The 57,671-nt window shown below is 38.5% G+C and carries 47 protein-coding genes (2 of these 47 running past the window's edge); 28 read left to right on the forward strand and 19 right to left on the reverse strand.

What is annotated here, in order from left to right; all coding sequences use genetic code 11:
* Both nhaB and dsbB read left to right on the forward strand, forming a co-directional pair.
* A protein-coding gene (gene nhaB, locus B0169_RS06665) for a sodium/proton antiporter NhaB (protein WP_077285179.1) crosses the window boundary here: on the forward strand, positions 1 to 1,017 show its 3' portion. It extends 579 nt beyond the left edge of the window; the window shows 1,017 of its 1,596 coding nt (coding positions 580–1,596); its start codon lies off the left edge, out of view; its stop codon occupies positions 1,015 to 1,017.
* Positions 1,018 to 1,452: 435 nt separating this feature from the next.
* A complete protein-coding gene (gene dsbB / locus B0169_RS06670) occupies positions 1,453 to 1,971 on the forward strand; it encodes a disulfide bond formation protein DsbB (protein WP_077285180.1) in 519 nt (172 codons plus the stop codon).
* A 220-nt stretch (positions 1,972 to 2,191) separates the two neighbouring features.
* Here dsbB and nagZ read toward each other — a convergent pair whose 3' ends face one another.
* Both nagZ and B0169_RS06680 read right to left on the reverse strand, forming a co-directional pair.
* Positions 2,192 to 3,211, reverse strand: a complete 1,020-nt coding sequence (gene nagZ / locus B0169_RS06675) for a beta-N-acetylhexosaminidase (protein WP_077285181.1) — start codon at positions 3,209 to 3,211, stop codon at positions 2,192 to 2,194.
* A gap of 108 nt (positions 3,212 to 3,319) precedes the next feature.
* Positions 3,320 to 3,949 carry a TetR family transcriptional repressor PsrA gene (locus B0169_RS06680; RefSeq protein ID WP_077285182.1) on the reverse strand — a complete coding sequence of 210 codons (630 nt, stop codon included), beginning with the start codon at positions 3,947 to 3,949 and terminating at the stop codon, positions 3,320 to 3,322.
* Between the two features lie 828 nt (positions 3,950 to 4,777).
* Between B0169_RS06680 and B0169_RS06685 the strand changes: the two genes are divergently transcribed.
* The gene (locus B0169_RS06685; RefSeq protein ID WP_077285183.1) at positions 4,778 to 6,622 is read left to right on the forward strand and encodes a M2 family metallopeptidase; all 1,845 of its coding nucleotides are present in this window, start codon (positions 4,778 to 4,780) and stop codon (positions 6,620 to 6,622) included.
* 231 nt (positions 6,623 to 6,853) lie between these two features.
* Positions 6,854 to 7,357 carry a MarR family winged helix-turn-helix transcriptional regulator gene (locus B0169_RS06690; protein WP_077285184.1) on the forward strand — a complete coding sequence of 168 codons (504 nt, stop codon included), beginning with the start codon at positions 6,854 to 6,856 and terminating at the stop codon, positions 7,355 to 7,357.
* On the opposite strand, the gene B0169_RS06695 is transcribed toward B0169_RS06690, so the two are convergent.
* A complete protein-coding gene (locus B0169_RS06695) occupies positions 7,354 to 9,303 on the reverse strand; it encodes a BCCT family transporter (RefSeq protein ID WP_077285185.1) in 1,950 nt (649 codons plus the stop codon). The genes B0169_RS06690 and B0169_RS06695 overlap by 4 nt on opposite strands.
* A 224-nt stretch (positions 9,304 to 9,527) precedes the next feature.
* On the opposite strand from B0169_RS06695, the gene B0169_RS06700 reads away from it, so the two are divergent.
* The 3 genes from B0169_RS06700 (at position 9,528) to B0169_RS06710 (ending at position 15,311) form a co-directional block, all read left to right on the forward strand.
* A complete protein-coding gene (locus B0169_RS06700) occupies positions 9,528 to 12,203 on the forward strand; it encodes a TonB-dependent receptor (protein ID WP_077285186.1) in 2,676 nt (891 codons plus the stop codon).
* A gap of 131 nt (positions 12,204 to 12,334) precedes the next feature.
* Positions 12,335 to 14,326, forward strand: coding sequence for a tetratricopeptide repeat-containing sulfotransferase family protein (locus B0169_RS06705; protein ID WP_077285187.1), 1,992 nt, complete (start codon positions 12,335 to 12,337; stop codon positions 14,324 to 14,326).
* A gap of 334 nt (positions 14,327 to 14,660) precedes the next feature.
* Complete coding sequence (locus B0169_RS06710) at positions 14,661 to 15,311, forward strand: LiaF domain-containing protein (RefSeq protein ID WP_077285188.1); 651 nt, start codon at positions 14,661 to 14,663, stop codon at positions 15,309 to 15,311.
* A gap of 176 nt (positions 15,312 to 15,487) precedes the next feature.
* On the opposite strand, the gene B0169_RS06715 is transcribed toward B0169_RS06710, so the two are convergent.
* The 6 genes from B0169_RS06715 to B0169_RS06740 all read right to left on the reverse strand — a co-directional run bounded on the left by B0169_RS06715 (position 15,488) and on the right by B0169_RS06740 (position 20,578).
* Positions 15,488 to 16,708, reverse strand: coding sequence for an Nramp family divalent metal transporter (locus B0169_RS06715; RefSeq protein WP_077285189.1), 1,221 nt, complete (start codon positions 16,706 to 16,708; stop codon positions 15,488 to 15,490).
* Between the two features lie 639 nt (positions 16,709 to 17,347).
* A complete protein-coding gene (locus B0169_RS06720; RefSeq protein WP_077285190.1) occupies positions 17,348 to 17,881 on the reverse strand; it encodes a DUF7010 family protein in 534 nt (177 codons plus the stop codon).
* Positions 17,882 to 17,954: 73 nt separating this feature from the next.
* The gene (locus B0169_RS06725; RefSeq protein ID WP_077285191.1) at positions 17,955 to 18,464 is read right to left on the reverse strand and encodes a hypothetical protein; all 510 of its coding nucleotides are present in this window, start codon (positions 18,462 to 18,464) and stop codon (positions 17,955 to 17,957) included.
* Between the two features lie 110 nt (positions 18,465 to 18,574).
* The gene (locus B0169_RS06730) at positions 18,575 to 19,033 is read right to left on the reverse strand and encodes a nuclear transport factor 2-like protein (RefSeq protein ID WP_077285192.1); all 459 of its coding nucleotides are present in this window, start codon (positions 19,031 to 19,033) and stop codon (positions 18,575 to 18,577) included.
* A 355-nt stretch (positions 19,034 to 19,388) separates the two neighbouring features.
* The gene (locus B0169_RS06735; RefSeq protein WP_077285193.1) at positions 19,389 to 19,949 is read right to left on the reverse strand and encodes a YceI family protein; all 561 of its coding nucleotides are present in this window, start codon (positions 19,947 to 19,949) and stop codon (positions 19,389 to 19,391) included.
* A gap of 89 nt (positions 19,950 to 20,038) precedes the next feature.
* Positions 20,039 to 20,578, reverse strand: coding sequence for a cytochrome b (locus tag B0169_RS06740; RefSeq protein ID WP_077285254.1), 540 nt, complete (start codon positions 20,576 to 20,578; stop codon positions 20,039 to 20,041).
* A gap of 476 nt (positions 20,579 to 21,054) precedes the next feature.
* Here B0169_RS06740 and B0169_RS06745 point away from each other — a divergent pair, with 476 nt between their 5' ends.
* The 7 genes from B0169_RS06745 to B0169_RS06775 all read left to right on the forward strand — a co-directional run bounded on the left by B0169_RS06745 (position 21,055) and on the right by B0169_RS06775 (position 26,522).
* Complete coding sequence (locus B0169_RS06745; RefSeq protein WP_077285194.1) at positions 21,055 to 22,545, forward strand: SulP family inorganic anion transporter; 1,491 nt, start codon at positions 21,055 to 21,057, stop codon at positions 22,543 to 22,545.
* Positions 22,546 to 22,555: 10 nt separating this feature from the next.
* Positions 22,556 to 23,407 (forward strand): universal stress protein, encoded by an 852-nt coding sequence (locus B0169_RS06750; RefSeq protein ID WP_077285195.1) that lies wholly within the window; start codon positions 22,556 to 22,558, stop codon positions 23,405 to 23,407.
* A 202-nt stretch (positions 23,408 to 23,609) separates the two neighbouring features.
* Positions 23,610 to 24,197, forward strand: a complete 588-nt coding sequence (locus B0169_RS06755; protein WP_077285196.1) for a Crp/Fnr family transcriptional regulator — start codon at positions 23,610 to 23,612, stop codon at positions 24,195 to 24,197.
* 84 nt (positions 24,198 to 24,281) lie between these two features.
* Positions 24,282 to 24,908 carry a nitroreductase family protein gene (locus tag B0169_RS06760; RefSeq protein ID WP_077285197.1) on the forward strand — a complete coding sequence of 209 codons (627 nt, stop codon included), beginning with the start codon at positions 24,282 to 24,284 and terminating at the stop codon, positions 24,906 to 24,908.
* Positions 24,905 to 25,357, forward strand: a complete 453-nt coding sequence (locus B0169_RS06765) for a DMT family transporter (protein WP_077285198.1) — start codon at positions 24,905 to 24,907, stop codon at positions 25,355 to 25,357. The genes B0169_RS06760 and B0169_RS06765 overlap by 4 nt, the downstream gene beginning before the upstream one ends.
* Position 25,358: 1 nt before the next feature.
* Entirely contained in the window at positions 25,359 to 26,018 is a 660-nt protein-coding gene (locus B0169_RS06770; RefSeq protein ID WP_077285199.1) for a GNAT family N-acetyltransferase, read from the forward strand.
* 156 nt (positions 26,019 to 26,174) lie between these two features.
* Positions 26,175 to 26,522 (forward strand): hypothetical protein, encoded by a 348-nt coding sequence (locus B0169_RS06775; RefSeq protein ID WP_077285200.1) that lies wholly within the window; start codon positions 26,175 to 26,177, stop codon positions 26,520 to 26,522.
* Between the two features lie 70 nt (positions 26,523 to 26,592).
* On the opposite strand, the gene B0169_RS06780 is transcribed toward B0169_RS06775, so the two are convergent.
* Positions 26,593 to 27,483: an AraC family transcriptional regulator gene (locus tag B0169_RS06780; RefSeq protein ID WP_158077062.1), complete on the reverse strand. Its 891-nt coding sequence runs from the start codon at positions 27,481 to 27,483 to the stop codon at positions 26,593 to 26,595.
* Positions 27,484 to 27,528: 45 nt separating this feature from the next.
* Between B0169_RS06780 and B0169_RS06785 the strand changes: the two genes are divergently transcribed.
* The 6 genes from B0169_RS06785 (at position 27,529) to B0169_RS06810 (ending at position 31,170) form a co-directional block, all read left to right on the forward strand.
* A complete protein-coding gene (locus tag B0169_RS06785) occupies positions 27,529 to 27,996 on the forward strand; it encodes a YHS domain-containing (seleno)protein (RefSeq protein WP_077285202.1) in 468 nt (155 codons plus the stop codon).
* A gap of 79 nt (positions 27,997 to 28,075) precedes the next feature.
* Positions 28,076 to 28,393, forward strand: a complete 318-nt coding sequence (gene trxA / locus B0169_RS06790) for a thioredoxin (RefSeq protein ID WP_077285203.1) — start codon at positions 28,076 to 28,078, stop codon at positions 28,391 to 28,393.
* Between the two features lie 29 nt (positions 28,394 to 28,422).
* Positions 28,423 to 28,710: a BufA1 family periplasmic bufferin-type metallophore gene (locus B0169_RS06795; RefSeq protein ID WP_077285204.1), complete on the forward strand. Its 288-nt coding sequence runs from the start codon at positions 28,423 to 28,425 to the stop codon at positions 28,708 to 28,710.
* A gap of 78 nt (positions 28,711 to 28,788) precedes the next feature.
* The gene (locus B0169_RS06800) at positions 28,789 to 29,772 is read left to right on the forward strand and encodes an MbnB/TglH/ChrH family RiPP precursor modification enzyme (RefSeq protein WP_077285205.1); all 984 of its coding nucleotides are present in this window, start codon (positions 28,789 to 28,791) and stop codon (positions 29,770 to 29,772) included.
* Positions 29,772 to 30,626, forward strand: a complete 855-nt coding sequence (locus B0169_RS06805; RefSeq protein ID WP_077285206.1) for an HvfC/BufC family peptide modification chaperone — start codon at positions 29,772 to 29,774, stop codon at positions 30,624 to 30,626. The genes B0169_RS06800 and B0169_RS06805 overlap by 1 nt, the downstream gene beginning before the upstream one ends.
* Before the next feature lie 106 nt (positions 30,627 to 30,732).
* A complete protein-coding gene (locus B0169_RS06810) occupies positions 30,733 to 31,170 on the forward strand; it encodes a DoxX family protein (protein WP_077285207.1) in 438 nt (145 codons plus the stop codon).
* Between the two features lie 960 nt (positions 31,171 to 32,130).
* On the opposite strand, the gene B0169_RS06815 is transcribed toward B0169_RS06810, so the two are convergent.
* The 5 genes from B0169_RS06815 to B0169_RS06835 form a co-directional block, all read right to left on the reverse strand.
* Entirely contained in the window at positions 32,131 to 32,949 is an 819-nt protein-coding gene (locus tag B0169_RS06815) for a DUF2971 domain-containing protein (protein ID WP_077285208.1), read from the reverse strand.
* A 105-nt stretch (positions 32,950 to 33,054) separates the two neighbouring features.
* On the reverse strand, positions 33,055 to 33,960 hold the full coding sequence (locus B0169_RS06820; RefSeq protein ID WP_077285209.1) for a hypothetical protein: 906 nt from the start codon (positions 33,958 to 33,960) through the stop codon (positions 33,055 to 33,057).
* 116 nt (positions 33,961 to 34,076) lie between these two features.
* Entirely contained in the window at positions 34,077 to 35,357 is a 1,281-nt protein-coding gene (locus B0169_RS06825) for a hypothetical protein (RefSeq protein ID WP_077285210.1), read from the reverse strand.
* 517 nt (positions 35,358 to 35,874) lie between these two features.
* Positions 35,875 to 38,916, reverse strand: coding sequence for an efflux RND transporter permease subunit (locus B0169_RS06830; protein WP_077285211.1), 3,042 nt, complete (start codon positions 38,914 to 38,916; stop codon positions 35,875 to 35,877).
* 1 nt (position 38,917) lies between these two features.
* Positions 38,918 to 39,964 carry an efflux RND transporter periplasmic adaptor subunit gene (locus B0169_RS06835; protein WP_077285212.1) on the reverse strand — a complete coding sequence of 349 codons (1,047 nt, stop codon included), beginning with the start codon at positions 39,962 to 39,964 and terminating at the stop codon, positions 38,918 to 38,920.
* Positions 39,965 to 40,160: 196 nt separating this feature from the next.
* Between B0169_RS06835 and B0169_RS06840 the strand changes: the two genes are divergently transcribed.
* Entirely contained in the window at positions 40,161 to 40,733 is a 573-nt protein-coding gene (locus B0169_RS06840) for a TetR/AcrR family transcriptional regulator (protein ID WP_143323488.1), read from the forward strand.
* Between the two features lie 185 nt (positions 40,734 to 40,918).
* Here B0169_RS06840 and B0169_RS06845 read toward each other — a convergent pair whose 3' ends face one another.
* Positions 40,919 to 41,812 carry a LysR family transcriptional regulator gene (locus B0169_RS06845; protein ID WP_077285214.1) on the reverse strand — a complete coding sequence of 298 codons (894 nt, stop codon included), beginning with the start codon at positions 41,810 to 41,812 and terminating at the stop codon, positions 40,919 to 40,921.
* Positions 41,813 to 42,129: 317 nt separating this feature from the next.
* On the opposite strand from B0169_RS06845, the gene pgi reads away from it, so the two are divergent.
* Positions 42,130 to 43,782 carry a glucose-6-phosphate isomerase gene (gene pgi, locus B0169_RS06850; protein WP_077285215.1) on the forward strand — a complete coding sequence of 551 codons (1,653 nt, stop codon included), beginning with the start codon at positions 42,130 to 42,132 and terminating at the stop codon, positions 43,780 to 43,782.
* Positions 43,783 to 43,937: 155 nt separating this feature from the next.
* Entirely contained in the window at positions 43,938 to 44,447 is a 510-nt protein-coding gene (locus B0169_RS06855) for a YgjP-like metallopeptidase domain-containing protein (RefSeq protein ID WP_077285216.1), read from the forward strand.
* A 94-nt stretch (positions 44,448 to 44,541) separates the two neighbouring features.
* Here B0169_RS06855 and B0169_RS06860 read toward each other — a convergent pair whose 3' ends face one another.
* Both B0169_RS06860 and B0169_RS06865 read right to left on the reverse strand, forming a co-directional pair.
* On the reverse strand, positions 44,542 to 46,689 hold the full coding sequence (locus B0169_RS06860; RefSeq protein WP_077285217.1) for a WD40 repeat domain-containing protein: 2,148 nt from the start codon (positions 46,687 to 46,689) through the stop codon (positions 44,542 to 44,544).
* A gap of 392 nt (positions 46,690 to 47,081) precedes the next feature.
* Positions 47,082 to 47,807, reverse strand: a complete 726-nt coding sequence (locus B0169_RS06865) for a siderophore-interacting protein (RefSeq protein WP_077285218.1) — start codon at positions 47,805 to 47,807, stop codon at positions 47,082 to 47,084.
* Positions 47,808 to 48,137: 330 nt separating this feature from the next.
* Here B0169_RS06865 and B0169_RS06870 point away from each other — a divergent pair, with 330 nt between their 5' ends.
* Positions 48,138 to 48,551, forward strand: coding sequence for a MarR family winged helix-turn-helix transcriptional regulator (locus B0169_RS06870; RefSeq protein ID WP_077285219.1), 414 nt, complete (start codon positions 48,138 to 48,140; stop codon positions 48,549 to 48,551).
* 123 nt (positions 48,552 to 48,674) lie between these two features.
* On the opposite strand, the gene B0169_RS06875 is transcribed toward B0169_RS06870, so the two are convergent.
* Positions 48,675 to 49,304, reverse strand: coding sequence for an alpha/beta hydrolase (locus B0169_RS06875; protein ID WP_235838497.1), 630 nt, complete (start codon positions 49,302 to 49,304; stop codon positions 48,675 to 48,677).
* Positions 49,305 to 50,144: 840 nt separating this feature from the next.
* On the opposite strand from B0169_RS06875, the gene B0169_RS06885 reads away from it, so the two are divergent.
* The 4 genes from B0169_RS06885 to B0169_RS06900 all read left to right on the forward strand — a co-directional run.
* Positions 50,145 to 51,503, forward strand: coding sequence for a TolC family protein (locus tag B0169_RS06885; protein WP_235838498.1), 1,359 nt, complete (start codon positions 50,145 to 50,147; stop codon positions 51,501 to 51,503).
* A gap of 9 nt (positions 51,504 to 51,512) precedes the next feature.
* Positions 51,513 to 52,523: an efflux RND transporter periplasmic adaptor subunit gene (locus B0169_RS06890; RefSeq protein WP_077285221.1), complete on the forward strand. Its 1,011-nt coding sequence runs from the start codon at positions 51,513 to 51,515 to the stop codon at positions 52,521 to 52,523.
* Positions 52,524 to 52,547: 24 nt separating this feature from the next.
* Positions 52,548 to 55,694: an efflux RND transporter permease subunit gene (locus B0169_RS06895; protein WP_077285222.1), complete on the forward strand. Its 3,147-nt coding sequence runs from the start codon at positions 52,548 to 52,550 to the stop codon at positions 55,692 to 55,694.
* A gap of 236 nt (positions 55,695 to 55,930) precedes the next feature.
* Positions 55,931 to 57,671 carry the 5' portion of an ATP-binding protein gene (locus B0169_RS06900; RefSeq protein ID WP_077285223.1) on the forward strand. The gene runs 1,271 nt beyond the window's last position, so 1,741 of the gene's 3,012 nt are visible here — the first part of the coding sequence; the start codon lies at positions 55,931 to 55,933; its stop codon lies off the right edge, out of view.

Genomic DNA, 57,671 nt, shown 5'->3' on the forward strand with positions numbered 1-57,671 from the left:
CGCTCTGACTTAGAGCAGTTTCGTGGTTACTTACGTAACTTAATGATGCATGCCGGTGTTGGTACTGCGTTAGGTGGTGTTTGTACTATTGTTGGCGAACCACAAAACTTAGTGATTGGGCAACAAGCTGGTTGGGACTTCCTTGAGTTTGCTATTCGTATGTCGCCTGTGACTATCCCGGTATTTATATCAGGTATGTTAACTTGTGTTCTATTAGAAAAATTAAAATGGTTTGGTTACGGTGTTGCATTACCTGACAATGTTTACAATGTTTTAAACGAGTATGATATTGCCGAAAGTCAAAAGCGTAACAAACTTGATAACGTCAAACTTGTCATTCAAGGCGTTATCGCGGTTTGGTTAATTGTCGGACTTGCTTTACATTTAGCACCTGTTGGTATGATCGGTTTATCAGTCATTATTCTCGCAACGGCATTTACTGGCATCACAGAAGAGCATCAAATTGGCCATGCTTTTGAAGAAGCTTTACCTTTTACTGCCCTACTTGCGGTATTCTTTGCTGTTGTTGCAGTTATCGTTGATCAATCCTTATTTACACCGGTAATAACTTGGGTATTAACCTTCGAAGGTAATATGCAATTAGTTATGTTTTATCTAGCCAATGGGTTGTTATCTATGGTCAGTGATAATGTATTTGTTGGTACGGTTTACATCACCGAAATTACAAAAGCATTAGCTGCTGGACAAATTACTCGAGATCAATTTGATTTACTTGCTGTAGCAATTAATACGGGTACCAACTTACCTAGTGTTGCAACACCAAATGGTCAAGCTGCGTTCTTGTTCTTATTGACGTCAGCATTGGCACCTTTGATTCGTTTATCGTATGGCCGTATGGTGATAATGGCGTTACCGTACACTATCGTACTGACTGTCGTTGGCCTACTGGCTATTTCAACCGGTCAACTATCGAAGTTTACCCAGTCATTTTACGATTCGCACCTAATTGAACACCATAGCGCTAAGCCTTCAACAGGTACGCCAGGTGGGCACTAGAACGGCTCATATTAAAAATAAGTTGATATAAAATCTAACAAAAGCGCCCTTGTGGCGCTTTTTGATTATTGTTAGCATGCATAAAACTTCTATACCCAAACCACTTGAAAATACAGGGTTCAGCAAGTCGAAAAAGGGTTAGCACCAAGGCATTGATTGAAAGGAATGGTTGTTCCATTGTCGAAATCAATAACGCCGGAGATGACCCTTTATCGTCTTGCCCTGCGGGAGCTAAGCTAGAAAATCAGTGCAGCGTTGCATACATGGATGTATGTACTTAGCTTTTGTCTGGAGCAAAAAAGCGTTGCAGCGCTTGATAAGGGAATAACCATTATCTGTGTGCTGCGCCTTGCCTGATTTCCTAGTTTAACGCTGAAACTGCATTTTCAAGTGGCTTGGGTATAATAACAATTACTCAGTCATAGGTGACATTTAGTGAATTTTTTAAGCCAATTACCCCTTAATCAACGTGCATGGCAATTACTTGCTGTTAGTGCCTTGTGCTTTGAATTAATAGCACTTTATTTTCAATATGTTATGGGGCTTGAGCCTTGTATTATGTGTATTTATCAACGTACCGCGGTTTGGGGAATATTTTTAGCGGGCGTGGTTGGCGCATTGGGCTGTCAGTTTTTAGTCGTACGCCTTGTTGCTTATGCTTTATGGGCAACTGGCGCAATTTGGGGGCTAATGCTTGCTTTAGAGCATGTTGAGATGCAGTCAACAACGATGTCATTCTTATTTAGTTGTGAATATATTCCGAACTTTCCGTCCTGGGCTCCACTACATCAGTGGCTACCCGCTTTGTTTGAAGCCACTGGTGACTGTGGAGATATTAAATGGCAGTTTTTAGGTTTTACTATGCCACAAGTTATGGTATTGATATTTGGATTTTATAGCGCGGTATTAGCGATAGCTTTATTAGTACGTTTGCAAAAACAAAGAAAACTATAAATATCAGTGTGATATAACCAATACTTATCAGTGTTGGTTATATCAACTAATCAAAGTGAGCTTTACAGTGAAAGTGATTGCTGACGAAGGAAAAATATAAAGAAAAATCTAAATACCTCTAGCGCACTATTAACCGTGCACTATTAACCGTGCTCAATAAAATCCCCCGCTTAACCACCACTCTAAATGCTAAATAATAGCGAAACATATCCCTTAAATACTAACGATAATGATTGAGGGTGTCAGTGGCTTTTTTCCATGCTGAGTCTTGTTTTAATGTTGACCAAGCATTTGTGTTTGCTGCTGTTTTTAGTAACTTGCTAAGACGTTGCCCTGAGGTTAATGAAACCGAGATATTGGCATGATCAAGCACATCTATACATCCTTCGCGATTATTACATAACAACAACATGTCACAGCCTGCAGATTGTGCAGCTTCAGCACGCTCAACAAAGCCACCGGCACTTGCCGCACCTTGCATGGATAAGTCATCACTGAAAATAACGCCATTAAAGCCCAGTTGCTGACGTAAAATATTTTGTAGCCAATAATGTGAAAAGCCAACGGCTTGACTATCAACATCAGGAAAAATAACATGCGCAGGCATCAATGCATCAACCTTACCTCTTGCAATAAGTTGCTTAAAAGGAAGTAAATCTTGTTGAAAAATATCAGCACTAGAGCGTTCATCAATAGGTAGGTCAATGTGAGAATCTGCTTTGACACTGCCATGACCGGGAAAGTGTTTGCCAGTAGCTTTCATACCAACCTGATGCAAACCACTGACAAAAGCATCCGCAAGTTCAGTAACATGATCGGGTTGCTGATGAAAAGCACGATCGCCGATAACATCACTAATATTATTAATATCTAATACCGGTGCAAAGCTAATATCTATACCTACGGCTTGTACTTCTAATGCCATTAATATCGCACTTTGTTTCGCAAGCTCTTTGGCTACCGTTAAGTTTTTATCGGCCATTTGCCATAATTGTCCCATTGCTGGGATCAAAGAAAAGCCCTCACGAAAGCGCTGTACACGACCACCTTCATGATCAACAGCAATTAATAGTGGCTTCTTAGCCGCTATACGTATTTGCTGACTTAACTGCGCAATTTGCTCAGGAGAATGATAGTTTCGAGTAAAATATATTAATCCACCTACTAGTGGATGTTGGATGATTTCTTTATCTTCTTGAGACAGTGATGTGCCTTGCACATCAAGCATGACTGGACCCATAGCAACACTTTAAAAAATTATGATATGGGTACTCTACCTAAATAACATCAACAAACAAAGACACTTATGACTCAAAACATTAAGAATTTCTTGATAGTAACCTATTGACTAGCCTAGTTTGGGCATAGGAGCACCAACACCTGCAGCAACATATGGAATAACATTACGAATAACATCAGATATTTGCAAATCACGATCAAAATCACTTTTAGCTATATCAATCAAGGCATCACTTGATGACATAGTAAATACGACCGTTCCCATCGTAAAATGTAATCGCCAGAACATCTCTTCAGCAGTCAATTCAGGGTAAGATTTTTGTACCGCTAGTACAAAGTTATCGATAACTTCTGGATATTGTGTCGTTAAGAACCAACGCAAAAAGCCCTGGCTGTCAGTATAACCGCGGCCTAAAAGCTGTAAGAAATTACTGGTACCGTTATCTTTAAATTCATTTAATGATAATAACGGATCAATAAAGGCAGAAAACACATCAATTAAACTTGGCGAGTTGGTTTCACAAACTTGCGTTAAAGCAAGCTCTAAACGTGGAGATAGCTCGTTCATATAACGAGACATTACGGCTTTGATCAATTCTTTTTTCGAACCAAAGTGGTAATTAACTGCCGCTAAGTTCACTTCTGCTTGACTGGTGATCTCACGTAGAGAGGTGCCGTTAAAACCTTTATCTGCAAACAAATTCTCTGCAGCATCTAATATTTTATTCTTCGTACTCATAGGTAAATAACGCCGTAGTGCTCATGTAAGCAATAAATTAATACAAGCAGTTTAAACAAGCGTTTTAAATAACGCAACTAGCATTAAAGCCATAAACCAAAAAATTTGATATGGGACTTGCACATAACAAAACGTTAATTAATAAAGCGTATAAAAATTTACTACCAAGCCATCAAACGGATATTATTAGTAGTATTTTAATGACTTTGTAAAAGGGTAAATAAAAGACGGTAATATTTTCTTAAATATATTACAAATAGTTACGTTATTTGCACAGTAATAAACAATCAACAAGGTTATTATTAACTTAACTTTTTAATTCCCCATATTTAAAAAGTTATTTTGATATCTTCTCTAGGATAGCTTAATAGCTCAACTTTTATCGTTGGGCTTTTTTTTGTCTAAAATTTACCTCGCCGCACTTGCATTACAAACTGTTACAGAATCATGACAGTTAAAAACAGCCAACTTAGCTATTATTATTTTGCTTTTCAAGAAGAGACTTTTGAAATGCAATTTCATACTTTCCCTAGTATATTTTATATGATGGCTCAGCAACCCTTTCGCTGAGCTTTTTTTTGTCTAAAATTTATCAGCGCTCATTAAACTAAAGCAGCATAAGCCAATACAGTTGCCAATGCCTTCATCTCAATCTAAACTAGCCAAGAGCTTTTTATACCAATTCTAATCAGTTTGTTAGCTGCTCAGCGTTTCATCAATGGGCCAGCACGAACCAAATTACTTAAAAATAGCCTTCTATGTTTAAGCAATGGTATTACGTTAACAAAAGCGTAGATTTAGCGCTAACAAAAACAATAACGGATATTTATGAAATCAACATTTAAATTAACCACTGTCGCTATTTTAGTTGCCGCAAGCATAAGTGCTTGTAATGGTGATAGCACAGCCAAAAATGACACTCAAGCCACAAATACAGCTAGCCAAGCTTTAACCGCTCAAGACGCTGAAAAATTCTTAACGGAAACGGCAAAAGAAATGGTGCAGTTAAACCTGGAAGGGAGCCGTGCTGCTTGGATCAATTCAAACTTCATTACTGAAGATACTTCAGCACTTGCAGCTGCTGCCGATCAAAAATCAACAGAAGCAGGTGTTCGATTCGCCATGGCTGCTGCAAAGTTTGACCATGTTGACGTTAGTGCCGATCAACGTCGAAAACTCAATATTTTAAAGCAAAGCTTAGTCATGCCAGCTCCGCAAGATTCTGCTAAATCAGCAGAATTGGCAAAAATAGGTGCTGAACTAAATAGCATGTATGGTAAAGGTAATTACACCACCAAAGCGGGTGATACCTTAAGCTTAGGTCAAATGACCGCTAAAATGGCCACATCACGTGACTACGATGAACTGTTAGAAATGTGGCAAGGCTGGAGAACGATCAGCCCAGACATGAAACCGTTATATATTCGTCAAGCAGAGCTAGGTAACGAAGGCGCACAAGGTCTAGGTTACCCTGATTTAGGTGCAATGTGGCGCTCTAACTATGATATGCCTGCCGATGAATTTGCTAAAGAGCTTGACCGTTTATGGGGACAAGTAAAGCCGTTATACGATGATTTACATTGTTATGTTCGTTCTGAGTTAGGCGAGACTTACGGTGAAGATAAAGTACCACAAGACCAACCTATTCCTGCGCATTTATTAGGTAATATGTGGGCACAATCATGGGGTAATATTTATGATCTCGTTGCTCCGGAAAACGCAGATCCTGGTTATGATGTTACTCAGCAACTTGCTGCCAATAACTACGATGAAATTAAAATGGTTAAAGGCGCTGAAGGCTTTTTTACCTCACTTGGATTTGAAGCGTTACCAGAAACATTTTGGCAACGTTCGTTATTCACTAAGCCTGCAGACCGTGACGTAGTTTGTCATGCATCGGCATGGGATTTAGACGCAAAAGACGATATCCGCATTAAAATGTGTATCCAGAAAACTGGTGAAGAGTTTTCAGTTATTCATCATGAACTGGGACATAACTTCTATCAACGTGCCTACCAAAATCAACCGGTGTATTACCAAAACAGTGCTAATGACGGTTTCCATGAAGCTATTGGCGATACTATCGCTCTATCAGTTACACCTAAGTACTTAAAAGAAATTGGCTTAATTGACACCATTCCTGATGAATCAAAAGATATTGGTTTGTTAATGAAAATGGCATTAGAGAAAATAGCCTTTATCCCTTTTGGTTTGATGGTTGATCAATGGCGTTGGAAAGTTTATTCCGGTGAAGTTACCCCTGAAAACTATAACACGGCCTGGTGGGAATTACGTGAGAAGTACCAAGGTGTAACAGCTCCTGTTGAGCGTGATGCCAATGCATTTGATCCTGGTGCTAAATATCATGTACCAGGTGGTGTGCCTTACTCTCGCTATTTCTTAGCTCATATTCAGCAATTTGAATTTCACCGTGCCTTGTGTGAAATTTCAGGTAATACCGACCCTATTCACCGTTGTTCTATCTATAACAACAAAGATGCAGGTACCGCATTAAATACCATGCTAGAAATGGGTTCAAGCAAGCCATGGCAAGAAGCTTACAAAGTATTAACCGGTAACGAGCAAATGGATGCTACAGCTATTATTGATTACTTTGCGCCACTTCATAGCTGGTTAAAAGAGAAAAACCAAGGTAAGCAATGTGGCTTCTAGCCTACTTCGTGTTCGCTGAAAGTGATTGATAATTTATTAATCATTAAACTTCAGTAACCTAAAAAGCCGTTAACGTTCATGAGTTAACGGCTTTTTTATTTACTTTATCGGTTATAAGCTCAACAATCTTCAGCTTCATTTCGATTAATCATACATATTTCGATAATTTATCTAGGCGCTACTTTTAATTTTGATTAAACTAGGGACATTAAAAATTAAAAGCATATTGTCATGGAAAAACATCAAGAATTATTAATTGCACTACGAAAAGTCATCAGGGCAATAGATTTACACTCAAAACATCTCAGTAAAACTTCAGGCTTAACAAGCCCACAATTATTGATCATGTTAGAAATAGATAAAGTGCCAGGTGTGAACTCAAGCCAAGTAGCTAAAAGCGTTAACTTAAGTGCGGCTACCGTAACTAATATCCTTGATCGGTTAGAAAATAAAAGCCTTATTTCTAGAGTACGTGACACGCAAGATAAACGTAAAGTCGGCTTATACTTAACTGACAATGGCAAAGCACTGCTGCTTAACGCCCCACAAGCATTGCAAGAACACTTTATTGATAAGTTTTCCAACTTAGCCCAATGGGAGCAGTCTCAGTTGTTATCTTCAATGGAGCGTTTATCAGAAATGATGGATGCCAATGAAATCGATGCCGCTCCACTATTAGAACTTAATGCAATGAGCGCCAGCAGTATCATTAAAACTGACGCTCCTAAAAGCTAACGTAATAAATGTAAAAAGTGTAGATGCTTATGGTATTGATCAATAATATTATTGATCACTGCCGTTTTTGACCAGCCCATAATATCGTAGTCCTGACCACCTTCACCTAAATGTACTTCTGCGCGGTAGTAGCTTTGCTCATCATCATCGCCTTCTGTAATGAAATCAGGTTGTGAATGTTTGCGTGCCAAAACGCGGTAAATGAACTGCTGCTCTTCACCGTGATCAACAATAAGACTCAAACCATTTTCATGTGATATCAACACACTAATTTGGTTTTTCTCTAGCTCTTGCGCCACAGATTCAAAAGCAGGAGCAATAGTTTGGCTAATAAATTTATTAACATTGGCTTTGTTTGGGTAATCTACAATGTTTTTCAATCGCATCTGCCAGCTATCATTATTTTCATTACCAGCATGAGGTACAGCATTAATAAGTTGGCTTTCTTGCTTGAAAGCCTCCACTCGTAATGCCTTAATTAAGCCAACAATGGCCAGTAATAGCACGATCGCAAAGGGCAACGCACTGGCAATTGTCATCGTTTGCAAGGCATTTAACCCGCCGGCCAATAGTAATATTGCCGCAACAACACCAATACCAACAGCCCAATAAACTCGTTGCCATAACGGCGTATTATTGCTGCCGTGTGAACACAGCATATCAACAACCATAGCGCCAGAATCACATGACGTGACAAAAAATATCACTATCATCAAGACACTAAAAAATGATAACACGGTACTCAATGGGAAGTTTTCAAGAAAAACAAATAGCGCCACAGATGAATCTTTACTGACCATTTCACCTAGCTCTACCACCCCTTGGTTGTGCACTAAATCAATAGCACTATTGCCAAAAATGGTCATCCAGAACAAAGTAAACACTGTTGGTATCAACATAACCCCAATAATAAATTCTCTGATCGTTCTACCACGAGAAATTCGGGCAATAAACAAACCAACAAAAGGTGCCCAAGCAAGCCACCAGCCCCAATAAAAGATTGTCCAACCACCTATCCAGTCAGTCTTTTTATAAGCAAATAAATTAAACGTGTTATGAATAATATCAGCAATATAATCACCAATATTTTGTAAATAAGCTTGTAGGAGAAATACTGTTGGCCCTAAAACAAAAATTAATAACAACAAAATAACCGCTAACACCATATTGGTTTCAGACAATATTTTTATGCCTTTATCCAAACCCGTTGCTACCGATACAACCGCTAACCCGACAATAACAATCATGATAATGATCTGATTAGTCACAGAAACATCAATACCGAATAAGTAGCCAAAGCCTGAGTTTACTTGTGATGCACCTAAACCTAACGAAGTCGCTACACCGAAAACGGTACTTACTACAGCAAATACATCGACTAAATGCCCTGGCCATTGATAAATTCTATCGCCAATTAAAGGATACAACGCCGAACGCAGTGTGAGGGGCAAGCTATGTCGGTAACTAAAGTAGGCTAATACTAAGGCGACAATGGCATAAATGGCCCAAGCATGAAGCCCCCAATGGAAGAAGGTCATTTTCATGGCTTCTTGAACCGCTTCAACCGTACCTTTATCGGCTGTTGGTGGCGACAAATAATGCATCAGTGGCTCAGCTACACCAAAAAACATCAACCCTATCCCCATACCTGCGGCAAACAACATCGAAAGCCAAGTCAGCATAGAATAATCAGGCGTTGCATGGTCTGGCCCTAAGCGAATATCACCATAACGTGACAAGCCCAAAAAAATCACGAAAAAGAAAATAAATGCCACCGTCAGTACATAGAACCAACTGCCATTATCGACAATACTTGATTGAATAAGCGTAAATAAGCTCTGCGCTTGCTCTGGCAACGCTACGGTATATAGCATCAATGCAATAATAATTGCTGACGCGCTGGCAAATACCTTTTTATTTAATTGACTATTAACGTTTGTAAGCAAGTCATTCCCCTAGTTTTAATTTGTGTTGATATTATATCTGCTTTAAGCAAGCTGTAAACAGCAGACTCGACACAGAAAATATCTGATAAATAACGAGAAGATGAGCTTTTTTGAAATAAAAGTGATTTATTGCTAAGCTTGTGACGAGAAATATAGTTATAACTCTAATAATATCAACTCAAACATAATATAAAATCTAATTAAAAAGCCAAGGGATAAAAAATATGAAATTCACTAAGCTGCACTGCGCTGTATTAACAGCCATCGCGGCATCAAGCTCTCTTTACGCTGAGGAAGTTAAAAAGCAAGAAAAAGCCTCAATAGAAGTCATTGAAGTTACCGCAACAAAACGCGCAGAATCTATCCAAGAAGTTCCCGTTACTGTTACCGCCTTAACCGGTGATAGCTTAGAAAAGCTAGGGGTGTCAAATTTTGACCAATATGTTGAGTTCTTACCAAACGTAGTTTTTCAGGGCACAGGCCCAGGGCAAAATGAAATATACATACGCGGCGCGGCGACAACACAAACCAATATTTCCGTTTCATCTGTTCAAGCATTACAACCTTCTGTCGCCTTTTATTTAGACGAACAACCTGTATCAATGCAAGGACGTAATTTAGATATTTACGCTACTGACGTTGAACGCATTGAAGTGTTACCGGGGCCACAAGGCACACTTTTTGGTGCTAGCTCTCAGTCAGGCACTGTTCGCTTAATTACCAATAAACCAAGTCATGACGGTTTTGCTGCTGGCTTTGATACCAGTATGAGCACAACCAAGGGTGGCGACATAAGCAACTCTGTTGAAGCTTATTTTAATTTATCACTAACTGACTCACTGGCTGTGCGTGTTGCTGCATATAATGACCATCAAGGCGGCTGGATAGATAACATATTAAACGATACAAATAACGGCGGTTATACTGGCAGTGCTGAAGTTATCAGTAGAATATCAGGCGGCGTATTAACAAACCCTGAAAATATTCCAGTTACAGCACCACAAAATGATGCTTTAGTTGAAGAAAATTTCAATACTGCTGATTATGCTGGGGCTCGCTTTGGCTTATCTTATATAATCAATAATGACTGGGACCTGTTAGTGCAACATACTCAACAGTCACTTGATACTGAAGGTGTTTTTGCTTACGACCCTAACCTAGAAGGTGAATCATCAACTAACCGCTTCACCCCGGAAAACAACAATGATGATTTTGGTTTAACCACCTGGACATTGGAAGGTCGCCTCGAACATCTTGATATCGTTTATACCGGTGGCTACCTAGATAGAGATATCAATTCAACCATCGATTATACCGGTTACACTAATGGTGGCTCATTTTCAGCTTATTATGTTTGTAATTATTCTGGCACACCTGAGGCGCAAGAATGTTTAGATCCAACTAAGTTTTATAAAGAAGCGACGAGTACCTCGCGTATTACTCATGAACTACGACTCAATACCTCAGCAGAAAATCGCTGGCGTGTCACTGCAGGTGTTTTCTATGACTCACAAGAGTTATCAACCGTAGGACAGTTTAAAATTGCCAGTACAGAAAAATTCCCAGACTTACAAAGAACGCTAAAAGGTAATGATGGCATAAATAGTAATGGTGGCCCATTCCCATCAGAGGTTAGCTTTGTAAACGATATTACACATACCATAGATCAAATCGCAGTATTTGGTCAGTTAGAATATGACATTACCGATACGGTGACGGCAAGCTTTGGTGCTCGTTGGTATCAAATTGATGATATTTATAAAGGGGCAACCACAACCGTTGATGTTAGTGGCAGATTACAAGCCTTTGGCGACGGTAGCGATGAAGCATTAACCGCGTACTTTATTACTACCGGAATGTCACCTGAGCAAGCCGCAGCAGAAACTGCCGCGACTCAAGCCGCTATTGCCAGTGGCCAATTAGACACAAGTTTGCTTGATAGCGACGGTACACTGACGGTAGACGATACCATCATCAAAGCATCAATTGATTGGCAAATAAACAAAGATATAATGGTATTTGCCTCTTATTCTGAAGGCTTTAGACCTCCGGTGACTAACCGTGTTGGTGGCGGGCTCGCTAAAAACCAAGAAGGTGCATTTGATGGGTTTCGCATTCCGGTGTATTCAACGACGGATAGCTTAGATAATATTGAATTAGGCTTTAAATCAACATTGTTTGATCAAAGCTTACGCTTAAATGCAACGGCCTATTATTCTAAAATATCGGATCTACAAACATCACGCTATGACCCTACTAATATTAGTTTCTTAGTATTTACCGATAATGTTGGTGAGGCTGAAATTAAAGGTATTGACGGTGACTTTACTTGGGTAGCAACCGATAACTTAGTTATCTCTGGTGCTTTTAGTTTCCTTGATACTGAATTAACGTCAATTAATAACCAGCTTGATGGCATTGCCCCAGCAGCGGGTAGTCGACTGCCATATTCAGCTAAGTTTTCCGGCAATTTACAAGCACAATACTTTTATAACATTGATCAAGACATGACCGGTTATGTCAATGGTTCAATTAGTTATACTGGCGATAGATTAGCAGGTATGGCGATGGACGCTTATGTTGTTGAAGATGCCACTAACTTAATCTACGGTACTGGCTCTGGCTTAAGTATTGAAAAAGAAGCTGATGTCTATTCTGGCGTTAATTATCAAGACAGTAATGGCAATACCTTTGCAGGTGGCCGTTATGTTCAAGATAGTTACGTAGTTGCTAACCTAAGCTTTGGTGTGACTAACGATGAATGGAAAGCTGAAATTTTCATCGACAATATCACCGACAAAAGTGCCATCCTCTATATCGACACCCAACAATTTACACCTAAGGTCGTCACTAATAGACCTCGCACGGTTGGTTTTAGATTCTCTTATGACTTTTATTAAGTCTTAAACTTAATTAGTTAGCCCGTTTAAAAACCGTTTGATATGTTTATCAGGCGGTTTTTTATTGTTAAAGTACGAGACTCATTTATTTTAAATATAAAAACCTGTCGCGTCATCTTGGAGTAAAATCGTTGAAAAAAGCCCCTCTTTCTGTCACTGAATCCCAGCTAAAATCGATCCAAAAACTTATTCAAACAGCGAAATTCGACGATGCGATTGAACAAGCAAAACAGCTGCAACAACAAACAAGCGATCGCCAAGACCAAATACAACTATGGTACTTAATCGCTGTTGCTCAGCGTTACACAAAAGCATTTTCACAAGCACTCACCAGTATTGAAGCTCTATTGAAGCTTGACCCGTCATATAGCAGAGCACATCAAGAGCAAGGCCATATATATATTGCGTTGGCAAAAGCACAACAAGCGACAGCCGCGTTCGAACGGGCAACAGAGCTCAATCCATGTTTACTCGCGAGTTGGCAAGAGCTTATTGAGCTATATCGTCATGCACAGCAAATGGATAAAGTACAACAGGCAGCTAATGCCATGGCTAAACTTAAAAGCTTACCGCCTGCTTTGCTTGCCGTTACCGAATTAATGCATGAAGGAAAATTATTAAAAGCAGAGCAAATTTGCCGACATTTCTTACAACAAAATAAACGTCATATCGAAGGCATGTGCTTGCTGGCCGAAATTGGCATTGAGCTGAAAATATATGATGATGCTGAATTTTTACTTGCAAGTGCGCTTGAACTTGCACCTAACCACGTTTACGCTCGCTCGCAATACCTCAACTTATTGCTGCGCTTAGGTAAATACAAAACCGCTGAACAACAAGTTGAAAAACTGCTCATTGAGCAACCCAATAACATTAGTTTTAAAGTGGCTAAAGCCAATGCATTAACAGGCTTAGGCGAGATAGAACAAGCCGTACAATTATATCAGCAAGCAATTCAAGAAGACGAAAGCATTGCTGGTTTTCATTTACAGCTTGGCCATGCACTTAAAGCAAAGGGTGAAATAAACGAAGCCATTAAGGCTTATCAAAAAGCGTATCAGTTGAAGCCAAATTACGGTGATGCTTTTTGGAGCTTAGCAAATACTAAAACGTATCGTTTTAGCGATAACGAAATAGCGCAAATGCAAACTCAGCAAACAAGTGAAAGCTTAGCCATAGCGGATAAAGTACAGCTGTATTTTGCCACAGGCAAAGCGTTTGAAGATCGAAAACAATATAACCAAGCATTTCAAGCATACCAACAAGGTAATGATTTGCAGCATGCACACAATGGCTTTGACATTAGAAAAATTGAGCAACAAGTCGATGAACAAATAAAATACTGTACCGCAGAGCTATTCCAAAACCGTGGACAGTTAGGGCTAAAAGCACCTGATGCCATTTTTATTGTTGGCTTACCGCGCGCTGGTTCAACCTTACTTGAACAAATACTAGCCTCACATAGCCAAATTGATGGCACCATGGAGCTACACAATATCTTAGGCTTAGCTGCCCGATTACGTGGCCGTAACCCGGCAAATCAAGTAAGCCAATACCCTAAAAATCTTGCTGAGATCAAAACGGAGTATTTTCAACGTTTTGGTCAGCAATTTATTGATGAAACTCGCATTTACCGAGAACAAGCGCCGTTTTTTATCGATAAAATGCCAAATAACTTCCTCCACATTGGCTTAATTCGATTAATCCTGCCCAATGCTAAGATTATTGATGCTAGGCGCGCCCCTATGGCTTGTTGTTTTAGTGGTTTTAAACAGTTATTTGCTGAAGGACAAGATTTTAGCTACAACCTTGAAGATATTGGTCGCTATTACCAAGCTTACCTCAAACTAATGACTCATTGGCAAACGGTGCTTCCTGACTTCGTTTTAACTGTCAATCATGAAGATATTGTCGACGACTTAGAGCACCAAGTCAGAAGAATGCTTGATTTTTGTGGCCTAGAATTTGAACAATCATGCCTTGATTTTCATAAGACCCAACGCACAATAAAAACACCAAGCTCTGAGCAAGTTCGCCAACCTATTTACAAAAGCGCAACTGAACAGTGGAAAAACTTCGAGCAACATTTAGCTCCATTAAAACAAGTGCTAAATATTAAATAATTTAACCAATAGCTAAGCTTATAAAGAGACAATATTTTATGGTTTTTCACTAACCCGTAGTTAATTTCACAAAACGCTAAAGCTAAACAATAGTAAGTCTATGTATTTATTAAATTAAAATAGTGGCTTTATCTTTGCTACTCTTTAAACGTAAAGTGAATGAACTAGCTTTTAAGCCATAAGTATTACAGTAATAAGTCGCTAAAAGTTTGGAATACTACTGACAACTCAACATAAAGCGCTAACAAGTACTAATATGAATTGTCATTAGCACATAACTAACCTAAGCATTAGTCCTAACTTAAGTTAAATAACATCAGCAACGGAGTGAGCCATGTCAGTAATTCTTGAAGATCGTCCAATCGAACAAGTGCGTGAAGAAACTATCGATCAACTAATTGTTAATTATAGCCATGGGGTGATATCTGCTGAAGCATTTGAACGTAGGTTAGATCAAGCAATGAGTAGTGATAATCATCAAGAGATTATCGATTTAGTGGCTGATTTAACGCTAAAAGCAGATAAACAATACACCAGCAATAAAGAGCACCAATTTACGCCAAGCTATAGTAACGCTGATAATGACAATACCTTGAGCCTGCAAAGTATTTTAGGCAATGTTGAGCGAAGCGGTCAGTGGTATGTCCCTAAAACTATCACAGTCAACAACATGTTAGGCGAAACCATACTCGACTTTACAGACGCGGTATTTCAACATCAAAATGTCACCATTAAGTTAAACTGTGTTTTAGGTAGTAGCAAAATTTATGTGCCTGAAAACATAAATGTTGTTTGTAAAAGTTATGGCATTATCAGCAGTATAGAAAACAAAGCACCTTCCATGGCAAGCCGACAAGCGCCAATAATTACTATTGAGGGTAAAGTGGTATTAGGCTCACTAGATATTGCCGTGAAAAAAACCATTAAAGAAAAATTTATCGCCTTTGCTAACAATTTAAAATCGGCTTTCGACAGCAATAAATAGCGGTAATACAGCCTGAATAGTTATAGGGTTATCTACATTTGAGCATGCCTCAATAGCATGCTTCAATAGCATGGCTTAGGCTAATATGGTACATAAACGCCTAGCAGTAGCAGAAGAAAAAAATCAACATCTAAAGCAAGCTTTATGCTGCAGTAAACGTTTAGCGTTTTTAACGCTCACAACAAACCAAAAGCAGACAGTAAACTTCGCGCACTTAACATCAAGGCAATAAAGATAACGGCCGCGCCAGCGATGTTTTGCCAAAGGTTATTACGATATTCGCCTAGCACTTGACTATTCATGATCCATAATAAAAACACACTTATAACCGGTAATAATATGCCGTTTGCAACCTGAGCAAACCAAATAATAGCAATAGGTTTGTAGCCTAAACTAGCGACAACAACACCAATAACAAGAATTGTCATCCAAGTCATTTTAAAGCTCAACGCGTTGAGGTCTTTATTCCAATTTAAAATACCACTTAAGGCAAATGCAGCTGCTAATGGCGCCGTTATCGCAGAAGAAATTCCAGCAGAAAACAACCCAATAGCAATAAATATACTTGCCCAATCACCAAATAATGGTTGTAAGGATGGCGCTAAATCTGCTGCGCTTTGTAGCTGTAGTTGTTGACCAAAAAACGCCGACGCTGCGGTCGAAACAATCGCAATTGAAATTAATCCGCCTAACGGGATAGAAATAAATAAATCTTGTCTTGCCTCGGTTAAGTCACTACTCGATTGCCACTTTTTACTGGCTGTAGCAGCATGTAAAAATAAATTATAAGGTACAACAGTGGTACCAATAAGCGCAATCACAGTTAAGCCCGCTCCTGTAGGTAATTCGAAGGCAAACATACTTGATATAAGCCCTGTCCAATCAGGTTTAGTAAGAAAAAAGCTGACAAGAAAAGCCATACTCATTAATCCTACTAACACCACAAGTGCCCGTTCAATCAACTTATAACTGCCGGTATAAAGTAATATAAATGCCACGCTGCCGATTAATACCGGAAAAACAACATTGGTATAGGCAATAGACAATGAAAGTTGCTCACTGATACTAGCCAAACCTAAACTCGCCCCTGAAATATTACCGCTTTGATAAGCACCATTGCCAATAACAATCGCGCTAACGACTAACAAAATGGTCAGTGTTCGCCAAAATGGCTGGGAAATCGCTTGGCGAATATTTTCCCCCAACCCTTGTTGAGTAATAATACCTAACCTTGCGGCCATTTCTTGTAAAACGAGCGTTGCGATCATCGCAAATAACAACGCCCAAATCAGGGTTAAACCGTAATTTGCCCCGGCCATGGAAGCAGTAATAACCGTACCCGGACCGATAAATGCTGCAGTGACTAAAAATGCTGGCCCAACTTTTGGAAGTTTCATGTTTATCTACCCACTTGTTTTTATATTTATAAGGTAACTAGCGTTCTTCATCAGAATCATTGATAATTTACTCTATATCTTGGTATTTTTTCACTCAGCAGCCATTTAGTTACACACTAAAACCATCTTTGTGTGTTTCCTCTATGGACAGACAATACCTTTACAGCATTTAACAGTACGTCAGAGCTAACCTGCAATATACATAAGTTAGCTTCATATCACAGAAATACAATTCAATTTATGAGTGATAGTATTGATTATATTTGTCGATGCTATTTCAAAGTACAGAGTCGATTAAAGTGACATCCTAGGGCTGTAAATACTGAGCGTAGCTCGCTATAAAATATTTTTAAAAGTAACAGTCGATAGAAAATAAGGCCATTGCAACGCCCTCTCCTTCAAGATAATTTACTGATATACGTTGTCAGAGTATTTAGCTGCTTACCACTTTTCTATGCTTAATAGAGAGTGCTTAATGCAGCATGCAGACAGGAAAACACTGACTAACATTAACAGCTAACTTAGCCGCTTAATTTTAAAGTTAACATCTACAATAAAGCAAAGGTTGTCAGTAAGTTCAAAAGTGTAATAAGCCATTAAATAGACCTACTATAACTAACATTCAAATATTTTTAGCGATTACTCTTTTACTTTGGCGTAATACAAAATGAATAACGAAAATATTATCTCAAACGTACCACCCAAAAGCGCCCCTGTAATAAAGGGCGCACCGAACAATAGGCAAAACATGCCGACAATAGTAAGTGTAGCGCCCAAAAGCCAATAAAGTTTGATACCGTAAAGTGTTTGAAAAACCAGATAGCGAACACCAATAATCATCAACATAATGGGATAAAACCAATCTACTCGCAGCTTTGCTACTGAAAAAGCTATAAATAACCCAACAAATAAAATGGCGGTACTTTCTAAGGCAAGTTTACCAAGCGGATTATTAACTTTGTGACGCCCTGAACGTTGTAATAGTTTCGATAACAATAAACTTAATGGATATATAACCATACCACCAAAAAACAGTGTCAACATACTCGTTTGGGGTGAAGAATATACGGCGACTATACCCGCAACACTCCAAATAAGACCGGAAGCAAGCACCCCCGTACCGCCACCGAAATATGCATCGTTCATATTCTTTTGTGCATCATCAAATATCATCAGGGCTCCTTATTGTTATTTTTACCTAGGAAGTACACAAAATAGTAATATTAACGCATTAAATACACTTGCCTTATTTTTCAAAAAAACCTAACTCAGAACTGCCCTTGATCTCTATTTTCTGTTGAATAATGTCACCAGTTTCTTTCAACTCAATCCATACCGCCGAATAACTCTCACCTAAAGTCCCTTTAACAACATATTCTTTATTTGCTTCAGGTTTAAATGTTATATCTCCTTTGACTTCATATACCTCATCAGTAAACGCTTGGATCGGAGCCGCGTGTTCAGTTCTCCCTATAATGCTAAACACCGCTTCCTCGGAAGGAACGTTAGTTTCAAGCAACTTAGTGGTTAAATAAAAACCTTGACCATAGGTCGCATTCCTTGTCGCGCCAAGCGTATTTTCAATTATTTTACCGTTAACTTTACTTAAATAGAATAGGTCTGACTTACCTGTTGAATGTCTTTTTTCTGAGCTACCAATAACCGAAAGTTCACCTTGATAATTTTCAGGTACTGGCGAATAGGTTGATGCACAACCGGTTAATAATAGTGCCAAACATGCGAGTAAAGTTTTCATTTCATTTCCTTTTTATTATTTTATTATTTTATTATTTTATTATTTTATTATTTTATTATTTGGAAGATGGTAATATCGAGTTAATTTAATAGTGAATAAATACAGTCTGGTTATTCATGATACTTGCGGATCACAGCAACTTTACCATCTTCCATTTCCAGTACTTCCATCATGGTTTGCGTGTAGTCAATTGCTTGATTGTTTTGCGGGTGGATGCCCTTCGCACTACTTTTATAACGAATAGCAATCGCTGAATTATTAAAAATAAAAACATCTAAGAGCTCAGCCTTATATTCACTATGCGCCCCTAAATAAAACAACATACCTTTACGCATATCATCTTTACCACTAGGTAATCTAGAATCATCTGTTTGCCATGGTAAGTGTGAATGACCAATATCATCAACAAGTAAGTCAAAATAGCGCTCTAAATCTGCTTTAGTTGCATTGGGTGCTTGAGTTGCAGTCATCACGTTGAAATAGCGTTGTGCAAATTTTTCCAGATCAGCGGCATGTGTACTCAGTGATATAGTAAAGGTGAGTGTAAAAGCCAACAGTAATCGTTTCATAAAAATTCCTTTTTTAGATTTTTCTCGCTGTTACTGATATTAACAACAAACTTTTTAGGCGAATTTTAAACTAAACTTAATATCACATAAAATCAGCCGATTAGGAACTATAATAATAGTTTTTATATCTATCAATATAGTGAGATAGAACTCGATGTGCGTAATTGATAAATTTTACGAGGGAAAATTGAATGAAAAGCTTATGCTGTAGCCCGTTTGTTGTTCGCATATTTACTAATGATAGAGCTTTAAAAATAAATTAGCAGCGATAATTTGCAGTTACTTATTGCCATTAAAGCGCTGCAAGTCATACCAGCGACTTATGTAATGGCAATAATAGCAATGGTGAATAATATTACTGACGAATACCTTCAATATGTAATTCTAAATCAACTTGACCGTAATCTTGTTTAAAACCAAAATCAGCCATACTAATCGTTGCTGTACCACTAAAACCTAAACGATAACCACCCCATGGGTCACTACCTTCACCCACTTTAACAGCATCAATGGTCATTGGTTTAGTAACGCCATGTAGCGTAAAGTTGCCATTAATAGCGAGTTTACCATTACCTTGGTCGGTAACCTTAGTGCTAATAAAAGTCGCTTGGGCAAATTTATTCACATCAAGAAAATCATCTGAGCGTACGTGCTTATCGCGCATTGCATGGTTAGAGTCAAAACTTGAGGTATCTACTTTTACAGATACTTTGGCTGCGGAAATATTTTTTTCATCATAAGAAAACGTGCCTGTAAATTTATTAAATCTGCCCGTTAAAACACTAAAGCCCAAATGACTTGCTTTAATGTTAATTGACGCATGCGCACCTTCATGATCAATTTTATAATCTGCTGCAAAAGCAGGTAATAATGCGCTTGAGGCAAACAATGTGGTGACTAAAAGTAATTTTTTCATGGTATATCCTTTTGCCTTAAAGGCTGTTACGTAATGGCTACGGCCAAAATTTAGTTAATTAATTACATAAAACTTTTATCTAATAAACGCTATTTTAACATTCTGCTTAGGGTTTCATCTTTATCAATTAGGTGATGCTTGACTGCTGCTGCGCCATGTAACAAAGACAAAGTAATTAAAATATAAGCGCTATATTCGTGAACTAAACCAGCAATATCTTCTTGGTTTTCCAGCAAATCACCTAACCCGCCAACACTAAACCAATTAAAAACCTCGATAGAGCGCCCATCAGCACTAGACATTAAAAAACCACTGCTCATCAATACAAACAAAAGTAGATAAAGCCCTATGTGCGCAATTTTTGACGCTTGTTTAACCTGTAAAGAATGGCTAGCGATAGCCTTAGGTTGAAAGCTTATTAAGCGCCAAATCAAGCGCAGTATGGTGACGATAAATAGCAGTACTCCAACACTTTCATGCCAGTGCGGCGCAGTTTTATACCATTGACTGTAATACGTTAAGTCAACCATCCAAAAGCCTACACCAAACATTGAAAAAACGGTAATTGCACTGAGCCAGTGAAATAGTTTACTGATTAAGCCGAATTTTTCTTCCGTATTTTTCCACATCGCGTTATTCATCAAATGTTAAGATGCTGTCACTTTATATAATACGAACAACGTAATAAACACCGATTTAAGTAAATAATAATTACGGTAAACGCAACAATAATAGCATCTATAACAATAAAACAAACACCGTCAATACGGAGTTAACATCAGCCACTATGCTGACAGCCTTTATTAATGAATGACGACAAATGATGAGCAAAAGTTACCAGTACTTAATGTCCAAAGTACAATCGAAAAAACGAGTCACATCTACAACCTGGTTGGAAGGCATTGTAATAAAAACATAAAATCGTGTATCATCTGTACAACTTAATATCATATGGAGCTCGTTTTGACACATACGCCGCCCTAGGCCCTCACCTTATTTCATCTCGCTCAAGACTATGAGCAACTTTATCGCGCTTGTCGCGAGACAAACTTGTACACGTTTTTCATAACCTCACTTTGAGGCACTAAATTTTAGGTAATTTTGCATGTTCGAACACGTAAAAAGAGACTGGCTCTCTAATATTCGTGGTGATGTACTTGCGGGTATTGTTGTGGCGCTAGCCCTGATCCCCGAAGCCATTGCTTTTTCTATTATTGCTGGCGTTGACCCAAAGGTCGGCTTGTATGCATCCTTTTGTATCGCTGTGATTATTGCTTTTGTTGGCGGTCGCCCAGGCATGATTTCAGCCGCTACAGGTGCAATGGCTTTGTTAATGGTCACTTTGGTCAAAGATCATGGCCTTGAATATCTTTTAGCAGCTACGCTACTGACCGGTGTTCTACAGATAATCGCAGGTTTTTTACGTTTAGGGGAATTAATGCGCTTTGTTTCCCGATCCGTTGTTACAGGCTTTGTAAATGCCCTCGCTATTCTAATATTTATGGCGCAATTACCAGAGCTAACGAATGTGACCTGGCACGTTTACGCGATGACAGCAGCGGGTTTAGGCATAATTTATTTGTTCCCTTATCTACCAATAATCGGTAAAGCTATTCCATCACCTTTAGTTTGTATTGTCACACTAACCGTTGTCACTATGGTTATTGGAATAGATATTCGTACGGTCGGCGATATGGGTGAGTTACCCGATACACTCCCCATTTTTTTATGGCCTGATGTGCCACTAACTATGGAAACACTGACGATTATTTTCCCTTATGCTGCAGGTTTAGCCGTGGTTGGCTTATTAGAGTCGATGATGACAGCCACCATTGTTGATGATTTGACAGATACCAGCAGCGATAGAAACAAAGAATGTAAAGGGCAAGGTATGGCTAACATTGGTGCCGGCCTTTTAGGCGGTATGGCGGGCTGTGCCATGATCGGACAGTCTATTATCAATGTAAAATCAGGTGGACGTGGCAGACTTTCTACTTTTGTTGCTGGCGCTTTTCTTCTAGTCATGGTGGTGTTTTTAGATGAGTGGTTACGACAGATCCCTATGGCAGCACTGGTTGCCGTTATGATCATGGTATCTATTGGTACATTCTCATGGTCGTCCATTCGTGACTTGCGCAAGCACCCGCTTTCAACCAATATCGTGATGATCGCAACCGTTATTGTTGTGGTAGCAACACATAACCTCGCTTTAGGGGTTTTAGTCGGCGTACTGCTGGCAACATTATTCTTTGCTAATAAAATTGGTCACTTTATGGCAGTTAAATCACATTACTCAGCAGCAGATAAAGTACGTACTTATGAAGTTGTAGGACAAGTATTCTTTGCTTCTGCAGAGCAATTTATTGCAGCATTCGACTTTAAAGAAGCAGTTAACACTGTTGTCATCGATCTTACTCAGGCACATTTTTGGGATATTACAGCGGTTTCCTCATTAGATAAAATGGTGATTAAATTTCGACGTGAAGGTGCCACGGTTAAAGTAATAGGCATGAATGAAGCCACAGAAACAGTTGTTGATAAATTTGGCGTACATAATGACCCAGCACAAGTAGACAAGCTATTGGGTGGACATTAGGAGATAAGTTATGAATAAAATAATTACTTGTATCGATGGCTCAGCCATAACGTCAGCAGTAACAGAAGCTGGAAAATGGGCCGCAAAAAAGCTAAATAAGCCGTTATGCTTTCTCCATATTATTGAGAGGTCACAACAACACGGTGCTGACGATTACACCGGAGCCATAGGCTTAGGCGCTCAATCAGCCCTGCTTGAAGAAATGACGAGACTCGATGAGCAAAAAAGTAAGCTTGCATTAACATTAGGCAATGACTTACTTGATTCTGTGGCTGAAGACGCTGCTACTTATGGTATTGAAACGGTTGAAACAATGCAGCGACATGGTGATATTGTTGAAGAGTTAATGGCATTAGAGCAACTGACTCGTTTGATTGTTATTGGGCGAAAAGGCGCTGGCCACGCACATGAGTTTAAAGCTCTTGGCTCACACATAGAAACCTTGTTACGAAAAGCAACACAACCTATCTTCATTGTACCTGAGGCATTTAGCCCGCCTAAATCATTTATGATTGCTTACGATGGCAGAGAATCGGCTGACCGTACTTTGCAAAAAGTATTAGACGGCGGATTATTGCACGGTATTGATTGTCACTTAGTGGCAGTAAAAAATAACGAAGTCATGCTAAAAGAAAAGTTTGATACAGCTAAAAACAAGCTTATCGAGCGAGGATTGAATGTTATTCCGGCGCTGTTAGAGGGTAACATCAATGAACAGTTAACTCGTTATCAGCAAGAGCAAAACATTGAGTTAATTGTCATGGGGGCTTTTGGTCACTCTAGGTTACGACAATTTTTTGTCGGTAGTAATACCTTAAAAATGTTGGAAAACACTCAAGTTCCGTTAATTATTATGCGTTAACGCACTTTGGCCTAGTTTTTAATGTTGGTAAAGGTTAATACGCTTTGCCAACATTTTTATCTTTATTAGCAACATATATTTTGTCAAATATCTAGGACTACCAATATCGTTATCGTTATCGTTATCGTTATCGTTAATTATAGGCTCAAGCTTTTTATTAACGTAAACTCTGCTTATCTTACATAACGCTATTTAATACATTATGCTGCCTGCTATTGCCCACCTAAAATGCACCCTTGAAAGTTATTACCCTATATCAGCCGCTGCATGGCACGACTATCAACAATGTTTAACGTCAAAGCAGCTTAATAAAGGAGAAGTACTTTATGCGCAGGGAGAAATAGCAAGCCATTTTGCTTTTATTCATAAGGGACTCATACGAGCTTATGTGACTGACCTTGAAGGAAATGAATATAATAAAAATTTCTTTTGTGAAGGACGATTTCCAGGGGCTATGACATCACTCATTAAAAGTGAAGCGAGCTTTTTAGCACTTGAGGCACTGGAAGATTGCGACATTATTGAAATTAACTTTTCTCAATTTAGAGCTGCGCTATTTAACAACCCAGAGTTAATGACATTCCATATTCATTATCTTGAAAAACACTGGTTACTAGAAAAAGAAACCAAAGAGATTAGTTATTTACAGTTTGAAGCAAAACAGCGCTACCTACAATTTTTAGAAGATTATCAAGTCATGCTGCCACGCCTAGCTCAGTACCATATCGCCAGTTATTTAGGTATTACACCGACACAATTAAGCCGTATAAAAAAAGATTTAAAAAATTAAGTGTTATCAACATATGTAAATGAGTGTGGCAAATAAGCTCAGTACACTATGTGCATCAAAACAAAATAAAACAAGGTAGATATTATGAATTTTATTGATGCACTCAATTGGCGTTATGCCGTAAACCAATTCTCAAATGAAAAATTAAATCAACAACAAGTTAATGGCTTAATTGAAAGCGTACGCTTAAGTGCGAGCTCTTATGGATTACAACCTTATCAGTTGTTTGTAATAGCAAGTGATCAGGTTAAAAATGATTTACTGCCCTTTAGCTATGGACAAACGAAAGTCGCCAATAATTCACACCTCTTAGTTTTCGCCCATAAGACCCAAATAACCTCAAAAGATATTTCCTTATTTATCTCTTCATTAGCCAAGAGTCAAAACAAAACCGCATTGGCATTAAACGATTACCAACAAGTGATCAGCAATGATCTGCTAGCAAAAAACGAAAACGAGCAAAGTGCTTGGGCAGCTCAGCAATGCTATATAGCCCTAGGTAAATTACTAAGTTATACAGCAATAAATCAAATTGACGCATGCCCAATGACCGGTTTTGATAGCCAGGGCATCAACCAAGTACTGGGGTTAAATAAACAAGGATTAAATGCCGAAATTATATGCCCCGTCGGCTTTAGAAGCACTGATGACATCAGTGCTTTACGAGTAAAATATCGAAAACAAACAGCTGATTTGGTCACTATGTTATGAGTATATTATGGCCTTTGGCATTATTCGCGGGGAGCTGTATTGCTGTGCAAGCGGCAATGAATGCTCGTTTAGGCCAAATTGTTAATAATGCTTGGCTAGCAACGGGCTATGCTTTTTTAAGCAGTTTCTTGTTAGTGATAGTGTTACTTTACTTGTTCAATGCCAAAACCAACACTATCCACTGGCTGCAAATTCCCTTTAGCAGTATCCCTTGGTATTTGTGGCTGTCGTGTCTATTAAGTGCTTTTGGTGTCGGCAGTATGTACTGGCTTATTCCTAAAATGGGCGTTGGTACGGTAATGAGCTATGCCTTAACCGGTCAATTAATTATGGCGATGCTAATCAGTCACTTTGCTTTATTTGAAAGCCCGCAAAAGTTAATATCAATAACGAAGCTCATAGGTGCGCTGTTATTGATAATAGGCCTTGTTTTACTTAATAAGGATTAATATGTCTGAGATGTTGCAAAAAAACTTAGCTAACTTGCATGCATTCTGGCGTGCAATGACGGTTATCAGTAGCGAAAATGAGATATTTTCTCATCCTAGTTGGCCAAACAAAATTTGGCACACCGACTTTATAAAAATAAACAGTAATCAATGGCGTGACCATATACACGTAACGTTAGCAGAGCCACTTCCTTTAGATAAGGTCACTATCAAAGCGCAATTAACGGCAATGTATTTAGCCTTAGAAAATGCCAAAGGCGTAACACATCAGCAAATAGTATTGGTGCAATCTCTTAAAGAGCTTCAACAGTGGTCTAGTGCATGTGGTCAAGCATTTGGTTATGAGATAAACACACACTCTCTCGTGCCGCTTCTGGATGACGAAAATGCGACAATAGTAACATTTCAAGTTAACGGTATAATGGCCGGCACAGCTATTTTATACCAATCAAACAATAATATGGGCATACATCAAGTTGGCGTATTACCCAACTTTCAAGGACGTGGCATTGGCAAAGCGCTGATGCTTCACTTAGTTGCTTTGGCAAAACAAAAGGCATGCAAATCAATGACGCTACAAGCATCCCAAGATGGCATAGCTATGTATCGAAATATGGGCTTCACGCCATTGTCGAGTTTGTATCACCTTGAGAAAAAATAGCTATCACGAGTAAAGTGTAGAATTATAAACCGAGGAAACTAACTGATTATTCTGCTAAGGTTGCATGCTAGCAAAGCGTGTAAACAAAGTACGGCTGACTATAACTTTGCTCAATCTATTTATTTTTAGGCGTTTAACAAAGCGTTAGGTTTTATCATGGCATTTGAACGCATTCATAAGCAAACCCATATAATTGCAGATACAACGGTACGTGTTTGTTATGATCGTTTTACTTCTCGTTTCGAGGTTAAGAGTGAATCCGAGGTAATATACTCCTCTCTCTTACTTTTATTACCTATAAAGAATGTCGATATCTCAATCAACAAGCAAAAATTTACCTTGAAAATACGCTGGTTTATTTTATGGCAATCTACATTAGTAAATTCAACAGGAGTCGTGGTTAGTGAGCTGCTTTATCGCCGCCGTAAAAAATCTATCAATTTGTTTATATATTTCATGCTAATTAGCAGCATAAAAATAGCCATTGGATTAACAGCGCAATAACTGACGTTCAGTTAACCCTTGCGAAGTATAAAACTATCTCTAAGTAGCAATTTAAAGATAGTTTTACTGTTTATTGCTGCTCTAACCATGCCTTGGGTGACATATGAGTATGCTTTCTAAAAACACGTGCCAGCGCAGACGCTGTTTCATAACCAACACTATTGGCAACAATGCTAACATTCTTACCTTGTTTTAATAACGACTGAGCAACACCTACCCGCCAACTAACTAAGTAATCGTTAGGTGTTTGACCAATAACGTTTTTAAATACTTCTGCGAATTTTGACCGAGACATTAAAGCTATTTCAGCCATTTTCTCTAACGACCACTGCTCTGCACAATGATTATGTAACTGCTGTAGAACATTTTTTAATTGCGGATGCATTAACCCCGCTAGCATGCCTTGTGCTATTTCACCTTTATTGATCAGCGAACGCATCATACTGATAATGAATATTTCCATCAATCGATTCATTACCGCCTGACGTCCCTGCTGCTCTTGCCCTGCTTCAGCAATAATCCAATCTATATTAGTTTGTAAAAACGGCGACTCAGCTAAAGGTAAAATTAATAAATCGGGTAAAGCATCAGCCAATAAATTTGAACTGCCACTACCGTAAGTCACGGTTGCACAAATAAGTTCAGCATTATCAGTGTCTTTAGCTTGCAAACCATGCTTAATCGGACGAGGCAAGAATATAATTGAAGGTTTGTCTAAAACAATGGTCGATTTGTCTAAACCAATAATAGATAAAGTACCACGGCGTAATAAATGAATATGACCTTCTACCGCAGCCCCTTCATTAAAGTTAGACAAGCCACAAAGTTTGCCAGTGTAAAACACCCCAGCTTGTAAACTAAAACGGTCAATAATTTCAGATAAATGGTCCATAAATAGGCAACTTGGACGATCGGGTTCAAAGTTTGGACGATTGTATCCCACACGCCAAACAATCAACACTATTATTTCCACTGTCATTAACAATCAAACAAATTAGGAAATATCATGTTGAAAACAACATTAAAAACAATACTCGCAGGTTCTATTTTAGTCGCAAGCAGCTTCGCATTTGCTGCAGATATTGACATGAATGCTGATGCAAACGATCTCGCCATCAAAGGGTACGACCCTGTGAGTTACTTCACAATGTCAACGCCTAAAATGGGCAATGCCAGTTACACAGCAACTTATAAAGGCGGCATATATCAATTTAGCTCTGAAGAAAACCGCGACATGTTTAAAGCATCTCCAGCTAAATACGCACCACAATATGGTGGCTATTGTGCCTTTGGTGTCGCCATGGAGAAAAAGTTTGATACCGACCCACTTGCTTGGAAAATTGTTGATAACAAATTGTATTTAAACCTAAACAAAGACGTGCAAACAAAATGGTTAACTGACGTACCAGGTTACTTAGATCTTTCGAATGATAACTGGGGCGACATAAAAAATGTTGCTGCCGGCGAACTATAAAAGCGCTCTTTTATTAAGCGCTTAACCAAGCGCTTAATAACCTGGTGTCACAGTCACGATAAAAGAGGTAGGAACAATAATGAATGTAGAAGAAATTCGTAGTGAACAACATTTTAATGATGTTTTAGCGTCAAGTAGCGACGTGTTAATCGACTTTTGGGCATCATGGTGTGGGCCATGCAAATCAATGACCCCGGTATTTGAACAAGTCGCCAATGAAAAAGTAGCTGAACTTAAAGCGATTAAGGTCAATATCGATGATATACCCTCTTTAGCTCAAAAATATGGTATTCGCAGCATTCCATCATTATTGCTACTTAAAAATAAATTAGTAACGTCTGAACACTTAGGTGCAGCATCGAAAAGCGATGTTATCGAGTGGTTAAACGAACATTAATACAATCCAAAAATAGAAAGGAAAATAATATGAATCACAATATTGCATTATCGACCGCATTTGCAGCGGCCTTATCTCTGGGTGTGATGGCTGACGCTGAAGCGGCAGAGAAGCGAGTAAAAAAAGAAAAATGTTACGGCGTATCTTTAGCGGGACAAAACGACTGTAGCAACATTGCCGGCACGCATTCATGCGCAGGACAATCAACCCTTGATAACGACCCTGGTGAATGGCGTTTAGTCACAAAAGGGCTTTGCAAAAGCCAAGGTGGTTTAACCCGTAAAGAAGCTCGTGAAGTATTGAAGCAAAAAGCTTAAAACAACTGACCTAGGTTCAGTTAATGCAAATAAAGTCGTTCTAACGGCTTATTTTTTCGATGTTACTGGAGAAAAACTATGTTTTCTTTAAATAAAAAGCCAACAGCTGGTTTGCCATTAATTGGTGTTGGTTTAAGGCATCATCATTTTGAAGATGCTTTGAACTCTCCAGCTAACATCGACTTTATTGAAGTGCATGCTGAAAATTTTTTCGCACAAGGCGGCGCAAGTCATGCCATGCTATCAGATATAGCACAGCACTATCATATTAGCTTACATGCCACATCGTTAGGCTTAGGATCGTCCTTACCTGCCCCACAAAAACAGCTAGCACAGTTATCGAACTTAGTTGAACGTTATCAGCCAATATTAATATCGGATCATGCTTGCTTTAGTTGGGCTGAAGTATCGGGCATCGACACGCATGCCGGTGACTTGTTGCCAATACCTTTTAATGATGAAAGTTTACAAATGATGGTGGCCAATGTTGAACGTGCTCAACAACAATTAGGCCAACAAATTTTAGTAGAAAATTTATCGGCTTATATAGAGCTACCCGGTTCAACTTACCGCGAGGCCGAGTTTTTAGTAAAACTTTGCCAACAATCTGGCTGTAAGCTACTGATTGACCTAAACAACCTGATCGTTAATGCCACTAATCAACCCTTGTTAAGTTGTAGTGCTAAAACGCCATCGTTTTCAGATCAAGAAAATATTTTAGCCTACGCTAAACAATGGCTAAATAGAGTGCCTAAGTCACTTGTAGGAGAAATTCATCTAGCCGGTTGTACACAAGTAGCCGATGGCGAAATGATGATTGACGATCATAGTCAACCGGTGTCTGACACTGTTTGGCACTTATATCACTATGCGTTACAACAATTTGGCGCTGTAGCTACATTAATTGAATGGGATGAAAACTTACCGTCATGGCAAACACTGATTGCAGAAGCAGAAAAAGCTAAGCTCATTGCGAAAGAAGTTTTTTCTACAGCGCAAAAAACAGCAGCATTAAACAAGCTTTCAAGCAATCACCTAAAAGACATTTCGGGTGAGCAATAATGAGCTTAAAACAGCAACAAAACCAACTGCTATCAGCAATATTTGCATTAGATAACGCAAATAAAATCACGACTGATAATGTCACATTGGCACAAAATAAGGGCTACACTGCGGGGTTAGAAATTTATCAACGCAGTTTACTTGCTAACGCTAACCGTGCACTCGCCATTACTTTTGCCACCGTACATTCATTTATTGGTGCAAGTACATTTAAAAGGTTAGTTAAAAGCTACTTACAAACGCATTTAAAAGACGCTTACGACTGGGGAGAGCTAGGTGCAAACTTTGCAAGTTTCATTAAACACCAGAAAATAGCGGACCTTGAAAACAGCGCCATACTAGCCGATATAGCTACATTAGATTTTGCCTGCCATCAAACAGAGAGAGCAAAAAATGTCGACAAAGATTTAGCTAGCTTATCATTACTAAGCAGCAAAGACGCTTACCAGTTAACGGTTAACTTTGCCGCCGGCTTTAAGGTATTACCCCTGAGTTACCCCGTAGATACAGTGATTGAAGACATTAAAAATTCACACAAAAAAAATAATATACTAAGTGTCGAAGCGATTAAGCAGCAATTAACACATGCCGAGCTAGCAGGAAAAAAAGCAAACGCATACTACTTCCTGATTTGGCGACCCAGCTTTCAAGCCCAATATCAGCAAATTACGGAAGAAGAATATCTATGGTTAGCATTATGGCAATCTAACCAAACCCAACCCGTTAATCAGCAACTCAGTCTTGGCAGAGCATTAGATAAAACTAAAACCGACCGTTTCTCAATTGTAGATTGGCTCCCCAAAGCCATAGAGCAACAGCTGATTAATTCAATTTCGACTCAAACACCAGATTAACCACAAGCGTTAATACAAGGATAAAATTGTCGCATTAACTAAAAGCTTAATGTGCCACGTCTATCAATATTAACCATTATGATACTTTACAATAAGGAAACTAATCATGGCTTTGCAAAAAGTTAGAGCAATACACAACCAAATTTTTGATTACAGTAATTACTTACTTATTCCACTGGTACTTTTTATTAGGCTTTATATTGCCAATATATTTTTTAAATCGGGCTTAACCAAATTACGTGACTGGGAATCAACATTAATGCTCTTTGAATATGAATATGAAGTACCGTTAGTATCTCCTATGGTAGCCGCATGGGCAGGCACTATCGGCGAATTAGTCTTACCGGTATTACTCGCGATAGGTTTGTTTAGCCGTCTTTCTGCTGTTGGTCTATTCATCGTTAATGCTGTGGCAGTGATCAGCTTGGTAGATATTAGCCCCGCAGCAATGAACGAACATATTTTATGGGGCAGCTTATTAGTCTTCGTGTTTTTACTTGGTGGTAAGAAATTATCGCTAGATAATAAGCTTAAGCTTTCATAAGCATATTTTGCATCGCTATATCTCCCGAGGCTATACCTGTGGAAGATATAGCTGTGGAAGATATAGCTGTGAAAAATATAGCCTTAAAATAAAATACGCTGATAACTTAACAGCCAACATATTTAAAGCCGACCTATTTTCAATAGGTCGGCTTTTTAGTTTGATCAAGCGAGCACAATTCAAAATAGCGATTAAGTCGTCATCAAGTAGTCGTAAAAATAATCGTTATTGAAATAAACTAGCACAAAAAAAAGCCTTAAAATACTGAGATAAAATCAATACAGAGAAGTGTGACTGCGCATAATGTTTAACACTACCTGTCACAAATGAGATTGGCTTCGAATGATCACTTTTGCCACAAACCTGACCTAATTCACTGGTTAAAACATCCCTGTTTTATATTCACTTTGATACGATGGCGGACTTTAGCCTAGGATTATCTAACGACAAGTGAACCGACAAATAAGACTTAAGTGAATTCAAAATATCAAACGCTAATGAGGTAAACAACATTGCTGACATTTCAACGAACCTGACCCCGCAGGTTTCAAAAAATAAGCCTTAAAATACTGAGATAAAATCAATACAGAGAAATATGACTACGCATAATGTTTAACACTACCTGTCACAAATGAGATTGGCTTCGAATGATCACTTTTGCCACAAACCTGACCTAATTCACTGGTCAAAACATCCCTGTTTTATATTCACTTTGATACGATGGCGGACTTTAGCCTAGGATTATCTAACGACAAGTGCACCGACAAATAAGACTTAAGTGAATTCAAAATATCAAACGCTAATGAGGTAAACAACATTGCTGACATTTCAACGAACCTGACCCCGCAGGTTTTAGAAGCCCTGAAACGTAAGGGCTCTCCCTTGTTGAAATATGCGATGGAAAGCAAGTTTTAGGACTTGCGGTCCACCTCAGGGCGTGTTGTTATGCATATTTTTTCATCACACTATTTCTATTTTGTAAGTGTTATCTTTTAAACGTGCCGTTTTAACCATAATATTTGGATTAGAAGCTTTAACCACGCTCAAAAGTAAACTCTTTTCAGATGCTGACATCTTATCACCTACAATAATTTCTTTTAATGTATTGGGCATGTAACAATGAAAATCACTTTTATTTAACGACATGATTCTGAATTCATTTTCGTATTTCCAATCACTAGATTTAGTTGCAACTGTTTCAGTTACTTTCTCCACAAAATTTATATCATCACCATTTAATAATCCTTGGGATTGAAGGAAATCATTAAGCTTTATAACATTTGGGTGGTCTTGATATTGAACAATGATTGGTCTAATTGACTCTGTAGTAGAAGAATACATATCTTTCTGTAATTCATCTCCATCAAATACAAGACAGTAACCTCGAAGTCCATTAGCATAATGAGACCACATTAAATTATTAGTTAACGGGTTATTTTCTACTTGTTCAATTGAAAGGCAAACGATTTTTGAACTATGAACAATATTAATGAATTTTTCTAAATCATGCTCTACTACCTTTTGAAAAAACTCTTCCTTCGTAAAAGATCCTTCAATTAAGTTCAACTCATCAAGAATTTCTTGATACTTATGTTCACCAACATCATCTTTAAGTATTAATTCGAAGCCCGAAAGTAACTCAGAATCTATATTAATTTCTTTAATATGAAAGCCTTCAAAAGGGTCATTAAAGTCATTGAGGCTAGAAAACCAAAGCTGATTATTTGCTAGTGCAGATAAATTATTAGTATTTACTTCTCGAAACTTGTATAGATGCATTCTTTTCTCGAATTAGAGTGACAGACATTTCTTATAAAAATTGTGTAGCGAAGCGAAACGTAGCCAACTGTTACGTGTCCTTGTTGATTTGCTTGATAGTTTACATTAATACTTACTGTCAAAATCATTGCAATCTGGACATGTATAGCTATATGTATCAACCCAACTACTCATTTCACCATTTGGCCAAGATGAACCACAAATTTCACAATCAACCTCAATATCCTCTGAGTCTTCATTCCCACACATAGTGCACTTAAAGCCAGTTGAGGAATCGACATTAGGAATCATTAAGTCACTAACATTACATTCTGGACAATCATAGGTTGCCCAATGCACGTCATACTGGTGTTTTGGTCTGACACCTCTGAAAGCAGCGCTGTGCGCTTCTCTTACTTCAACTTTAGCTTCTTCTAATTCATGTTCATATTCATCAGCTAATGTTTGAAAAACACCTAATTGTTTTTTACTAATTACATCTTGCAATCCAACAACACTAAATATATCCGTAAACTCGTCGAATCCTCGTGTTAGTCTGCCTAAAACTAACCGTACTTCTTTGGTGTTCATTTCAAATTTATGATGCTCAATATTATTTCTTAGATCTTTCAACGATCTAATTTCAGAAGCAAATTCTGAGTCGAAGTATTCTTTATCAGATTCTACGTATTCGAGAGCCATATCAAGAGTAATTGTATGGGGGTTTTGATGTCCTTTAATAGGAGACTCAAAGTCAAACTCTTCATTTTCTAAAATTTCAAATGCTTCAATTAATGGAACTCCATCGTCTTTAGCTCTTTTGGCTACAACTCTGAATACCTTTGAATATATTAAGTTTTCTTCTACCGTTGAAATATAGTGCTTTAAAATTAACTCCATAAAATGACAAAAATGCAATAGCGCAAATTTATGGGATCTTGTACATCCATTTTGCCCTTGCGCGTACTTATCTAGAGCTTCGTCCAAGCTGTCGATTGCATTGCCGATAATATCCAATTCGTATTTATGCACGAGCCCTCCTTAGTAAACTAACGCCTCGTTAAGAGGCAAATAATTGTTGGCTAAAATTAGCGACGAAGGAGCAAAAGCCAACTGTTTTTTGTCCTTTTAAACGACTTATAGTTGCTCTACTTCTTACTAATCGCTGTCTTTAATAAATCGAGGATAGCTACACTTGAAACAGGTTCTTCTACTTTTTTCTCTTGAGAATTTAAGCCGAAGAATTTTTTAGTAAGTTCCTCTTTCACTTTATTTCTTGTATCTTCAGGTAGCTTTTCTAAATATGGATCTAAAGAGGCAAGTTCAAGCTCTGAGCGTCTATTATGATTCTCCAGCAATCTATGTTTTGCCGATTCTTTAGCTGCATATGCTGCAGGAATTGCTAAAGCTAAAGCCGCACCAATTCTAAATAGCGCGAGTTTCCAATCAAAACCATTTGTGGCAGAAATAAATATAGTAAAGCCAATAACAGCAACCATTGAAATCATTAACCATAAAGCAATATTACGCCATTTATCTGCTGCTGCTTTTTCAATATTAGCAATATTCTGGTAGTTTCCAGTGATTCCAATATTCCCAATGATTTGAAGTAAATTAGATGCTTCTTCCTTTTTTTCTTCAAGTACGTCAAGTACGTGTTGTGCATCTATTTTTTGCGATTCTAGTTGAGCAGAGAACGTCTCCTTTTGTTCACCTATTTTTTCTTGAAGTATATTTTCCGTGCTTTCAATTTTATCATCGAGTTGAGAGTTGAACTCTTGAGTATAACTCTCATATTTTTCTTCAATTTCACTAACGGTTGAATCAAATTTATTTGTGAAATCAGCTTCTGTATTCTCAAACCTTTCAGTGAAGCTGCTTAATGAGGTTTCAATATTTTCGCTATGACTCTGAATTTCTGAAACCAAATTCTCTAAATTTGATTTTTGATCAACAGCATCTTCAGAAATAGTGCTAATAGATGCATCCAAATTATCTTTTGATTCTTTTATTTCTGATAGTGACTCTTCAGCTAACGATTTAAATTGAAGCAGTGATTTGGTAAACGATTGTTTTGAAATAGGAAGGCTCTGCATTGGAAGAGCAATAAGTTGAGCCATTGCATTATCAATATGCGATGAGGTGTTATTTAAGTGCGCAACGTTTTTATTCGCAATATAATTGTTAAGTTCAGAGATTAAGCTCTGGATATAACTATTGGTGTTATTAAGATGCCCATGATTAACTAATGCTGGAATTAGATTCTCAAGACAGGTTTCTGCATATAATTTAAGTTGAGCAATTCTGTCAATATGCTCAAGAACTGATAAATCATCCGTTTTAAGAGTTTCATCAGATAAACGCTCCTCTAAATTATCTAAAGTGGCATGTATCGCATGATTTTTGAATTTATCATCCCATTGAGACATTTGAACTCCATTCTATGATTGCAATGTAACAGCTTATTAGTGAGCATTTCAATTTAAAACAAATATTTGAAACAATTTCATTTAAAGATAACCCACTTTTTATTAATGATTTTAATACGTTACCAGTAATTATTTACCTTATCAAACAAAAATTCATGTGGAGAAAGTGAGCATTGAGATATGTGCGACTTTTAATGACTCGCTATGTAATATTTTTAATTAATTTATCCTAAATAAAACAATAAATTATAAAGCCACTCTTATATATTCTTGCCGCTTATAAAATTACATAACGTGCCATCACCTTGTATTTTCAGAAATTAGCAGGACACCCTTCCTAAACTCCTCAATCCCAAAAGAATTAGTTGACCACAACACTCACTAAATTATCGTAGGTAAGATAAATACTTGAAAGATCCATTCTAGATTGAATGCAACCAAAAAAATGCCAAAAAAAAGCGAACCTAAACAGATCCGCTTAATATTTTATTTATGGCTTATAACTATCAGTTTAACACTAGTATTTCGTCACTTTAATTTTATAAAACACGCTGTAAAGTACCGGTACCGCGATCATTGTTAAAATAGTAGCAAACGCGAGGCCGCCCATAATAGTGACCGACATGTCAGCAAAGAATGGGTCTAATATTAGTGGCATAACACCTAATATCGTGGTGATAGCCGCTAATGAAACCGGTCGTAAACGACTCAAGCTTGCTTCAACAATAGCGATGTCTTTTTCTTTACCTTCAATGATTTGTAGGTCAATCTCTTCTAACAGCACAATGGCATTTTTAATTAACATACCAAATAAGCTTAAGAAGCCGAGCAATGACATAAAACCAAACGGTAAATCAGCTAATAGCAAACCGGCTACTACACCTACAACAGCCATTGGTACAATTAACCAGATAATAATCGGTTGTCTTGCGCGCCCAAACAATAGCACACTGATCAAAAACATCACTAAAAAGCCTAGTGGTAAGCCTTGTCCTAACGCGGCTTGTGCATCACGTGATGATTCATATTCACCGCCCCACTCTAGCTTGTAACCTTCAGGTAAGGTAATAGCTTCAATTTTTGCTTGTGTGCGATTAAAAGCTTCGCCGGTGGTTTCGCTGTAACCTGCTTCTGCCTTAACCGTTATGGTACGCACGCGATCACGGCGATTAATCAGTAACTCTTCACTGGTGTAATTCATTTTACCGCTCACTTGCTTAAACGGTACGTATGTGCGTTGGCTACTACTCCACACTAAGCTATTTTGTAAACCTACTAGCTGATCAGGGTTGGTATTACTATTTCTGGCGATTATTGGATACAAGTAATCACCATCTTGCAACTGACCTATTTGCAAACCGTCAGTGTAAAACTTAATGGCTTGACTGAAATCGCTACGTGAAACTCCGGCAATACCAGCGGCAATATCGTCATACTCAGGGGCTAAAACAATACCTTTGTCGCGCCAGTCGTCACGAATATCGCGAATTTTGCCATCAGCAAAATATATCGCTTTAGCTTGCTCAGCCAGGTCACGTAAAATAGCGGGGTCTTCACCAGAAAAACGTGCTTGAATTTTAGCGCCCGCACCTGGGCCAAATTGCATAATTTCGGCGTAAAAATTCACATTAGGGTTTGCTGCTCGCAATTTATTGGAGACTTCTTGCGCTAAACGCGGAATATCAGCCGCGTCATATGCGCGCACTAAAAATAAACCATAACTTTCATTGGGTAGCTCGGGGCCAAACACTAAGGTAAAACGCTCTGAGCTTTCGCCGATAAAGGTGGCAGTAGATTCAATCCCTTCAGTGTCGAGGATCAGCTTTTCACCTGCTTTCATATGCTTTTCTGTTGCACGAATATCTGAGTCTTGTGCCCCCCAGTAATGAACAAAAAATACTGGTGTATTCGACGGTGGGAAAAAGCCTTGTTTAATAAAGCCAAAACTTGCATAAGCACCAATGGTAATAGCAACTAATATCGCCAAAGTTACACCGCGCCAATGCAGTGCATTACGCAAAACCACTAAGTAAGCTTTATGAAATAAAGAGTGAGACGCTTCCTGACCTTCTTTATCGCCAACTTTATAAAAGTATTTACCCAGCAACGGCGTTAAGGTAACAGCCAGCACCCAACTGAGCATCAAAGAAATTAACACCACGGCAAACAATGAAAACAAGAACTCACCTGTTGCATCATCTGACAGGCCAATACCTGAGAATGCAGCTATACCTATCACCGTTGCACCAAGTAAAGGCCACTGGGTTCTTTTGACAATAAAGCTGGCAGACTCCATTGCTGATTTGCCTTTTTCCATCCGCAGCATCATACCTTCAGCAACTACAATGGCATTATCAACTAGCATCCCCATAGCAATAACCATGGCGCCTAAAGAGATACGTTGCAATTGCAAATCATACAGCCACATGATCAGCACAGTACCTAATACGGTGATCAATAACGTACCGCCAACCACAACACCTGAGCGCCAGCCCATAAAAATACACAGTGCTAGGGTTACAACAGCCACCGATGCTTCAAGGTTTAGAATAAAGCCATCAACCGATTCATCAACAATTTTCGCTTGGTTGTAAATAGAAGACACTTCAATGCCGGCCGGCAACTTCGCTAGCACCTCTGCTAATTTAGTTTCTATGTGCTGACCAACATCAACAATATTGATATCATTTTGTGCAGACACCGCCAGTGTAATGGCTTGTTCACCATTAAAGCGTTTTAAACCACTGGGTATGGCTACCGGTTGAAGGCTTAATTTGGCAATATCTTTTATTTTAATTGAAGCATTATTACCTGGCACAACAATCGATAAGTTTTCTATCTCTGCTATTTTATTGGTTGAGCTTTCAATCGGAATGCGAATTTGTTTATCGCCGACATACAATCTGCCACCGCTAAAAGGCTTTAAATTACTGGCCAGTACTTGCTGAATATCAGGAAACGACAAACCCAAACCTGCAATTTGATAACTGTCGATAGTGGCAACTATTTCTTCTTCTAAAATCCCCCCCACTTTCACCTTAGCTACGCCATCAACGGTGAGAACTTCACGACGAATAATACGGGAAAACTCGCGCATTTGATCGGCGCTAAAATCAGGTGCTGACAACGCATAATAAATACCATAAACATCGCCAAAATCATCGATAACCACCGGTGCACTTGCCCCTAATGGTAAGTTCTGTTCAATATCACGCAGCCGCTTACGCAACTCATCCCAAATTTGTGGCAGTAATGGGCCATCAATGTGAGGTTGTATTTCCATGGTTATCCGAGAAAAACCCGGCTTACTGACTGATGTCAACGTATCTAATTGCCACATTTGCTGTAAGGCAATTTCAACTTGTTCAGTTACTTCTTTTTCAACTTTTTCTGCACTGGCGCCTGGGTAATAAGTAAAAATAACCGCTTGTTTGATGGTAAAAGCAGGGTCTTCCAAACGCCCTATTTTTCCCATCGCGACAATGCCACCAATAATAAAGCAGATAGATAAAAGCCAAATATTAATTGGCTTAGTTAATGAAAAACGTGCGATATCCATCTTAATAAGTCGCCTTATATTCTCTAACAGTTAGTCCTTCACGCATTTGTCCTACTGCAGCAGAAACCACTTTATCTCCGGCACTGAGCCCCGAAGAAATTAATGCAAAATCGCCCTGCAATTGAGAAACTTCTACCGAAACTTTCTCGATACTGTTTTGCGTACTATTAAAGCGCCAAACACTAAAGCCATCATCACGGCTGCCCACCAAGGAATTTAATGGAATAAGTAGTGCCTGGGCACTGTTATTATTATCTTTAATATTTACGATAGCTCTTGAGCCAGGATAAAATAAGTTGGTTACTTCTGAGTCTAGGGCAAACGTAACATCATAAGTTTGGGTAACGGGATCAGGGGTTGTTTTATGTTCAACATAATGAATATCAAATACTTTGTCAGCTTGACCAATGATATGCGCCGTCGCTTTTACATTTCGATTACCCGCATTGGCTGTCATGATTCGTTCAGGTACTTCAAAGCTAAAGTAAAGCTCTGATCTATCTTGTAAATTTGCTACGGTATCACCGGTTCGAATTAAACTGTTATTTTCAATGTACCTTGCACCTACAACAGCGTCAAATGGGGCTCTGATAGTACAGTAACTTAAGTCTTGCTCGGCGTTTTCTAGTGCAATTTTGGTGATAGAAAATTGCGATTTAGCTTCATCATAGTCTCGCTGTGAAGCCACATTTTTTTCAAAAATCCCCTTAATGCGCTTTAAGTCTCGCAGAGCATCTTGATGGCGAATACGACTTTCTTCAACTTTACGTTGAAAAGGCGCAGGGTCAATTTTCGCTAACACTTGGCCTTTTTTTACCTCGCTGCCCTCAACAAGCCCCTCAAAAATTAAGCGCCCTGAAACTTCAAATTTAAGATCTATACTTTTTACAGCAGATACTGTTGCAGGGAACTCATAATCATTAGCTAAATTAGTCATTTGTGCTGAGAACAACTGCACAACTACCGGCGATTTTTCTTTCACAACTTCCGTTGATTCAGAACAAGCCTGCAATAAAAAAACTACTGCGAGTATAAAAATTCGATTCACGTTAACTCCAATAAATTAAGAATAAAATAAACTTATCTCAGGCTTATTGAGCAAAAAGCAGCCACTTAGCCCGTAAACAAAAAAATAAAGCGCAACTATAGCACAGGTTTACACATTAACAACTATTGTAAACCTGTTGTTTATTGTCATCGCTCACGTTAAAATAATATGATTAGCCTTACTAAGAGACGATACTTTGCAAAGCACTACCGATAAGATACTCGCCCTAGCGATGGAATGTTTTTTCCAACACGGATACGACACGACTAATATATCTATGGTAAGCCGTTATGCGGGTATTTCTCGTGTTACTATTCATAAACAGTTTAAATCTAAAGAAGTTTTATTTAGGGCTGTTGTTAAGCAGCACTTTAAACAACACAATATACAGCTTAATAATTATAGTAGATCAGAAAGTGACTTTTGGCAGGAAACCTATGAGCTAATTATTCAACGCTGTGAAGGCTTATTTAATGATGTATCAAGTAGTCTAGTTCGGGCAAATTTATTGCATGCTGGCCACGCTTTTTGCAAAGACTTAATTGAGGCCGAAGAAACCGTAATTAAGCAAAGCATTCAAGCAAGAATTGAAAAGGAAGTAGCAGAAAACCGTTTAACATTGCAAAGAGTTGGCCTATCGGCAGAAACTTTAGCAGAAACGCTGCACTATGCGCCCTTTGGCATTACGGTGTCAGTGTCAAACCAAGATAATTTAGTGTTTGTGAAAAACCTTATGTCGGTTTTTAAAGCGTCAACGTTACCGCTATAGCGTAATCAATTGGCATTATCAATGTAATGTATCGGGTCTTAGCGAAATATTTTCGTTCCGTGCAGATTGCTAAAGCTAACACCCAAAGCTTAACTTTATGAATACAATTCAATAACTTCAGAAATAAGTTCGTTTTTCACGTACTAATGCTCCACTCTGGTTTATGACAAAAAAACCAACAACACTTAGTTATCACCATAATAAGCTTTTAAGTATGCGATAAAAGCATTCACTTTTGCCGAGGTAAATTTACGTGATAACTTAACCGCATACAATCCGAAAGGCTCCGGTTTATAGTCAGTTAATATTTCGACTAACTGCCCTTTTTCAATGGCATCATTGACAATAAACATTGGCGACTGCAATACACCTAGCCCTTCAATAGCGGCGTCTTTTAGCGCATTACCATTATTGCACGTTAGGGTGCCGTCAATATCAATACTGTGTTGAACATCATCATGTGGGCTCTGCCAAACATATTTAGGGCTGACTAAGCTATAGCGCAAGCAATTATGGTTAATAAGCTCTTCAGGTGACTTTGGCTCTCCATGTTGTACTAAGTAGCTAGGCGCAGCACAAAAAATAGCAGAGACTTTCGTTATCGGCAACGCCACTAAGGTTGAGTCTTCCAAACGACCAATACGTATACCCACATCAATACCGTCGGCAACAAAGTTAGTACGGTGATCTTCCAATTGTAAATGCACGTTAAGTTCAGGATGAAGCTTCATAAACCCAGTTAGAATAGGGGTTAAAGAAGTAATACCAAAACTTAAAGGTGCTGAAATGCGTAAACTCCCCTTAAGGTGTTGACTGCCGGTCTGAATACGCTCTTGTGCTTCATCTAATGACTGAAAGATATTCACAACATCTTGATAAAACTGCTGACCCGCTTGTGTAAGCTCAACTCGGCGTGTGGTCCGATTTAATAACCTGACATCAAGCGCTGACTCTAAGCCAGATACCCGTCGACTCACGGCTGCTGTGCTAGTATTTAATAACTGCGCAGCTTGATTAAAACTTCCGGCGTCAACCACAGAAATAAAACTGCGAAGTGCGACTAAATCATATTGTTGCATATTGAGAAACTATAATGGGGTTTATTACCTGTTTGTTACGCCAGTATATACTTAAATTAATAACTGCACGATATTATTAGTACACGAGACAATTAAAATAATCAGCTTTTATGTTATACGCTTAATCAAGTTCAGTGGTAGCATTCGAGTTAAAACAAAAGTTAACCAAGTGGTCAAGTAATAACTAATTAGCAGCTCAATAGATCGATAAAGTATTAGTATAACAACTGAATATAGTAATATTATGAATGGATGTTACTCTCATATATCGCGCAAGAACGACACTATTGACCGACAAACACATTATTGGAGAAAAGATGCAAGATAGAACTTCACTACCTAGTTGGGAAAAGCTAACTCAGCATGCTGCACAAATGAAACAACAGCATATGAGTGAGTTATTTAAACAAAATCCGGAGCGTTTTCAGCAGTTCTCTATTCAACTTGCCCCTTTTCTTGTCGATTATTCAAAAAATTTAATATCAACGTCAACCATGGATTTGCTTATTAATCTTGCCAAAGAGTGCGAGGTTGAAGCTTGGCGTGAAAAAATGTTCAGCGGCGAACGTATCAATAGCACCGAAGAGCGTGCTGTACTGCATACGGCACTGCGTAACCGCAGTAAAACGCCTATCATGCTCGACGGCAAAGACATCAACCTTGATGTCCAACTCGCCTTAGACAAAATGAAAGAGTTTAGTAATAAAATTCGTCAAGGTTTATGGAAAGGCTATTCTGGAAAACGCATTACTGATGTTGTTAACATTGGTGTTGGTGGCTCAAACTTAGGTCCACAAATGGTAACCGAAGCATTAGACCAATACAGTGATAATAGTGTTAATGTGCATTATGTTTCTAATGTTGACGGCACTCAAATAGCCAATGTGCTTAGGCCATTAAATCCAGAAAAAGTACTGTTTATTGTTTCCAGTAAAACCTTTACCACCACTGAAACCATGACCAATGCTAAAACAGCAATGAAATGGTTAGTTGCTTCATCGTTTGACCAATCCGCCATTGCAAAACATTTTGTTGCTGTGTCATCAAATAAAAAAAATGCCACTGAGTTTGGTATTGCACAAGAAAACATTTTTGATATGTGGGATTGGGTTGGTGGACGTTTCTCACTTTGGTCAGCTATTGGCTTACCAATCGCGATTGATTTAGGCTTCGAACGCTTTATCGAACTACTCGAAGGTGCGCATGAAATTGACCAACATTTTTGCAATGCTCCATTAGCAGAAAATGCCCCGGTTATTTTGGCTTTATTAAGTGTTTGGAATTGCACTTTTCTTGGTGCGCAGTCTCAGGCCATATTACCTTATGATCAGTCATTGCATATGCTATCGGCCTATTTACAGCAAGCCGAAATGGAAAGTAACGGTAAATCAGTAACCTGGGATGGAAAGCCGATATCTTACCCAACGGTTCCCTCTATTTGGGGTGAATTAGGCATTAATGGTCAACATGCTTTTTATCAATATTTACATCAAAGTAATAATATTGTACCGGCTGATTTTATTGGCTCTGTGGAAAGTGTAACGCCTGTACAAGGTCACCACGAAACACTGATGGCAAACTTCTTCGCTCAAACACAAGCACTTATGCAGGGCGTTGACGAAACTCAAGTTAGAGATGATTTAAAGGCAAAAGGCAGAACGCCAGATTACATTGATAAAGTTGCCCCGCATAAAGTACATAAAGGTAACCGACCAACCAATTCTATTTTAATGAAACGCATATCACCGCGCTCATTAGGTAGTTTAATCGCCTTATATGAACATAAAATATTCGTTCAAGGCATTATTTTACAAATATGTTCATTTGATCAATGGGGTGTAGAGCTAGGCAAAGGTTTAGCCAATAATATTCAAGAAGAGTTATCTTCGGGTAATATTAGCGAGCAACATGACAGCTCAACAGCCGGCTTAATTAATTTTTATCAAAAATACACCAAGCCATCCAAGTAAAGCCTTATGATCTGAATGCCAACAGCAGAACAAGTAATGAAAATAGCGTTTATCACCCTCGCTATTTTCATTTATAATTTGGCAGTAATTTAGCCTTAACATTTGGCTTATGCATTTATGTCACGCTAGTAAATAATAAAAACAGATCAAATAAAATGACCACATCATTAAAGTACCTCGCCCACTACTCACAAGACATACAACAACAAGTGCGTACGCTAATTGACGAAAATAAACTCAAAACTTATTTGCTTAGTCATTTTCCTAAGCCCCATCAAGTAACTTCTGACAAGGCATTACGACAATATTGCTTAGCGTATAAACAACAATATATAAAACAGTCTGCGCCGCTTAGCCAAGTTAAATACGATGATAAAATTCATATTATTAACAACGCACTTGGCCTACACACCTATGTTTCTCGGGTACAAGGCAACAAGCTGAAAAGTAAAAACGAAATTAGAATTGGTAGCGTATTTAAGAAAGCGCCAGAAGCCTTATTGCAAATGATAGTGGTACATGAGCTAGCCCACATAAAAGAGAAACAGCACGATAAAGCTTTTTATAAATTGTGCGAGCATATGTTGCCCAATTACCACCAACTTGAGCTAATGACCCGTATTTATCTCACCGAGATAGAAAGCAACGGCAACATCTACTCATAAGAAAACAGCACGCTTTAGGTTTAGCTATCCATGTAAACGTGCTGTTGTTAATGCTCAATCGTTACGCCCATGAGCAGACGTTAATTTTCATGCCCTACTCTTGCTTTTGTAAATAGCGCTCCCATAGTCGATGTTGACGTGTTAACTCGCTAGCCATTTCACGATCTTGAGCAGCTTTATCAAAGTGAGCATTCATGGTATCTGACTGACGTTGAATAAAGCTATTGAGTTTACCTACACTCTTGTTGATATCATCTAAACGTGTTTCTAGCGATTTCATTGCACGATTAAAGTCACGATGAAAGTCTTTAAACTCTTCTGACTCTAAATAACGCAGTGTGGCTTCTGCACCTGGAAAGTTATCTTGTAGTAAGGTATTCATGCGTTCAATAATCATTAAATACCCAACCGTATCATATGATTGTTGCTTTGCTTTTCGAGCAATTTGTTTCGAACGCACTAATAAACGGCGTGATAACTCATCATCACTACTGAAGAAGCTCGAGTATTCGTCATTTTCAAGCACACGTGCTAATTCATTTGCCTCTTGAGCTTGCGTAGCCCATGGATAAGCAATAATAAAATCATTATAGGCTGCGATAGTCGCTCTATTTTCAGCAAGCTCAAAAGCCAATTGATGCATATTTTTTATCGCCGCTTTCGCTTGCTTACTGTCAGGTAAGCTTTCACTGAACCATAAATAAGCAGCAATAGATTCTGCTTTTTCAACTTCTTTATATATATCAGCGATAACGTTTTTAGTTGCTGGGTTATCTGCAAACTTATTAACAAACTCAAGTCGTTCATTTAGCGATAAAGACTCGGGCATATACTTAACCGCTGATGAGATAACAGAATCAGCGATCGTTGCAGGTAAGTTAGCAAGCGTTAACATAGCTAATAAACCTTGGTAATCTTTTTGCTGTTGATAAATAGCGAGTATCGCAGGTAATACCTTACGTTGATAAAAACTAATTTCTGACTGAGGTTCAAGCAGATGTTGCTCGGCTAACGTTATCAGGAGCTGAGCATTACCCGTTTTTTGCGCTAAAGCGACTTGCTCGGTGCTGGCCTTCAACCAATCTTTTTGTGTTTGCGCTAATAAGGTATTAATAGCAGTGACATAAGTGGTATTGCCATTAGACAACGCTGTAAATAACAATGCATACTGCTCAAGCTGTTCTTGCCCTTGGAAATTATTCAATTGTGCATATTGCGCTTGTAGCTTTTCAACTCGCTCTTCTGAGACTAAGTAATCTGCTTTTTTGCGAGCTTCTTGGTAGTTATCATCCTTATCACCTAAACGGCTAACGACTTTTTTCTTGACCATGTCATACAAATAAATACCAGCGGTTGGCGCTTTCAATCTTTTAGCATCAGCCTCATCATGATAGCCTCCTCTACCGCTAATAAACGTCACTAAAGGTAAGCGTTCATCTGCAATAAAGTCTGCCATAATATCTGAGCGGGAGGCCAAATCTTCCAAAACATAGGTGATCTTCCCCGTTTCAACATTCACCATAACAAAACCAGCTGCCCAAGCTGATAAGTAGTGCGTTCCAGTCTTATTAAAACGTATTGGCCCCCAACCGTGTCTGCCAGAATTTTTTTTCCTATCAAAGGTATTTAGCAGGAGCTTTCCTGTTGAGATATCCCAAACATTTAATGATTTTTCTCTTGAAACAACTAACTTTTGATCGTCCGGTGTTATTGCACCCACCTTAAAGTCATCATGACGAGGAGTGACACCTTTAAAAAGTTGTAGTGTTTTACCTGAGTCAACATCCACAACTACACTATTAGTATAAGATTGAAGATATAAGCGCTTTTCAGAGACAGAAAACTCTGCCCCTCGATCCCAATCCCAACTATTAGGAGACGGAATTTTATGAAGTAATTTTAGAGGAGAACGTTGATAAACATAAAAGAAACCTTTTCTTTCATATTTTTCAGCCCAATACCCAAAGTATTTTCCACTAGGAGACATAGCAAAATTAAAAACTCGCCCCTCATTTTTTCCATACTCTTCGTGAAATATTTGCTTGCCTGTATGGTTGTCAATAACACTGACGCCATTGGCTGAAGAACTATGACGTGCTCTTTCATTACCAGTTATCAAGTAGCGACCGCTGTTGTCCATTTGTTTTAATACATCTTGATAATGTATTCTTGTAGCGTTTACTTGCGGGCTTGATAGTATAAATAATGTACTCAGTAAGACCAATAAAGAGGTAATTCGCATAATTATAAAGTTTACTTATTAGACAGTTAGGTAAATAGCATAACGGTTTGTTTTATTACTTTCAAATTATTACACATGATTAACAATAACTTATAAACATATACGTTCTACTTTTATTAAACAGTTAATTACTGGGGAGCATCGCTAGTACACATCCACAGGCCAAGCTTAGTGATACAGCAATAGCTTATTGCGCGACAATGAAGATGCACAGTACCAATCAACGCAAGTAAACTAATCAATGCGAGTAAGCTGAATAAGAAAAGAAGTTTATACCTTTTATAGCTGACAATTCACATCAGCGATAAAATTCAATTAGCCACGATGGTTAATACCGGCTATTTATGAACCATTTTGGCTAATTATCTCGGTTTGATACTATTGCCGGTTTATTATCTTTTCTTATTCCAATAAGCACTGGCGTAGAGCATTGCTTTATCATACTGACAATAATCATTAAGGTGGGCTTTTAACTGTTTGATAATACTTGCTTCTGCAGCGATAAATATTGCGGTATCAGCCAAGTGTTGACCATGTGATTCAAGCCCCGTTATAAACTTATCAGTTAACTTATTATCAGTGACTAGCCAATGCAATTGCACTCCTTTTGGTGTCACTAAAGCTTGAATATCTCGCTTGTCAGGCACCTGAATGTAAGCATGACCCAGAGCATTAGACGGCAGTTTCTCTAAGGTTGCCGCAATAGCTGGTAATGCCGTAATGTCTCCAAAAAACAAGTGTTTGGGTGCTTGTAAATTATTATGTTTTACCTCTCCTGGTCCAGCAATACCCAGATAGTCGCCAACCTTAGCTTGTAAAGCCCAGTTACTTGCTAGCCCTTCGTGATCATTAACAGCAAAGTCAATGGTTAAGGCTAATTTTTCTTTATCAAAAGCGCGAATGGTATATGAGCGCATCCATTTTTTAAATCCTAAATAAAGACCCAGTTTTGGCTTTTTATGCTCGCTATTTACATCAGGAAAAATGGCTTTAACGTGTGCACTTTCTTTATTTTGAGGAAAGTCAGCAAGTGACTCTCCCGTTAACACGATCCTTCTCATATGTGGCGATAAATCATGCACTGATAAAACCTGTGTCATTCGCATAGTAGGACCCATAATAATTTACTCCTGTTTTTTAATTTTTAAGCAATAGCTGCTGATTTTGCTAACACCCGTGCCATATAGCTCACCACGGTTAAATGACAATTAAATTGTAAAGTAACCGCATTGCGCAACTAAACATGCTTTACATAAAGCTACTTAATAGCCCTTGAGGGTAAGCAAGGGTAATAGCGAAACTAAAAGCAAGATACTTTAAAGCTATACGAGTAGTTTTTTTATTTACCCTGTATAATAAAACTCATACAAAAAGTTGATAAAGTCTACTATAATTCAATTTGGTTGATATTGTCAACTAAATTCATCTACTATATCTCGGGAGGCTCAATGGAGTTAAGCGAAGCGCTCTTTAGTTTGGTGCACACTGTGCGCATTAACATGAAGCATGAAATAAAATTACTGGCATTAGATTTATCACCAATGCATCTAAAGGCTTTAAAAGTTATTTCCATCATTAATGATTGTACTGGACAAAAGTTAGCTGACTTTATGGGGCGAGATAAAGCGCAAATTAATAGATTGATCAAAGAATTGGTTAATCAAGAACTGATCACTAAAATCGATAATGAAAAAGATAAACGCAGCCAATTTTTAGTACTATCTACTCAAGGCACTGAAATAATGACGATGTTTAAAAAAGTTGAAAAGAAGGTGTTTAACTCCATGATAAAAGACATTCCTTCAGCGAAAATAGAAGACTTTATAGCAATAACGCAGCTACTTAAAAGTAATTTAACCTGATGATAAGCAAAACCTTACCGCGACAGCTGACTCAACAGTTTTGTTAATGATGTGGCAAAAATGGTGTAACAAAAACGGTGTGGCAAGGCAGCACAATAGTGTTTAACCGCGTCAATTACCCGCTTAGTTATTTTTATTTAACCAAGCTTTTAGAGGGTCTAGCCACTCAGGTATAGGCCTAAAAAAAGCACCATGTTCCTCACCAGTAGTAATCGCAATTTCTTCAAAACGGTCAACATTCTTACTTTGTGCGATTAAAAATTGGCATGAACCTACCCTATCACTTGTTTCATAGATTGAATAAACCTCACCGTAAACTTGGTAATCAGGGTGATCTTCCATAAAATTCGGACAACTGGCCAGTAGAGCAAGCCTTACTTTTTTAGATTTTAAGTAGTGGCTAGTCAAAATACTAATTTCCCCGCCACGAGAAAAACCTAATAAGGTGATATTTTCAGGTTTTACCCCTTTAGTGATCAGTAAGCTAATATCATGTTTTAATTTCTTGGCAAAGATTTTTGCCTTGGTATTTTTAGCACGATGATAAGCAATTAAATGATAGCCATCGTCAGTGAGTGCTGATTTTACTTTAGGGAAATCATACTTTCCCCAACGATTGCTTACCGGTGTTGGGTTATTCCCTTCCACAATGAGCCCATGCGAATAGAAAACATACTTTGCATTTTGATCAATTTTTTCAGGAAATTGCTCATATAACTGCCCGGCAAAAACACATGAAGAAAAAAGTAACATAACAAGCACTAAATATTTGATAAAAGCCTCCACTTTAGCTAATTAATATTCGATAAACTTCACTGTTGGCGTTAGTACTTACTACGTTCAACAGTTTCAAGAGATAAACCAAACCACTCGTAATATCGAATAGTTTTGCTAAGTAACAGGTTTCACTTTAATCGCAGGTTGAATTTCATTGCGCTATGTTCTCCCTCCAACAGTCAGGTTTACAATGAGGCAACTAACGACATAAAGTAATAAATTTTGTTGCGTTTATTGTTACATCATGGCAAGTTACGCGCTAACAAAGCAAGTGTTTTGCTAAACATCGTATACTTCGAGGTTTAGTACTTTTATTAAAAATATAACAACTGTCTTATGATTTCCACATCAATAATATTTCTCCACAACAAACGGCAAAAACATTTCAAAGTGACATGTTTTGCTTTGATATGTTTGTTGTTTATGCAATCGCTTTTTGCTGCTGAAGAAAGTTATGTGTCAAATCAGTACCGTCAGGAAGTAACAGCGCCTAGCATTGAAAAACCTGTGCTTGATAATACTGCCAATCAATCATGCGATACATTAGTACAATGTGCTGATCAAGATACCTGCTCTGATTGTCATTTAAATTGCTGTACTTGCTGCGCGGGTACTTTATTAAGCTTTGTAACGGTTTTAAATAAAGTAAAGTTATTAGCTTTAGCTTTTTCTGACAATAAGCTAGTGCGCTCGTCCAATCCCTACTATTCCTTACTTCGCCCGCCAAAACTATAACCAATATCCACAGCACTTCTTCCGCACTTTATAAAATATTATAAAGCGCTAGTACGACTTTATTTAAAAATAGGAAAAACGATGCATTATTTCGTTAATATGCCTCCTGGACGCAGTAAAAATTTAACCATTGTTGCTAAAGCAACATACTACCTGCCACTTTTTATTATTACTTTGGTTATTACTTTGGCAGTTTTCAGCCCATTAGCCCATAGTAAAAATGTCGAGCAAACGTTAACACTATCCTCAGCAATAGCAAGAACACTCGAAGATAACCCACAATTGAAAGTGTTTTCCTTTCGTGAACAAGCACTTTTAGGCAAACAACAAACACAAGCGTTAAAACCACGCTATGAACTTGATTTTGAGGCAGAAAACTTCACAGGTACAGGAGATATCGGCACATTTAAAAGTGCAGAATATACGTTATCTTTATCTTCGATTTTGGAGATGGGTGGAAAAAGAAATGCACGTATTGGTGTTGCTAAAAGTCAGCTTGATCAAGTTGAAGCAAAACGCAAAATTACGGCTTTAAACTTACTCAGTGAGGTGACCCGTAGATACATAGACGTTATTGCCGCGCAAGAACGATTGTTATTAGCCAATCAAGCTACTTTATTAGCAAAAGAAACCCTACAAGAAGTCAAAAATCGTTCAAAGGCTGGGGTTACTCCTGAAGCAGAGGTAAAGCGCGCGATCGCTGCATTGGAGCATGCCAAGCTTATTGCTTCATCTGAACAACAACAACTTCACTACAGCAAAATGACCCTTGCGATGATGTGGCGTGAAACAAGCCCTTCATTCACAAGAGTTGAAGGAAATTTGTATCACTTTTCTGCTGATATTGATTTTGACACTTTGTATAACAAGGTTAAAAATAATCCTGAAATATTAACATATGCTGCTGAAGAACGCTTAAGAGATGCCCAACTTCGCTTAGCTAAAACAGAGTCAAGTGCCAATATAAAATGGAGCGTTGGCATAAAGCAAATACAAGATATTAATGATACCGCGCTTACTGCAGGCTTTAGTATGCCGCTGTTTGCTGCCAAAAGAAATACCGGCGCTATTATCGCAGCGCAAGCTAAGCGTGATGAGGTGAAAGTAAAAAAAGCCTCAACTTTATTAGCATTACGTCAACAACTATACCGTGCGTATGCCAACAGAAAACAAGCCATTTTTAACGTTAATAGCTTAAGAGTTAACATTATACCCACGCTAGAGTCTGCTCTCGATGAAACAAAAGTGGCTTTCCAGGGTGGTCTTTATAGTTATTTAGATTACTTAAGTGTACGCCAAGAGCTACTTTCAGCTCAGCGCGCAATGATTGAATCTGCAACTTCAGCTTTAGGTTACGGCATTGAAATCGAACAGTTAATTGCCGAGCCACTTCCCGCTAATCAATACAGTTTAACAGCACTATCAGTTAAAGATTATTAAGGACATATCATGAATAAATTTTTCTCAGTATTGAAAAAAATCAGCATAATTATATGCATACTAAGCGCAGCGATGAGTGTAACTGTTGCTCAAGCGACTTCTGAAAGCACAAATGAGCATCACCACAAAACGGCAGACAATGACGAGCATAACGATGCTCATGTAAGAAAACATAACGATAAGCACAGTGATGAGCACGGTGATGAACATCATGACGAAGGCCATATAGTGATCACAGCTGCCAACGCGCAAGCTGCGGGTATTATTAACGCAAGCGCAGGTGCAGGTGAAATAAAGAACATGCTAACGGTATATGGTCGCGTGGCTGTAAGCCCAGAAGCGACGAGCCAAATAAGTGCTCGTTTCCCAGGACTACTAACAAAACTAACGGTTAATGTTGGCGATACAGTAAACGCAGGCGATGTTATTGCACAAGTGGAGTCAAATAATAGCTTTAAACACTATAACATTGTCGCGCCAATTTCAGGCCTAGTCACGCAACGATATGTAAACCCTGGCGAGCCAGTCAACCAGCAAACAATTATCACTGTAGAAAATTATCAGCAGCTTTGGATTGACTATAAAATTTTTCCTAACCAAGCTCACATCATCAAAAAAGGCCAAACAGTACTTGTGTCATCACCATCAGCTAAAAAATCATCAACCATAGCCCACCTTATGGCAAATAAAAACCAATCGTTTTTAACCGCAAAAGTGCCATTAGACAACCGTGAAAATTTATGGACACCAGGGCAAATACTTCAAGGTAATGTGATAACTAACCAAGTCAATGTAGCTATGGTAGTCGACAATAGGGCTTTTCAAGAAGTTGAAGGTAAACGGGTTATTTTTGTCACAAATCAGGCAGGATATGAAACGCGTGAGCTCGAAATAGGACGATCAGACGGCCAATTTAGTGAAGTGTTATCTGGGCTAAATGTCGGCGAACAATATGCGCTTATCAATAGTTACTTATTAAAAGCAGATTTAGGTAAAGCTGGCGCAACACACGCCCATTAAGCTTTAGTTACTAAGGATAAAACTATGATTGAATTAATTTTACGCTTTGCCATTGCTAGGCGCTGGCTAATAATGAGCATGACATTAGCGATAGTGGGCATGGGCTTGTGGAGCTATCATAAGCTTGCTATTGATGCGGTTCCCGACATTACCAATGTACAGGTGCAAATTAACACCCGAGCACTAGGTTATTCGCCGCTTGAAACAGAGCAGCGGGTTACCTTTCCCATTGAAAACGCGCTGACTGGCATCCCACATTTGTCATACACCCGATCTATATCACGATACGGTTTATCACAAGTTACCGCGATATTTGATGAAGATACCGACTTATATTTTGCCCGTAACTTGATCAACGAAAAACTGGCAACAATTAAAAATAAAATTCCTGCGGGCTTAGCGCCCGAAATGGGCCCTATTACAACAGGGCTTGGCGAGATATTTATGTACAGCGTTGAGGCTTTACCCGATGCATTAAAGGCTAATGGTTTACCCTATAACGCTACTGACCTGCGTGAAATTCAAGACTGGATCATCAAACCACAACTGGCTTTAGTACCTGGCGTGACAGAAATTAACACCATAGGTGGCTATGACAAACAATATCACATAACCCCCCTGCCGAAGAAAATGCTCGATTTTGCTATTTCGTTTCAAGATATAAATACAGCATTGCGCAGTAATAATAGTAATCAAGGCGCAGGATATATTGAACAAAATGGTCAACAGCTTACTGTCAGATCACCTGGACAATTAACTAACATAAGCGATATTGAACAAGTAATAATTAAAGTTGTTGATGATAGCCCGATAACAATATCCGATATTGCGCAAGTGTCTATCGGCCAAACTTTGCGTACAGGCGCGGCCACACGCCACGGTAAAGAAACCGTGATCGGCAGCGCCATGATGCTCGTAGGTGAAAACTCGCGTGTTGTTGCATTAGCCGTGGCCGAAAAGTTAATGCAAGTAAAATCATCATTACCTAAAGGCGTGATTGTTGAGCCAGTTTATAACCGAACAACATTGGTTGATAAAGCCATGTACACCGTGCAAAAAAACCTCGTTGAGGGGGCTTTATTAGTCATTGTTGTGCTATTTTTGCTTTTAGGAAATATACGTGCAGCTTTGATCACCGCAGCGGTAATTCCACTGGCTATGCTGGCAACCATTACCGGCATGGTAAAAGCGGGTGTATCGGCTAACTTAATGAGCCTGGGCGCGCTTGATTTTGGCTTAATTGTAGACGGCGCTGTTATTATCGTCGAAAACGCTACCAGGCGCTTAAGCAATGCGCAAAAACGACATGGCTCAATTTTAAGTCAAAAACAACGTTTAAGCGTAGTATACTCAGCAACTAATGAAGTGATAAAGCCCAGCCTATTTGGCGTGTTTATTATTACTATTGTCTACATTCCGTTGTTCAGTTTAACGGGTGTTGAAGGCAAAATGTTTCACCCAATGGCGGCAACCGTTGTGATGGCGCTAATGGCAGCCTTAGTGTTGTCATTAACACTGGTTCCTGCTGCTGTTGCCCTCTTTATGACCGGAGAAATTAGTGAAAAAGAAAGCGCTGTATTCAGTACAGCTAAGTCACTTTATAAACCACTCCTATTAGCCGCTATGAAGCTGCGTTGGTTTTTGCTTGCTGCTTGTGCCGCTTTACTTGCTTGCACTGTTTGGTTATCAACCACCCTTGGCTCAGAGTTTACGCCACAACTTAATGAAGAAGACATCTTGCTGCAGGCGATTCGGATTCCAGGTACGAGCTTGAATCAATCCGTGACAATGCAAAAAGCTATAGAGCTAAAAGTTCAGCAGTTTCCACAGGTTAACAATGTTTTTTCAAGAATAGGAACGCCTGAAGTCGCAAACGACCCCATGCCACCCAATATTGCAGACACTTATGTCATGTTATTGCCACGAGAGCAATGGCCGGATCCAAGTTTAAGTCATGCTGAATTAGCAGCAAATATTGTTGAGTCATTGTCAGATCAGCTAGGAAATAATTTTGAGCTAACGCAGCCGATTGAGATGCGTTTCAATGAACTGCTATCAGGTGTTAGAGCTGACCTGGGCATAAAAATTATTGGTGACGATTTAGGGCAACTGCTCAAAACAGCCAATGCGATCAGAGAAGTAATCGAGCCTATTAAAGGCGCTAGTGACATTCAAGTAGAACAAGTCACTGGCCTACCCATGTTATCAATATTACCAAAACGTATGGAGCTAGCCCGTTATGGCCTTAATGTCTCACAATTACAATATGCGCTATCGACGGCCATTGGCGGTAAAAGTGCGGGCGTTATATATGAAGGTGATAGACGCTTTAATATGGTGGTAAGATTACCCGAAAACATTAGGCAAGATATACACCAATTAAGCGATCTACCAATCACTTTACCTAATGGTGAGTATGTACCTTTATCAGAGGTTGCCATACTTGAATTAGCGCCAGCACCTAACCAAATAAGTCGTGAAAATGGTAAACGACGTATTGTGGTAACAGCCAATGTTCGTGGCACTGATTTAGGCTCCTTTGTTGCTCATGTCAAAAAAAGTATTGCGAACAAAGTTGACATTCCCCCAGGATACTGGCTTGAATATGGCGGTACATTTGAGCAATTAGACTCAGCAAGTAAGCGCTTAACCCTTGTTATACCCGTTACTTTAGCAATAATTCTAGCTTTGCTAATTTTAGCCTTTGGTAATATAAAAGATGCCTTGATCATTTTCTCCGGCATACCGTTAGCACTTACTGGCGGAGTTATCGCACTTTGGCTTCGCGACATGCCACTGTCAATATCGGCTGGTGTTGGCTTTATTGCCCTTTCAGGCATTGCCGTACTCAATGGCTTAGTTATGCTGACCTTTATTCGTGATTTATGCCAAGAAACAGGCCAATTAGTCAACGGTATCATCGAAGGTGCAATGCTAAGACTTCGACCTGTAATGATGACGGCTTTGGTTGCAGGGCTCGGTTTTGTACCCATGGCGCTTAATGTGGGTACGGGTGCAGAAGTACAGCGTCCCATTGCCACTGTTGTTATTGGTGGAATAATTTCATCTACCTTATTAACGTTATTTGTATTGCCAATTTTATATCGTTTGGCATATCAAAAAAGTTTTACCAAAAATAACGTAAAAACGGCCAGCCCCGTAACCTTTTAACGATCAGCAATCGTTACGCCTGTTACGCCTCAATGTTTTGCTTTAATGCGACATTGAGGCGTAATAAAAGCACACAAGCTAATTACTTATCAATATCTCAGCAAAAGCCTATAAAACAAAAACAATATATCCATGCTTGATGATTCACAATAAATTAACATAATGTATACTGCTAACAACGAGATAAATACCAAGTTGGTAAACCCCAATAAAGGTGTTGCCATTAGGTTATAAATTTGCAGATTACATATAAAAAATTATTTTTAAGCGTTAGTATCATTTTGACCTTGTTCCCCTATTTTTTGATAAATGATATTTTACATTTTGATGAAATATGGCTTAAAAAAGCACCATTATTACTACTGCAAAGCTTAAGTGTTTGTTTTGTCACTACCTGTTATTTGATTATTAAAAAAAGAGCGTTGAAGCTTTTTTGGCAATTTATCACTTTAGCATTATTATCCTCGTTGATATCAAACCTATTATTTAGCTTTACGATCATCAATTACAGCCTGTTATTACAAGATTTTTTCACGCTGTGCAGTTATTTTTTTGTTATTTTAGCAATAGAAACTAACCCGCATATAAGTGAAACAAAAAACAATAAGAACATTAGTAGCCGAGTTGCAGCCATTTTTTTCACGCTAATCTGTTTCAGTTACTTTGTTTTATTGCCGACTGAGTTTGCTGATAACGCCAAAGATAAAGTCGCCTCTTCACAGTTATTTCATCTTTTGATTGCGGCACTGATTTTTATCCGTCTTGCAATTAACAGTTACCAATGTCAGAGTAAATTTTGGTGTCGAATTTATAGCATACTCACCATAGCTGCTGCAGCCATGCTATTAGAAAACCTTATTGAATATTTAAATCATTGGCTGTTCATTTCATTGCCAATATATCTAGCAACGCTATTAACTTTTATACCTTATTGCGCCCTGAATATTGCCGCTAGTCACTCGGCAAGACCATTATCTGAGTCAAAAGAAACGACAGCTTCGTCAACACCTGAAGTCTACCTTTTAGTGTTAATATTTAGCTCAATATCAATTCACTTAACCGGTGTAGAACTTAAATTACACTACAATATTGAATCTTACTTACAGTCAATTTTAATTATCACTTGGCTTGGTATCGCGCTGACATTATTGGCAACCATAACCTATCGTAAGAATCGAATTGGCCATAAAAGACAACAAAAAATCAAACTGCAAGAATCAGCACAACAAGCCTTAGTTGAACTTAACTTACGCTTAACTAACGCTATGCTTAACAGTGAAGATAAGGCGATAGTGAATGCCTCTAGTAATGCCATATTAACCACTAGTACCGATGGTGCTGTTCTTTCTGCAAACCCTGCGGCAGTGCAACTATTCCAGTGCTTGGAGCGCGAAATCATCTCGACTCGAGTCAGTAATTTTTTTTCCGTTGACGACCAAATGCATTACTTTTTTGACTTTAAAAGTAATGTCTATACTTTACAACGTAAAGACGCTGGCATCTCAATTGAGTGCACAGCAACACGTAAAGATGGTACAGAATTTCCAGTGCAAGCAGAGTTACAATGGGCGGAAAGAGAAGAACAGCCCCTAGTTGTTATCACCTTTATTAATCTCACGGCTAGAAAACTTGCGGAACAACAAGCATTGGATTTAAAAGATAAATTTATTGCCAATATTTCACATGAATTTAGAACACCGTTAACCATTATCAATGGCATTTTAGATCGCTACTTAGTTAAAGCTCAAAGTGACGAAGAAGGCAAAGAACTTAAAACAGCGAAACGCAATGGCTTACGACTCGTTCGTATGGTTGAACAGTTGCTCGAACTTTCCCGTTTATCTGACAACCCACAACTCACCATGGCCACATATCGCCTAAAAACATTAATGTCGATGCCTGCGGATTCATTTAGTCGCTTAGCCACACAAAACAAGCTAACGTTAACTTGTGATATACCTGACACTATATGGCTTG

It is taken from the genome of Cognaticolwellia aestuarii (genome assembly GCF_002000025.1).
GTDB classification, from domain to species: Bacteria; Pseudomonadota; Gammaproteobacteria; order Enterobacterales; family Alteromonadaceae; genus Cognaticolwellia; species Cognaticolwellia aestuarii.

Coding starts and splice junctions, on each gene's coding strand:
- nagZ (WP_077285181.1), bottom strand. CDS start 3,211: ATGGGTCCAGTCATGCTTGATGTGCAAGGCACATCACTGTCTCAAGAA.
- B0169_RS06680 (WP_077285182.1), bottom strand. CDS start 3,949: ATGAGTACGAAGAATAAAATATTAGATGCTGCAGAGAATTTGTTTGCA.
- B0169_RS06685 (WP_077285183.1), top strand. CDS start 4,778: ATGAAATCAACATTTAAATTAACCACTGTCGCTATTTTAGTTGCCGCA.
- B0169_RS06690 (WP_077285184.1), top strand. CDS start 6,854: ATGGAAAAACATCAAGAATTATTAATTGCACTACGAAAAGTCATCAGG.
- B0169_RS06700 (WP_077285186.1), top strand. CDS start 9,528: ATGAAATTCACTAAGCTGCACTGCGCTGTATTAACAGCCATCGCGGCA.
- B0169_RS06710 (WP_077285188.1), top strand. CDS start 14,661: ATGTCAGTAATTCTTGAAGATCGTCCAATCGAACAAGTGCGTGAAGAA.
- B0169_RS06715 (WP_077285189.1), bottom strand. CDS start 16,708: ATGAAACTTCCAAAAGTTGGGCCAGCATTTTTAGTCACTGCAGCATTT.
- B0169_RS06720 (WP_077285190.1), bottom strand. CDS start 17,881: ATGATATTTGATGATGCACAAAAGAATATGAACGATGCATATTTCGGT.
- B0169_RS06725 (WP_077285191.1), bottom strand. CDS start 18,464: ATGAAAACTTTACTCGCATGTTTGGCACTATTATTAACCGGTTGTGCA.
- B0169_RS06730 (WP_077285192.1), bottom strand. CDS start 19,033: ATGAAACGATTACTGTTGGCTTTTACACTCACCTTTACTATATCACTG.
- B0169_RS06735 (WP_077285193.1), bottom strand. CDS start 19,949: ATGAAAAAATTACTTTTAGTCACCACATTGTTTGCCTCAAGCGCATTA.
- B0169_RS06740 (WP_077285254.1), bottom strand. CDS start 20,578: ATGTGGAAAAATACGGAAGAAAAATTCGGCTTAATCAGTAAACTATTT.
- B0169_RS06745 (WP_077285194.1), top strand. CDS start 21,055: ATGTTCGAACACGTAAAAAGAGACTGGCTCTCTAATATTCGTGGTGAT.
- B0169_RS06750 (WP_077285195.1), top strand. CDS start 22,556: ATGAATAAAATAATTACTTGTATCGATGGCTCAGCCATAACGTCAGCA.
- B0169_RS06755 (WP_077285196.1), top strand. CDS start 23,610: ATGCTGCCTGCTATTGCCCACCTAAAATGCACCCTTGAAAGTTATTAC.
- B0169_RS06760 (WP_077285197.1), top strand. CDS start 24,282: ATGAATTTTATTGATGCACTCAATTGGCGTTATGCCGTAAACCAATTC.
- B0169_RS06765 (WP_077285198.1), top strand. CDS start 24,905: ATGAGTATATTATGGCCTTTGGCATTATTCGCGGGGAGCTGTATTGCT.
- B0169_RS06770 (WP_077285199.1), top strand. CDS start 25,359: ATGTCTGAGATGTTGCAAAAAAACTTAGCTAACTTGCATGCATTCTGG.
- B0169_RS06775 (WP_077285200.1), top strand. CDS start 26,175: ATGGCATTTGAACGCATTCATAAGCAAACCCATATAATTGCAGATACA.
- B0169_RS06785 (WP_077285202.1), top strand. CDS start 27,529: ATGTTGAAAACAACATTAAAAACAATACTCGCAGGTTCTATTTTAGTC.
- trxA (WP_077285203.1), top strand. CDS start 28,076: ATGAATGTAGAAGAAATTCGTAGTGAACAACATTTTAATGATGTTTTA.
- B0169_RS06795 (WP_077285204.1), top strand. CDS start 28,423: ATGAATCACAATATTGCATTATCGACCGCATTTGCAGCGGCCTTATCT.
- B0169_RS06800 (WP_077285205.1), top strand. CDS start 28,789: ATGTTTTCTTTAAATAAAAAGCCAACAGCTGGTTTGCCATTAATTGGT.
- B0169_RS06805 (WP_077285206.1), top strand. CDS start 29,772: ATGAGCTTAAAACAGCAACAAAACCAACTGCTATCAGCAATATTTGCA.
- B0169_RS06810 (WP_077285207.1), top strand. CDS start 30,733: ATGGCTTTGCAAAAAGTTAGAGCAATACACAACCAAATTTTTGATTAC.
- B0169_RS06815 (WP_077285208.1), bottom strand. CDS start 32,949: ATGCATCTATACAAGTTTCGAGAAGTAAATACTAATAATTTATCTGCA.
- B0169_RS06825 (WP_077285210.1), bottom strand. CDS start 35,357: ATGTCTCAATGGGATGATAAATTCAAAAATCATGCGATACATGCCACT.
- B0169_RS06830 (WP_077285211.1), bottom strand. CDS start 38,916: ATGGATATCGCACGTTTTTCATTAACTAAGCCAATTAATATTTGGCTT.
- B0169_RS06845 (WP_077285214.1), bottom strand. CDS start 41,812: ATGCAACAATATGATTTAGTCGCACTTCGCAGTTTTATTTCTGTGGTT.
- pgi (WP_077285215.1), top strand. CDS start 42,130: ATGCAAGATAGAACTTCACTACCTAGTTGGGAAAAGCTAACTCAGCAT.
- B0169_RS06855 (WP_077285216.1), top strand. CDS start 43,938: ATGACCACATCATTAAAGTACCTCGCCCACTACTCACAAGACATACAA.
- B0169_RS06860 (WP_077285217.1), bottom strand. CDS start 46,689: ATGCGAATTACCTCTTTATTGGTCTTACTGAGTACATTATTTATACTA.
- B0169_RS06865 (WP_077285218.1), bottom strand. CDS start 47,807: ATGGGTCCTACTATGCGAATGACACAGGTTTTATCAGTGCATGATTTA.
- B0169_RS06870 (WP_077285219.1), top strand. CDS start 48,138: ATGGAGTTAAGCGAAGCGCTCTTTAGTTTGGTGCACACTGTGCGCATT.
- B0169_RS06875 (WP_235838497.1), bottom strand. CDS start 49,304: ATGTTACTTTTTTCTTCATGTGTTTTTGCCGGGCAGTTATATGAGCAA.
- B0169_RS06885 (WP_235838498.1), top strand. CDS start 50,145: ATGCATTATTTCGTTAATATGCCTCCTGGACGCAGTAAAAATTTAACC.
- B0169_RS06890 (WP_077285221.1), top strand. CDS start 51,513: ATGAATAAATTTTTCTCAGTATTGAAAAAAATCAGCATAATTATATGC.
- B0169_RS06895 (WP_077285222.1), top strand. CDS start 52,548: ATGATTGAATTAATTTTACGCTTTGCCATTGCTAGGCGCTGGCTAATA.